At 67.6% G+C, this 55,253-nt stretch carries 56 protein-coding genes; 24 read left to right on the top strand and 32 right to left on the bottom strand.

The features are described 5' to 3' along the window. Nucleotides 1-3 precede the first annotated feature (3 nt). The 6 genes from WU80_RS08905 to WU80_RS08880 all read left to right on the top strand — a co-directional run bounded on the left by WU80_RS08905 (nt 4) and on the right by WU80_RS08880 (nt 5,484). Nucleotides 4-1,455, top strand: coding sequence for an OB-fold domain-containing protein (locus tag WU80_RS08905; RefSeq protein WP_082462571.1), 1,452 nt, complete (start codon nt 4-6; stop codon nt 1,453-1,455). Further along, the gene (locus WU80_RS08900; RefSeq protein WP_055402023.1) at nt 1,452-2,333 is read left to right on the top strand and encodes an alpha/beta hydrolase; all 882 of its coding nucleotides are present in this window, start codon (nt 1,452-1,454) and stop codon (nt 2,331-2,333) included. The genes WU80_RS08905 and WU80_RS08900 overlap by 4 nt, the downstream gene beginning before the upstream one ends. Beyond that, on the top strand, nt 2,330-3,145 hold the full coding sequence (locus tag WU80_RS08895) for an NAD(P)-dependent oxidoreductase (RefSeq protein WP_055402021.1): 816 nt from the start codon (nt 2,330-2,332) through the stop codon (nt 3,143-3,145). The genes WU80_RS08900 and WU80_RS08895 overlap by 4 nt, the downstream gene beginning before the upstream one ends. After that, nucleotides 3,142-3,954 carry an NAD(P)-dependent oxidoreductase gene (locus WU80_RS08890; RefSeq protein ID WP_231633778.1) on the top strand — a complete coding sequence of 271 codons (813 nt, stop codon included), beginning with the start codon at nt 3,142-3,144 and terminating at the stop codon, nt 3,952-3,954. The genes WU80_RS08895 and WU80_RS08890 overlap by 4 nt, the downstream gene beginning before the upstream one ends. Nucleotides 3,955-4,067: 113 nt before the next feature. Next, a complete protein-coding gene (locus tag WU80_RS08885) occupies nt 4,068-5,273 on the top strand; it encodes a cytochrome P450 (protein WP_055402019.1) in 1,206 nt (401 codons plus the stop codon). Between the two features lie 10 nt (nt 5,274-5,283). Beyond that, complete coding sequence (locus tag WU80_RS08880) at nt 5,284-5,484, top strand: ferredoxin (RefSeq protein ID WP_007168596.1); 201 nt, start codon at nt 5,284-5,286, stop codon at nt 5,482-5,484. Nucleotides 5,485-5,489: 5 nt separating this feature from the next. Here WU80_RS08880 and WU80_RS08875 read toward each other — a convergent pair whose 3' ends face one another. The 9 genes from WU80_RS08875 to WU80_RS08835 form a co-directional block, all read right to left on the bottom strand. Beyond that, nucleotides 5,490-5,723: a DUF1330 domain-containing protein gene (locus WU80_RS08875; protein ID WP_231633779.1), complete on the bottom strand. Its 234-nt coding sequence runs from the start codon at nt 5,721-5,723 to the stop codon at nt 5,490-5,492. A 69-nt stretch (nt 5,724-5,792) separates the two neighbouring features. After that, complete coding sequence (locus tag WU80_RS08870) at nt 5,793-5,981, bottom strand: ferredoxin (protein ID WP_055402015.1); 189 nt, start codon at nt 5,979-5,981, stop codon at nt 5,793-5,795. After that, a complete protein-coding gene (locus WU80_RS08865) occupies nt 5,978-7,249 on the bottom strand; it encodes a cytochrome P450 (RefSeq protein WP_055402013.1) in 1,272 nt (423 codons plus the stop codon). The genes WU80_RS08870 and WU80_RS08865 overlap by 4 nt, the downstream gene beginning before the upstream one ends. Nucleotides 7,250-7,360: 111 nt before the next feature. Then, the gene (locus tag WU80_RS08860; RefSeq protein ID WP_055402011.1) at nt 7,361-7,867 is read right to left on the bottom strand and encodes a hypothetical protein; all 507 of its coding nucleotides are present in this window, start codon (nt 7,865-7,867) and stop codon (nt 7,361-7,363) included. Further along, a complete protein-coding gene (locus tag WU80_RS08855) occupies nt 7,864-8,478 on the bottom strand; it encodes a TetR/AcrR family transcriptional regulator (RefSeq protein ID WP_055402009.1) in 615 nt (204 codons plus the stop codon). Before WU80_RS08855 ends, WU80_RS08860 begins: the two co-directional genes overlap by 4 nt. Before the next feature lie 118 nt (nt 8,479-8,596). Further along, complete coding sequence (locus tag WU80_RS08850) at nt 8,597-9,745, bottom strand: thiolase family protein (protein ID WP_055402008.1); 1,149 nt, start codon at nt 9,743-9,745, stop codon at nt 8,597-8,599. Nucleotides 9,746-9,749: 4 nt separating this feature from the next. After that, nucleotides 9,750-10,559 (bottom strand): enoyl-CoA hydratase/isomerase family protein, encoded by an 810-nt coding sequence (locus tag WU80_RS08845; RefSeq protein ID WP_055402005.1) that lies wholly within the window; start codon nt 10,557-10,559, stop codon nt 9,750-9,752. Then, nucleotides 10,556-11,722: an acyl-CoA dehydrogenase family protein gene (locus tag WU80_RS08840; RefSeq protein WP_055402038.1), complete on the bottom strand. Its 1,167-nt coding sequence runs from the start codon at nt 11,720-11,722 to the stop codon at nt 10,556-10,558. The genes WU80_RS08845 and WU80_RS08840 overlap by 4 nt, the downstream gene beginning before the upstream one ends. Nucleotides 11,723-11,830: 108 nt before the next feature. After that, the gene (locus WU80_RS08835; protein ID WP_055402003.1) at nt 11,831-13,129 is read right to left on the bottom strand and encodes an amidohydrolase family protein; all 1,299 of its coding nucleotides are present in this window, start codon (nt 13,127-13,129) and stop codon (nt 11,831-11,833) included. A 433-nt stretch (nt 13,130-13,562) separates the two neighbouring features. Here WU80_RS08835 and WU80_RS08830 point away from each other — a divergent pair, with 433 nt between their 5' ends. Genes WU80_RS08830 through WU80_RS08795 form a run of 8 tightly spaced genes read left to right on the top strand, consistent with a single transcriptional unit; the run spans nt 13,563 to nt 19,553 of the window. Further along, nucleotides 13,563-14,084, top strand: coding sequence for a carboxymuconolactone decarboxylase family protein (locus WU80_RS08830; protein ID WP_055402001.1), 522 nt, complete (start codon nt 13,563-13,565; stop codon nt 14,082-14,084). A gap of 14 nt (nt 14,085-14,098) precedes the next feature. After that, complete coding sequence (locus WU80_RS08825) at nt 14,099-15,376, top strand: aromatic ring-hydroxylating dioxygenase subunit alpha (RefSeq protein ID WP_055402000.1); 1,278 nt, start codon at nt 14,099-14,101, stop codon at nt 15,374-15,376. Further along, nucleotides 15,360-15,683, top strand: a complete 324-nt coding sequence (locus WU80_RS08820; RefSeq protein ID WP_055401998.1) for a hypothetical protein — start codon at nt 15,360-15,362, stop codon at nt 15,681-15,683. The genes WU80_RS08825 and WU80_RS08820 overlap by 17 nt, the downstream gene beginning before the upstream one ends. 3 nt (nt 15,684-15,686) lie before the next feature. After that, on the top strand, nt 15,687-16,919 hold the full coding sequence (locus WU80_RS08815) for an amidohydrolase family protein (RefSeq protein WP_055401996.1): 1,233 nt from the start codon (nt 15,687-15,689) through the stop codon (nt 16,917-16,919). Beyond that, nucleotides 16,891-17,325 carry a nuclear transport factor 2 family protein gene (locus tag WU80_RS08810; protein WP_055401994.1) on the top strand — a complete coding sequence of 145 codons (435 nt, stop codon included), beginning with the start codon at nt 16,891-16,893 and terminating at the stop codon, nt 17,323-17,325. The genes WU80_RS08815 and WU80_RS08810 overlap by 29 nt, the downstream gene beginning before the upstream one ends. Continuing rightward, entirely contained in the window at nt 17,322-18,410 is a 1,089-nt protein-coding gene (locus tag WU80_RS08805) for an acyl-CoA dehydrogenase family protein (protein ID WP_055401992.1), read from the top strand. The genes WU80_RS08810 and WU80_RS08805 overlap by 4 nt, the downstream gene beginning before the upstream one ends. A gap of 60 nt (nt 18,411-18,470) precedes the next feature. Beyond that, entirely contained in the window at nt 18,471-19,229 is a 759-nt protein-coding gene (locus tag WU80_RS08800) for an acyl-CoA dehydrogenase family protein (RefSeq protein ID WP_082459805.1), read from the top strand. A gap of 60 nt (nt 19,230-19,289) precedes the next feature. After that, nucleotides 19,290-19,553 carry a DUF4190 domain-containing protein gene (locus WU80_RS08795; protein WP_055401988.1) on the top strand — a complete coding sequence of 88 codons (264 nt, stop codon included), beginning with the start codon at nt 19,290-19,292 and terminating at the stop codon, nt 19,551-19,553. Here the strand turns inward: WU80_RS08795 and WU80_RS08790 are convergent. Beyond that, a complete protein-coding gene (locus WU80_RS08790) occupies nt 19,550-20,725 on the bottom strand; it encodes an acyl-CoA dehydrogenase family protein (protein ID WP_055401986.1) in 1,176 nt (391 codons plus the stop codon). The two genes, WU80_RS08795 and WU80_RS08790, sit on opposite strands and share 4 nt — an antisense overlap. Before the next feature lie 242 nt (nt 20,726-20,967). On the opposite strand from WU80_RS08790, the gene WU80_RS08785 reads away from it, so the two are divergent. The 3 genes from WU80_RS08785 (at nt 20,968) to WU80_RS08775 (ending at nt 23,529) form a co-directional block, all read left to right on the top strand. Continuing rightward, a complete protein-coding gene (locus WU80_RS08785; RefSeq protein WP_055401984.1) occupies nt 20,968-21,618 on the top strand; it encodes a TetR/AcrR family transcriptional regulator in 651 nt (216 codons plus the stop codon). A 220-nt stretch (nt 21,619-21,838) separates the two neighbouring features. Further along, entirely contained in the window at nt 21,839-22,687 is an 849-nt protein-coding gene (locus WU80_RS08780) for a mycofactocin-coupled SDR family oxidoreductase (protein WP_055401982.1), read from the top strand. Between the two features lie 11 nt (nt 22,688-22,698). Beyond that, nucleotides 22,699-23,529, top strand: a complete 831-nt coding sequence (locus WU80_RS08775) for an SDR family NAD(P)-dependent oxidoreductase (RefSeq protein WP_055401980.1) — start codon at nt 22,699-22,701, stop codon at nt 23,527-23,529. Here the strand turns inward: WU80_RS08775 and WU80_RS08770 are convergent. The 9 genes from WU80_RS08770 to WU80_RS08730 form a co-directional block, all read right to left on the bottom strand. After that, entirely contained in the window at nt 23,526-24,335 is an 810-nt protein-coding gene (locus tag WU80_RS08770) for an SDR family NAD(P)-dependent oxidoreductase (RefSeq protein WP_055401978.1), read from the bottom strand. The two genes, WU80_RS08775 and WU80_RS08770, sit on opposite strands and share 4 nt — an antisense overlap. 7 nt (nt 24,336-24,342) lie before the next feature. After that, nucleotides 24,343-26,760, bottom strand: a complete 2,418-nt coding sequence (locus tag WU80_RS08765; RefSeq protein ID WP_231633777.1) for a CaiB/BaiF CoA-transferase family protein — start codon at nt 26,758-26,760, stop codon at nt 24,343-24,345. After that, nucleotides 26,760-27,752: an enoyl-CoA hydratase/isomerase family protein gene (locus tag WU80_RS08760; RefSeq protein WP_055401975.1), complete on the bottom strand. Its 993-nt coding sequence runs from the start codon at nt 27,750-27,752 to the stop codon at nt 26,760-26,762. Before WU80_RS08760 ends, WU80_RS08765 begins: the two co-directional genes overlap by 1 nt. Before the next feature lie 2 nt (nt 27,753-27,754). After that, a complete protein-coding gene (locus tag WU80_RS08755; protein WP_055401973.1) occupies nt 27,755-28,873 on the bottom strand; it encodes a Xaa-Pro peptidase family protein in 1,119 nt (372 codons plus the stop codon). Next, on the bottom strand, nt 28,863-30,104 hold the full coding sequence (locus WU80_RS08750; RefSeq protein WP_055401971.1) for a Xaa-Pro peptidase family protein: 1,242 nt from the start codon (nt 30,102-30,104) through the stop codon (nt 28,863-28,865). The genes WU80_RS08755 and WU80_RS08750 overlap by 11 nt, the downstream gene beginning before the upstream one ends. A 9-nt stretch (nt 30,105-30,113) precedes the next feature. After that, nucleotides 30,114-31,175, bottom strand: coding sequence for an amidohydrolase family protein (locus tag WU80_RS08745; protein WP_197281183.1), 1,062 nt, complete (start codon nt 31,173-31,175; stop codon nt 30,114-30,116). 159 nt (nt 31,176-31,334) lie between these two features. Then, nucleotides 31,335-32,579 carry a cytochrome P450 gene (locus WU80_RS08740; RefSeq protein WP_055401970.1) on the bottom strand — a complete coding sequence of 415 codons (1,245 nt, stop codon included), beginning with the start codon at nt 32,577-32,579 and terminating at the stop codon, nt 31,335-31,337. Nucleotide 32,580: 1 nt separating this feature from the next. Beyond that, nucleotides 32,581-32,775 (bottom strand): ferredoxin, encoded by a 195-nt coding sequence (locus WU80_RS08735; RefSeq protein WP_055401967.1) that lies wholly within the window; start codon nt 32,773-32,775, stop codon nt 32,581-32,583. Between the two features lie 11 nt (nt 32,776-32,786). Then, nucleotides 32,787-33,452, bottom strand: a complete 666-nt coding sequence (locus WU80_RS08730; RefSeq protein WP_055401965.1) for a TetR/AcrR family transcriptional regulator — start codon at nt 33,450-33,452, stop codon at nt 32,787-32,789. A 201-nt stretch (nt 33,453-33,653) separates the two neighbouring features. Between WU80_RS08730 and WU80_RS08725 the strand changes: the two genes are divergently transcribed. After that, the gene (locus tag WU80_RS08725; RefSeq protein WP_055401963.1) at nt 33,654-34,298 is read left to right on the top strand and encodes a PAS domain-containing protein; all 645 of its coding nucleotides are present in this window, start codon (nt 33,654-33,656) and stop codon (nt 34,296-34,298) included. A gap of 8 nt (nt 34,299-34,306) precedes the next feature. Here WU80_RS08725 and WU80_RS08720 read toward each other — a convergent pair whose 3' ends face one another. Next, nucleotides 34,307-35,107 carry an SDR family NAD(P)-dependent oxidoreductase gene (locus WU80_RS08720; protein ID WP_055401961.1) on the bottom strand — a complete coding sequence of 267 codons (801 nt, stop codon included), beginning with the start codon at nt 35,105-35,107 and terminating at the stop codon, nt 34,307-34,309. 150 nt (nt 35,108-35,257) lie between these two features. Between WU80_RS08720 and WU80_RS08715 the strand changes: the two genes are divergently transcribed. Together WU80_RS08715 and WU80_RS08710 are read left to right on the top strand one after the other, a co-directional pair. Further along, nucleotides 35,258-36,010: an SDR family oxidoreductase gene (locus WU80_RS08715; protein WP_055401959.1), complete on the top strand. Its 753-nt coding sequence runs from the start codon at nt 35,258-35,260 to the stop codon at nt 36,008-36,010. A gap of 113 nt (nt 36,011-36,123) precedes the next feature. Further along, complete coding sequence (locus WU80_RS08710) at nt 36,124-37,755, top strand: multicopper oxidase family protein (protein ID WP_055401957.1); 1,632 nt, start codon at nt 36,124-36,126, stop codon at nt 37,753-37,755. A 4-nt stretch (nt 37,756-37,759) separates the two neighbouring features. On the opposite strand, the gene WU80_RS08705 is transcribed toward WU80_RS08710, so the two are convergent. From WU80_RS08705 to WU80_RS08670, 8 genes are read right to left on the bottom strand one after another with little or no spacing between them, the layout of a single operon-like run. Beyond that, entirely contained in the window at nt 37,760-38,581 is an 822-nt protein-coding gene (locus WU80_RS08705; protein WP_055402032.1) for an alpha/beta fold hydrolase, read from the bottom strand. Then, on the bottom strand, nt 38,581-39,573 hold the full coding sequence (locus WU80_RS08700; protein ID WP_055401955.1) for a cyclase family protein: 993 nt from the start codon (nt 39,571-39,573) through the stop codon (nt 38,581-38,583). The genes WU80_RS08705 and WU80_RS08700 overlap by 1 nt, the downstream gene beginning before the upstream one ends. Then, nucleotides 39,570-40,391, bottom strand: coding sequence for a coniferyl-alcohol dehydrogenase (locus WU80_RS08695; RefSeq protein ID WP_055401953.1), 822 nt, complete (start codon nt 40,389-40,391; stop codon nt 39,570-39,572). The genes WU80_RS08700 and WU80_RS08695 overlap by 4 nt, the downstream gene beginning before the upstream one ends. A 31-nt stretch (nt 40,392-40,422) precedes the next feature. After that, nucleotides 40,423-41,730 carry an LLM class flavin-dependent oxidoreductase gene (locus WU80_RS08690; RefSeq protein WP_055401952.1) on the bottom strand — a complete coding sequence of 436 codons (1,308 nt, stop codon included), beginning with the start codon at nt 41,728-41,730 and terminating at the stop codon, nt 40,423-40,425. Nucleotides 41,731-41,732: 2 nt separating this feature from the next. Next, nucleotides 41,733-43,472: an FAD-binding protein gene (locus WU80_RS08685; RefSeq protein WP_055401950.1), complete on the bottom strand. Its 1,740-nt coding sequence runs from the start codon at nt 43,470-43,472 to the stop codon at nt 41,733-41,735. Further along, nucleotides 43,469-44,386: a 3-carboxyethylcatechol 2,3-dioxygenase gene (locus WU80_RS08680; protein ID WP_055401948.1), complete on the bottom strand. Its 918-nt coding sequence runs from the start codon at nt 44,384-44,386 to the stop codon at nt 43,469-43,471. The genes WU80_RS08685 and WU80_RS08680 overlap by 4 nt, the downstream gene beginning before the upstream one ends. Continuing rightward, nucleotides 44,334-46,052 (bottom strand): bifunctional 3-(3-hydroxy-phenyl)propionate/3-hydroxycinnamic acid hydroxylase, encoded by a 1,719-nt coding sequence (locus tag WU80_RS08675; protein WP_055401946.1) that lies wholly within the window; start codon nt 46,050-46,052, stop codon nt 44,334-44,336. The genes WU80_RS08680 and WU80_RS08675 overlap by 53 nt, the downstream gene beginning before the upstream one ends. Then, nucleotides 46,052-46,915, bottom strand: coding sequence for an alpha/beta fold hydrolase (locus WU80_RS08670; protein ID WP_055401944.1), 864 nt, complete (start codon nt 46,913-46,915; stop codon nt 46,052-46,054). The genes WU80_RS08675 and WU80_RS08670 overlap by 1 nt, the downstream gene beginning before the upstream one ends. 126 nt (nt 46,916-47,041) lie before the next feature. Here WU80_RS08670 and WU80_RS08665 point away from each other — a divergent pair, with 126 nt between their 5' ends. After that, entirely contained in the window at nt 47,042-47,719 is a 678-nt protein-coding gene (locus WU80_RS08665; protein WP_055401942.1) for an IclR family transcriptional regulator, read from the top strand. Nucleotides 47,720-47,733: 14 nt separating this feature from the next. Next, nucleotides 47,734-49,350 carry an FAD-dependent oxidoreductase gene (locus WU80_RS08660; protein ID WP_055401940.1) on the top strand — a complete coding sequence of 539 codons (1,617 nt, stop codon included), beginning with the start codon at nt 47,734-47,736 and terminating at the stop codon, nt 49,348-49,350. Between the two features lie 19 nt (nt 49,351-49,369). Here the strand turns inward: WU80_RS08660 and WU80_RS08655 are convergent, their stop codons facing one another. After that, nucleotides 49,370-50,590, bottom strand: coding sequence for a sensor histidine kinase (locus tag WU80_RS08655; protein WP_055401938.1), 1,221 nt, complete (start codon nt 50,588-50,590; stop codon nt 49,370-49,372). A 105-nt stretch (nt 50,591-50,695) separates the two neighbouring features. Here WU80_RS08655 and WU80_RS08650 point away from each other — a divergent pair, with 105 nt between their 5' ends. Further along, nucleotides 50,696-51,349, top strand: coding sequence for a response regulator transcription factor (locus WU80_RS08650; RefSeq protein WP_055401937.1), 654 nt, complete (start codon nt 50,696-50,698; stop codon nt 51,347-51,349). On the opposite strand, the gene WU80_RS08645 is transcribed toward WU80_RS08650, so the two are convergent. Next, nucleotides 51,342-52,235: a thiamine pyrophosphate-dependent enzyme gene (locus WU80_RS08645; RefSeq protein WP_055402030.1), complete on the bottom strand. Its 894-nt coding sequence runs from the start codon at nt 52,233-52,235 to the stop codon at nt 51,342-51,344. The two genes, WU80_RS08650 and WU80_RS08645, sit on opposite strands and share 8 nt — an antisense overlap. 159 nt (nt 52,236-52,394) lie before the next feature. Then, nucleotides 52,395-53,273, bottom strand: a complete 879-nt coding sequence (meaB, locus tag WU80_RS08640) for a methylmalonyl Co-A mutase-associated GTPase MeaB (protein WP_055401935.1) — start codon at nt 53,271-53,273, stop codon at nt 52,395-52,397. Nucleotides 53,274-53,518: 245 nt separating this feature from the next. On the opposite strand from meaB, the gene WU80_RS08635 reads away from it, so the two are divergent. After that, nucleotides 53,519-54,376 (top strand): proline iminopeptidase-family hydrolase, encoded by an 858-nt coding sequence (locus tag WU80_RS08635; protein ID WP_369808505.1) that lies wholly within the window; start codon nt 53,519-53,521, stop codon nt 54,374-54,376. Nucleotides 54,377-54,385: 9 nt separating this feature from the next. Here WU80_RS08635 and WU80_RS08630 read toward each other — a convergent pair whose 3' ends face one another. Further along, a complete protein-coding gene (locus WU80_RS08630; protein ID WP_055401933.1) occupies nt 54,386-55,153 on the bottom strand; it encodes an enoyl-CoA hydratase/isomerase family protein in 768 nt (255 codons plus the stop codon). Nucleotides 55,154-55,253: the final 100 nt, after the last annotated feature.

Raw genomic sequence — 55,253 nt, 5'->3', positions numbered from 1 at the left:
GAGATGTGTATAAGAGACAGGTTCAGTTTGCCCGGGTTGCCGGCGCCCTACGTGATCGCGCAGGTGGCCATCGCGGAAGATCCGCGGGTACGGCTGACCACCAACATCGTGGAGTGCGAGCTCGAGCGGCTCGAGCTGGGTCAACAAGTGGAGGTCGTCTTCGAACAGGTCGAGGACGTCTGGTTCCCCCTGTTTCGGCCCTCGCAAGGCGCCGAACCCGCTCCTCTGCCGGCCGACGAGATCGCGCCCGAACGGTTCGGCGAAAACGTCCGGCCGATGCTGACCGCCGAGAAGTTCGAGGACAAGGTCGCGCTGACCGGGATCGGGATGTCGCCCATCGGGCGCCGGCTGATGCAACCCCCGCTGGCGCTGACGGTGCAAGCGTGCGAGGCGGCGATCGCCGATGCCGGGCTGACCTACGCCGACATCGACGGCCTGTCCACCTACCCCGGCGCGATGACGGTCGCGGGCATGGGCGAAGGTGGCGTCACCGCCCTGGAGGCCGCGCTGGGAATCCGGCCCACCTGGCACAACGGCGCCATGGAGACGTTCGGCCCGGGCGGCTCGGTGATCGCGGCCATGATGGCTGTCGCGTGCGGATTGGCGCGGCACGTGCTGTGCTTCCGGACGCTGTGGGAGGCCACCCACGCCGAGCTGATGAAGCAGGGCAAGATCACCCCGTCGATGGGCCGAATGTCGGGCTGGCAGATGCCCTTTGGCGCCACCTCGGCGGCCCACACCCTGGCGATGAACGCGCAGCGGCACTTTCACCGCTACGGCACCACCAAGGAGACGCTGGGCTGGATCGCCTTGAACCAGCGCGCCAACGCCGAACTCAACCCGACCGCCATCTACCGCTCCCCGATGACCATGGACGACTACCTGAACGCCCGGCCCATCACCACACCGTTCGGTCTCTACGACTGCGACGTGCCGTGCGACGGCGCGATCGCCGTCATCGTTTCCGCCGTCGACGCCGCTCGTGACCTCGCCAAGCGGCCCGTGCTGGTCGAGGCGGTGGGCACCCAGATCGTTGAGCGAATCGACTGGGATCAAAGCACTTTGACCCACGAACCGCAGGTGCTGGGCCAGTCGGCGCACGTCTGGACCCGCACCTCCCTGCGGCCGGCCGACGTCGATGTCGCCGAACTCTACGACGGCTTCACCATGAACTGCCTGTCGTGGATCGAGGCGCTGGGCTTCTGCGGGATCGGTGAGGCCAAGGAATTCCTGGACGGCGGCAAGAACATTGCGCGCGACGGCCTGTTACCGCTCAACACCCACGGCGGCCAACTCTCGCACGGTCGCACGCACGGCATGGGTCTCCTGCACGAGGCCATCAGCCAACTCCGCGGCGAGGCGGGCGATCGCCAGGTCGTCGACGCCCGCGTCGGCGTGGTCAGCAGCGGGGGCCTGACTCCCAGCGGCGTGCTCCTGCTGCGGGCGGACGCATGACGCCGCCGCGCCCCCGGCTGGTGATCGTCGACGGCGTGCCGATGTCGGCGCTCGTCTGCGAAGCGGAGCAACCCAAGGCCGTGATCGCGGCCATCCACGGCGGCGGCACCACCGCCGTCTATTTCGACTGCCCGGGCCACCCGGCCTACTCCCTGCTGCGGTCCGGTGCGGCGGCCGGATTCACGGTGGTGGCGCTCGACCGTCCCGGCTACGGCAGCTCGGCGCCGTATCCCGAGGCGATGGCCGAGGGCGAGCAACGCGTCAACCTGGCGTATGGGGCGATCGACCGCATCCTCGGCGAACGCCCAAGCGGCGCCGGCCTATTCGTGTGGGGCCATTCGGGTGGGTGCGAGCTGACGATGCGGATGGCGGCCGACGCGCGCGGCGCCGACCTGCTGGGCATCGAGCTCGCGGGCACGGGCCGGCACTATCACCCGGCCGCTCGGGAAATACTGAGAACGGCAACCCGCGATAGCCGCCCGCCGGGCATGCGCGGGCTGCTGTGGAGCCCGGAGGAGCTGTACCCGCCCGAGGTCCTCGGCGGCGCAACGGTTTCCCCGTCGGCGCCGGCCTACGAGGACCAGATGGTGTCGAACTGGGCCCGCCAGACCTTCCCGGAGCTCGCACCCGCCGTTCGCGTCCCGGTGCATTTCAGCATCGCCGAGCACGAAAAGGTCTGGCAGGCCGACGATTCGGCGGTGACGGAGATCAGCGCCCTGTTTTCCGCGGCGCCGCGATTCGTCGTGCACAGACAGCCGGGGGCCGGGCACAACATCAGCCTGGGGCACGCCGCCCCCGAATACCACGCGAATGTCCTTGCCTTCGTGGAGGAATGCGTGGGTGCGCGGCCGGCCGAGCCCGATCGGGAGGCCGGATGAGAGTCGGATTCATCGGGCTGGGCAGCCAGGGCGGACCGATGGCGCGGCGGATCGTCGAGGGCGGTTACGAGACGACGCTATGGGCGCGCAGGCCCGAGACCCTCGAGGCATTCGCCGACACGCGGGCGAAGGTTGCGAAGTCCCCGGCCGAGCTCGGCGCGGCCAGCGATCTGGTCTGCCTGTGCGTCGTGGGCGATGCCGACGTCGAACAGCTCGCCGGGGGCGAACAAGGCCTGTTGTCGGCGATGAGGCCCGGCGGGGTGATCGCGGTGCACAGCACCGTGCACCCCAACACCTGCCGGGACCTGGCGAACCGGGCCGCGAGCCAAGGCGTTTCGGTCATCGACGCGCCGGTGAGCGGCGGTGGTCAGGCGGCCGCCGAAGGGCGCCTGCTGGTGATGGTCGGCGGGGACGCCGACGTGGTCGAGCGGTGCCGCCCGGTCTTCGCCACCTACGCCGACCCGATCGTCCACCTCGGTGAGCTGGGTTCGGGGCAGACCACCAAGCTGCTGAACAACCTTTTGTTCACCGCCCACCTCGCCACGGCGGCCTCCGCGCTGTCGCTGGCCGGCGCGCTGGGCGTCGATCCGGGCCGTCTCACCGAAGTCGTGTCACGCAGCAGCGGGAACAGCTTCGCGCTCAACGCCCTTGGCGGCATCGGCGGGTTGGAGCGGCTAGCCGCCGTGGCCGCGACGCTGCTGCAAAAGGACGTCCGCCTGGTGGTGGACCTGGCCGACCGAGCCGGGGCCAGCGGTGGCGCCGTGCTGGACACGGCCGACGCGGCGCTTGCCCTCATGGGACATCCGAGATGAGGGTCGGGTTCGTCGGTGCGGGGCGAATGGGCGGGCCGATGGTGGCCCGGCTGGCAGCGGCCGGATGCGACGTCGTCGCCCTGGGCCGGACCGCGGGCAAGCGCCGCGATCTCGAACGGCTCGGCGCGCTGGCCGTTGGCGAGCCGGCCGAGGCGGGTGCGCACGCCGACGTCGTGGTGCTCTGCGTGTTCACCGATCAACAGGTGCGAGAGGTCTGCCTGGACGGCGGGCTGCTGCGCGCCATGTCGCCCGGCTCGGCGCTGATCATCCACACCACCGTGAGCCCGACGACCATCGACGCCGTCGCCGCGCGCGCCAACGACGTCGACGTCGTCGACGCCGCGGTCAGCGGGGGCCCGCAGCATGTTGCCGCCGGCCTGCTCACGTTGTTCGTGGGCGGTTCCGACGACGCGGTGACGCGGGTGCGCCCCGTGCTGGACTGCTACGGCGATCCCGTACTGCACGTCGGTCCGCGCGGCTGCGGCCAGAAGGTGAAGCTGGTCAACAACGCCTTGTTCGCCGGTCACATCGGGCTGCTCGCGGAATCCGTCAGGCTGGGCGAGCTGCTCGGCGTGCCGGAGCCGACCCTGCTGGGCGCGCTGTCGCACGGCAGCGCGAGCAGCCGCGTCCTGAGCATGGTGGCGGCGGGCGGTTCCGTCGCGTCGTTCATCGAGGTTGCCGGCGAATTCGTGAACAAGGACGTGAGCGTGGTGCGCGGGGTCGCCGAGGAACTCGGTGGCGATCTGGGTGCCTTGAACCACGTCATCAAGGCCTTCGGATCCAGGACGACCGCGCCGAAGGGGGTTTGAAATGCTCGCGTTTCGGTCTTTCCGGTTCGTCACGAAGGTATTACCGTTACCTTTACAGTCAACCACTCCGCTGTAACGGTTTCAGCCCGCCCTCGCCGCTGAGGAGAGAATCAGTGACAAAACCGAAGGTCGTCTTCGATCCGTACTCCGAGGACTACTACAACAATCCGTTCGACATCTACCGGCGGATGCGGGAGGACGCGCCGCTGTATTACGACGAAAAGGAGGACTTCTACGCGCTGACCCGTCACGTGGACGTCGCGGCGGCGTTCAAGGACTTCGAGACGTACTCCTCGGCGCGCGGCTGCGACCTGGCGATGGTGCGCAAGGGCATCGCTCCCGAGCAGAAGTCGATCATCTTCATGGATCCCCCGGAGCACCGCCACATGCGCAGCCTGCTCAACAAGGCGTTCACCCCGCGGGCGATCCAATCGCAGCGCGACACCGTCATCGAAGTGATCGACAAATACCTGGGTGCCGCCGACCCGGAAAACTTCGATGTCGTGCAGGATTTCTCGGGACCGTTCCCGGTTGAGGTCATCACCCGGATGGCGGGGGTGCCCGAGGAGTACCGCCAGCAGGTGCGCCACTGGATCGACACCAGCCTGTCCCACGAGCCGGGCCAGATCGAGATCAGCGAAGCCGGCATGCAGGCCAACATCGACACGGCGATGTACTACTTCGGCCTGGTGCAGGAGCGCCGCCAGGAACCGCAGGACGACATGATCAGCCGCCTGATCGCTGCCGAGGTCCCGGGCGAAGACGGGCAGCTGCGCAAGCTCGACGACATCGAGATCTGCGGGTTCGCAACCCTTCTCGGCGGTGCGGGCGCCGAGACCGTCACCAAACTGCTCGGCAACGCGGCGGTGATCTTCGCCCGTCACCCCAACCAGTGGCAGAAGCTACAGGAGGACCGCGACAAGATCCCCGGGGCGGTGGAAGAGCTGCTGCGCTACGAGGGACCGGTGCAGTACAACGTCCGCTACACGCTCAAGGAGGCACACGTCAGCGGTGGCGTGATCCCTGCGGGCAAGCCGGTGTTTCTCTGCGGCGCCGCGGCGAACCGCGATCCGGAAGCCTTCACCGACGCCGACACCTTCGACATCGAGCGTGACCAGACCGAGGCCCAGCACCTCGGGCTCGGTTACGGGATCCACAGCTGCCTCGGGGCGGCGCTGGCCCGCATGGAAAGCAGGATCGCGCTGGAGCGGCTCCTCGACTTCATGCCGCGCTACGAGGTGGACTGGGCGGGCTGCCAACGGGTAACCATGCAAAACGTCGCGGGCTGGAAGAACGTGCCCGTCAAGGTACTTCGGTAAGGGGGTTGCCGTGACAAAGAAAATCGAAGTCGATTGGGGACTCTGCGAGAGCAACGGCGTCTGCATGGGCATCAATCCGGAGATCTTCCTGCTCGGCGACGACGACATGCTGACGGTGTTGCAGGAAGAGGTCACCCCGGAAAACGAGCATGACGTGCGCGAGGCCGTGCGTCAGTGCCCTCGGCAGGCCATCTCGATCGTCGGCGAGTAGGACGATCAGAAGCCGGAGAGGATGACGGCGTTGCAGTCGGCCGCCGCCTGCCGCAGTTTCGCCGCCTTTTGATACCCCTCGGACTCGTACCAGGCGCGCGCGGCGTCCACCGATTCGAATTCCAGCACGACGGTCTGGTCGCCGTGCCAGGTGCCCTCGATCACTTTGGGCGCGGTGTCCACCGCCAGAATGGTGGCACCGGCCATCGCCGAACCGGCGGCCTTGCCATAGGCCTTCATGCCCTCCGGGTCCTTGATGGCCTCCGTGAGGATGACGTAACCTTTCGCCACTGAATCTCCTTGACTGGATTAGATTTTGCTGATGGCCTGCTCAGGACAGCACTCGATGGCCTCCTGGGTTGCCGCTTCGAATTCGCTTGGCACGTCGGCGGATATCGCCTCGGCGTAACCATCGTCGGTGAGGCTGAAGACCTCGGGGCACAGCGTCGTGCAGACGCCATGGCCGCGGCAGCGCTGGTCGTCGACCGTGACTTTCATGCCGGGGTGAACTCCAGGTGCAGCTCGGTCAGCCCGCGCAGGATGTAGGTCGGAACGTATTGGTACCGGCGGTCATTCGCCGGCCCGTGGACCTTCTCGTTGATCCTGATGTCGGACGTCCGGTCGAGCAGGCGCTCGATCGCCACCCGGGTTTCGGCGCGGGCCAATGGCGCGCCCGGGCAGCTGTGGATACCTCGCCCGAACGAGATGTGCTGACGGGCGTTCTTGCGGGCCGGGTCGAAGGTGGTCGGGTCTTCGAAGCGGCGGGGATCACGGTTGGCGGCCGCCTGCACCACCATCACGGTGGTCCCCGCCGGCAGGTCGACGCCGCCGACATTGACGGGCACCCGGTTCAACCGGAAGTCGCCCTTGACCGGGCTCTCGTGCCGCAACGACTCCTCGATGAAGTTGGGGATCAGGCTGCGGTCCTTGCGCAACTGCGCCTGGATGTCGGGCCGCTCCCCGAGCGTCTGCAAGGCCGCGCCCAGCAGCCGCACGGTGGTCTCCTGGCCGGCCGAGAACACGTTGCTGGCGACCCGGGCCACGTCTTCGACCTCCGGGGTCGAGCCATCCGGGTAGGTGGCGGTGGCCAGACCGGTCAGCACATCGTCGCGCGGCTCGCGCCGGCGGTCGCGGACGTAGTCGGAAAAGAGGCCGTAGAGGAATTCCAGTGGGCTGTGTGCCAGCGAGCCCTTGGTGCCCCCGACGCCGCCACCCGAGTTGTCGCGGATGCCCTTGACGAACTTGTCGCGATCCTCCTCGGGCACGCCGAGCAGGTCCGCGATGACCAGCAGCGTGAAGGGCCCGGCGAAGCCCTTGATCCAGTCGCCGTGCCCGGGCGCCAGGAAGGTGTCGAGCACCTGGTCGGCCAACACCCACATGGCGTCCTCGTTCTCCTTGAGGCGCTTGGGGGTGATCAAACGCATCAGCAGCGAGCGGTGGTTGGTGTGGGTGGGCGGATCGAGGGTGGGCAGCTGGTCGCTGAACGGCAATTCGTCGCGGTGTTGCTCGATCAGCTCAGTGATGTCGTCGCCCTCCAGCGGCACCGGAAAGCCGGGGAACGGGCCGGTCACCGAGATGCAGGAGGACCACGTCTCGGCGTCGTTGAGCACGGCGCAGGCCTCGTCCCAGCCGGTGATCATGGTGACGTCGTGATGGCTCTCCCGGGTGACGGGGCACTGCGCGCGCAGCGCCTCGTAGTAGGGGTACGGGTCTTCGATGAGCTCGGTGCCGCGGAAGAAGTCCAACTCGGAGAATTCGCTCGCCATCTCCCGCTCCTTGAATCTCGGCTAGTGAGAACGCGCCTCTCGCAGATGAGTATTACATTTCCATACGGCAACCTGGCCGTCAACGAGGGGTCGGCGCGTGGGATGCCGGTGTCAGCTCGCGGGAACCAGATCCGCCGCGACCGACGGCCAGGCCAGCAGCCCGCTGCGGAACGTCTCGACATGGCCGATGGAAACCTGCGGAAGCGCGGCGGCGGCCAGGGCCTGGGCCTTGAACGTGTGGGCGGCCATGCTCAGCCGGTGCTGCACCAGGCCGACGCTGTCGTCGAGCTCGGCCGGCCAGTTCTCCCCCCACAGCGTGACCTCGGTGACGCCGTGATCGAGGGCCTGCAACACCCCTTGGCGCACGCGGGAGTCGCACCCGAACAGGTCCGCCGCGGCCGCCAGTGCCTGCGGACGGGGGCGGGATTGCGCCGCCGCCAGGGCGTCTTCCAGGTCGACCACCCGGGCGCCCAGGATCTGCAGCGGCCGGTCGTCCGGATGGTCAGCGACGAGGACCGTGACGTCCCACCCGGCCATCGACCGGTCGAAGAGCCAGCCGCCGGCGAAGCGGACGGCGTCGACGACGGTCGCCGCGACCACGTCGAGCCGGTACCTCATGTCGCCGCGCGGCTCGTCTGCGGGGCGAAGTCCCGCGCCAGTGTCTCGGCGTACTGCTTGAACACCTCGGTTAGCGGTATCGATGGATCGAGCAACCATGTGGTTTCCATTCCGTGGACGAAGGCGAGAATCTCCACCGCCTTGACGGCGGGGTCTATGTCCGTGCGATACCGGCCATCCGCCTGCCCGCGGCGGATGAGGTCGGCGACGATGTCGGTCGCCGCGCGATGCCGGGCCAACATCCGGTCGTGCAGCGGGGCGTCGGGAAGGATGTTTTCAACGAGCAGCACCGTGAACGTTCCGACCAGTTCGGGTGCCCGGTTGAACCGGTCCGCGACCTGGGCGATCTGGGCGAACAGATCGCCGGTCCGGTCGGCGTGCAGGTCGTCGTCGAGGTCGCGGGCATCGAGGACGGCGTGCAGCAGCTGCTCTTTGGATTCGAAGTGATGCAGCAGGCCCGCGGGGGTAACGCCGGCCTCGCCGGCGATCTGGGCGAGGGTGGTGCTGCGCCAGCCGTTGCGGGTGAGCAGCCGTTGCGCGACGTCGAGGATCCGCTGCTTACGGTCCTCGCCTTTGGCGAGCAACGTGTCGTATGGCCGTGCGTCTGGCACCGGACTCCTTTGACCGACTGGCGGGACGAACCAACCTAGTGAACACACAGTAGGTTAGTTGGGCCGCTGTGACAAGGGTCACCCAGGGACCGTTTTCTCGCGGTGGGCCTCGCCGGAGCTAGCCCACGAGTTCGACCAGGGTGGCGTTGGCCGTGCCGCCGCCCTCGCACATGGTCTGCAACCCGTAGCGAATCCCGTTGGCACGCATGTGGTGCGCCATCCGGGTCATCAACACCGCCCCGGACGCGCCCAGCGGGTGCCCCAGCGCGATGGCGCCGCCGAGCGGGTTGACGAGGGTGGGGTCCGCCGCGGTCTCGGCGATCCACGCCAGCGGCACCGGCGCGAAGGCCTCGTTCACCTCGAACACGCCCACCTCGGCCAGCGGCACGCCGGCCTTCTTCAGCACCTTCTCGGTCGCGGGGATGGGCCCGGTGAGCATCAGCACCGGATCCGCCCCGGTCACCGCGCCGGCCAGGTAGCGCACCAGCGGGGTGAGCCCCAGCTCGACCGCCATCTCCGCCGTCGTCACCAGCAGGGCGGCCGCGCCGTCGGAGATCTGCGAGGAGTTGCCCGCGTGGATCACGCCGTCCTCGGTGAACGCCGGCTTGAGTCCGGCGAGCTTCTCGACCGTGGTGCCCCGCCGCACGCCCTCGTCGGCGGCGACGACGGTTTCGTCATCGGTGAACACCGGAACGATCTGATCGGTGAACGCGCCCGCGTCCTGGGCCGCGGCGGCCCGTTCGTGGGACTGGGCGGAGTATTCGTCGAGCCGGGTGCGGGAGAATCCCCACTTCTTGGCGATCATCTCCGCCGACAGCCCCTGGTTGAACGAGAAGTCGTCGTAGCGGGCGAGGACCCTCGGGCCGTACGGCATGCCGGTCGCCCTGGCCGAACCGAGGGGAACCCGGCTCATCACCTCGACGCCCCCGGCGACGACGACGTCCTGCTGGCCGGACATCACCGCCTGCACGGCGAAGTCGAGCGCCTGCTGACTGGACCCGCACGCGCGGTTGACGGTGGTCCCCGGGATGGTCTCGGGCCAGCCCGCGGCCAGGACCGCGTAGCGGCCGATGTTGCTGGACTGGTCGCCGACCTGAGACACACACCCCCAGACCACGTCGTCGACGACCTCCGGGCCGACACCGGCGCGCTCCAGCAGTTCGTTGAGGACGACGGCGGACAGGTCGGCGGGATGCACCCCGGACAGGCCGCCGTTGCGCTTGCCCACCGCGGTGCGCACGGCTTCGACGATGACTGTTTCCCGCATGTCCCTACTCCGCATCCTTGGATTTCGATAGCGTCCACCGGCCAGTAAACGACGGCTCCCGCCGCTGCGCGAAGGCGGCATACGCCGCGGCCGCGTCCGCCGTCGCGAAGTTGCCGACCTGCGCTCGGGCCTCGTTGGCCAGCGCGTCGCGCATGGAGCCGTGCGCGCCCTCGTTCAGCAGGGCCTTGGTGTGGGCCAGCGCGATCGGGGGTCCGGCCGCCAGACGGCCCGCGAGGTCGTCGACGAAGCCATCGATCTGCTCGCCCGGCACCACCCACGTCACCAGGTTCAGGGCGTGCGCCTCTTGGGCGTCGATCGTCTCGGCGAGCAGCGCGAGCCGCTTGGCCTGTTGCAGGCCAACGAGTTTGGGCAGCAGCCAGGAACCGCCGAGGTCGATCGACAGGCCCCGCTTGGAAAAGATCTGGCAGAAGGTCGATTCCGGTGTGGCGACCACGAAGTCGCAGCCGAGCGCGAGGTTCCATCCCGCGCCGACGGCCACTCCGGTCACCTTGGCGACCGTGGGGATCGCCAGCTCGTGCAGGGCCAGCGCCACGTCGGTCAGGCGCTGCAGCTTGTAATTCGGATGGGTGTCGTCGGGAACCGAGATGTCGGCGCCCGAGCAGAAACTGCCGCCGGCTCCGGCGATCACCAGCGCGCGGACGGTGCGGTCGTGGCCGGCGGCGTGCAGGGCGTCGCGCAACGCGACCCACAGCCCGGGGTTGATCGCGTTCTTACGACGCGGCCGGTTGAGGGTGAGCGTGCGTACCCCGTCGCGGTCCTCCGACAGCAGCACGGCCCCCTCGGTCGCGCTCAATAGCTCCTCGGCAATTTCAGGACGTTGGATCCCAGGAAATTGAGGATCATCTCCTGACTGACCGGCGCTATCTTCATCAGCCTGGCCTCGCGGAAGTAGCGGGTGATGTGGTACTCCTCCGCGTAACCCATGCCGCCGTGAGTTTGCAACGCCCGGTCCGCGGCGGCGAAGCCCGCGTCGGCGCACAGATATTTCGCCGTATTCGCCTCGCGCCCACAGGGTTTGCCGTTGTCGTACAGCCAGGTGGCCTTGCGCAGCATCAGCTCGGCGGCGTCCAGGCGTGCCAGCGAGTCGGCGAGCGGGAACTGCAGGCCCTGGTTCATGCCGATGGGCCGGCCGAAGACCTCGCGCTCGTTGCCGTATTTCACCGCCTTGTCCAGCGCCACCCGGCCGATGCCGAGCGCCTCGGCGGCGATCAGCATGCGCTCCGGATTCAGGCCGTCCAGGATGTACTGAAAACCCTTGCCCTCCTCGCCGATCCGGTCCTCGACGGGTACTTCGAGGTTGTCGATGAACAACTCGTTGGAGCTGACGGCGTTGCGGCCCATCTTGCGGATGGGCCGGACGTCGACGCGGCTGCGGTCGAGATCGGTGATGAACAAAGTCATCCCGTCCGTCTTCTTGGTGACCTCGTCGTAGCTCTGGGTGCGGGTGAGCAACAGGATCTTGTCCGACTCCATCGCTTTGGAGATCCAGACCTTGCGGCCGTTGACGATGTAGCGATCGCCGTCGCGTTTGGCGAAGGTGGTGATCCGCGACGTGTCGAGCCCCGCGCCGGGTTCGGTGACGCCGAAGCAGACGTGCACCTCACCGGTGGCGACCTTGGGCAGTGTGCGGGCCTTGAGCTCGTCGGAGCCGTGCACCACCACCGGTTGCATGCCGAAGATGGACAGGTGAATCGAGCTGGCGGCGTTCATGGCGCCGCCGGATTTGGCGACCTCCTCGAGCAGGATGGTGGCCTCGGTGATCCCGAGGCCGTGACCGCCGTATTCGGTGGGAATCGTCATGCCCAGCCAGCCGCCGTCGGCGATGGCCTGGTAGAACTCGGTGGGAAACTCGTGCGCTTGGTCTTTTTCCATCCAGTACTGGTCGTCGAACTTGCTCGCCAGCTCGGCGACCGACCGGCGGATCAGCTCCTGGTCATCGGTCAGCTCGAAGTTCATGCCATCGCCGGGCATTGGCACACCTCCATTGAGCGCGAGCAGACGCGAAATCGCACGATTGCGGCCCACACAGTGCGATTCTGCGTCTGCTAGCGGGGAACGGGACCGCTAGTCCGTGTTGCCGGTGAGGGCCTTCGCGTTGGCCGCGAACTCCGCGAAGGACGAGCCGCCCCGGGAGTCCTTTTCGTGGCCCGCCGCCTTGATGGACACGTCGTGCCCCTCGGCGGCCTTGCGCAGCGCGCCGACGGTCGCCTGTTCGCGTGAGATGTGCGTGAACGGGTCGAACGAATACCACCGCATCGCGTTCTCGTACGTCATCTTGTTGATCTCGTCGTCGGGAACGTTGTTGATACTCAACACGTCCCACAACTCTTCGGGCGCGCCCGGCCACATCGAGTCGCTGTGCGGGTAGTCGGCTTCCCAGCAGATGTTGTCGATGCCGATCATGTTGCGCAGGGCCACGCCGACCTTGTCGCTGATGAAGCAGGTTAGGAAGTGGTCGCGGAACACCTCGCTGGGCAGCTTGCCCTTGAAGTCCTGGTGCGTCCAGGTGGAGTGCATCTCGTAGGTGCGGTCGGCCCGCTCCAGGAAATACGGGATCCACCCGGTGCCGCCCTCGGACAGGGCGATCTTGAGATCGGGGTACTTCTTGATCGGTGCCGACCACAGCAGGTCCGCCGCCGCTTGCACGATGTTCATCGGCTGCAGTGTGATCATCACGTCCATCGGCGCATCCGGCGCGGTGATCGCCAGGCGGCCCGAGGACCCGATGTGGACGTTCATCACGGTGTCGGTGTCGCACAACGCTTCCCACAACGGGTTCCAGTATTCGTTGTGAAAGCTGGGGTAGCCCATCGCGGCCGGGTTCTCGGTGAAGGTCAGCGCGTGCACGCCCTTCTTCGACACCCGGCGTACCTCGGCGGCGCATGCTTCGGCGTCCCAGATCACCGGGATCGCCATCGGGATGAAACGCGCCGGGTAGGCGCCGCACCACTCGTCGATGTGCCAGTCGTTGTAGGCCTGCACCAGCGCGATCGAGAACTCCGGGTCGTCGGTGGCGAACAGCCGCCCGGCAAAGCCCGGGAAGGACGGGAAACAGATCGAGGCCAGGATGCCGCCGGCGTTCATGTCCTTGACGCGCTCGTCGACGTTGTAGCAACCCGGCCGGATCTCGTCGAGCCCCGTCGGCTCGATGCCATACTCCTCCTTGGGCCGACCGGCGACCGCGTTCAGCGCGACGTTCGGGATCACCGTGTCGCGGAACTTCCACATGTCCGAGCCGTCGGCGTTGTGCACCAGCCGCGGCGCGTCGTCGATGTACTTCTTCGACAGGTGGTTCTTGAACATGTCCGGCGGCTCGACGGTGTGGTCGTCCACGCTGATCAGCATCATGTCTTCTTTGTTCATGGCCGTTGCCCTTCCATCGGGTCCGCCTGTTCGATTCCGCTCCCACGCGGCCTCGGCGAATCGCTGTCCCGTGCCAAGATCACTAAAATGAAAACTATCTTCTCGCCAGGCGAGAATCAACATCCAGCAGACACCGCGACCGGCGTTCGTCGTCTGAGCAGCGGTGGAAGCCGTCGCCAAATTGCCCGGCCCGGAGCGGCGCCGCGCTGGGGCGGCCGCCGCGTGTCGGGGTAACGCGGTCCGTTCGCCGCCGTTTGCGCTGTAAAAAGCCCGCCGCGACCGCCGCCGGCGCGCCCGGCATCCGCCCCCGGACCGGCCCCCGACCGGCGGCATTGACCGGCCGCGCGATTCATGCAACTCTATTGGTTGGAAATGAGAATACGATTCTCCTTGACCGAGAGGTGGCCGGGAGGATGGCGAGAGGGGAGCACGGATGCGGTTGCCGCCGCTGCCGGCTGATCAGTGGGACGAGGCCACCCACAACGCGCTCTCGGCGATGCGCGGCGCGGAGTCCAACAACGCGCTGTCCACCCTGGCCCACCACCCTGCGCTGGCCAAGGCGTTTCTGCGGTTCAACGTTCACCTGTTGACCTCGTCCACGCTGCCCCCGCGGATCCGCGAACTGGCCATCCTGCGGGTCGCGCATCGCCGCGACTGCGCCTACGAGTGGTCGCACCACGTCCGCATGGCCAAGGACGAGGGAATCACCGACGACGAGATCGCCGCGGTGAGACGGGGCGAGGCCGCCGACGAGTTCGATCGCGCGGTGATCGCCGGCGTCGACGAGCTCGAGGAGAAATCGCAGCTGTCCGACGAGACATGGGCCGCGCTGGGCCAACGCCTGGACGACCAGCAGCGGATGGATTTCGTATTCACCGTCGGCTGCTATGCCGCGCTGGCCATGGCCTTCAACACTTTTGGCGTGCAGCTCGAACACGCCGATCAGCAACGATAAGAGAGGTAAGAACGTTGCCCCACTTCCCGAAGCCGGCCGCTGGCAGCTGGACAGAGAATTATCCCGAACTCGGGACCGCACCGGTCGATTACACCGACTCGATCGATCCGGCGTTCTTCGAGGCCGAGCGCGAGGCGGTCTTCAGGAAGACCTGGCTCAACGTCGGCCGGGTCAATCGCCTGCCGCGCACCGGCAGCTACTTCACCAGAGAACTGCCGTCTGCCGGCAAGGGCACATCGGTGATCATCGTCAAGACCAAGGACGGGGCCGTCAAGGCTTATCACAACGTCTGCCGCCACCGCGGAAACAAGCTGGTGTGGAACGACTTCCCCAACGAGGAGACCTCCGGCACCTGCCGCCAGTTCACCTGCAAGTACCACGCCTGGCGGTACAGCCTCGACGGCGACCTGACCTTCGTCCAGCAGGAAGAGGAGTTCTTCAACCTCGACAAGGGCAACTTCGGCCTCGCGCCCGTCCGCTGCGAGGTGTGGGAAGGCTTCATCTTCATCAACTTCGACGACAACGCGGCGCCGCTCACCGACTACCTCGGTCCGCTGGCCAAGAGCATCGAGGGTTACCCCTTCGGCGAGATGACCGAGACCTACTCCTACCGGGCCGAGGTCGGCAGCAACTGGAAGCTGTTCATCGACGCGTTCGTCGAGTTCTACCACGCGCCGATCCTGCACCAGGGGCAGTACACCAAGGAAGAAGCCGCCAAGATCCAGAAGTACGGCTACGAGGCGCTGCACTACGAGTTGGCCGGCCCGCACAACCTGCAGTCGACGTGGGGTGGTCAGGCGCCGCCGTCGGACATGTCCATGGTCAAGCCGATGGACCAGGTGTTGCGCAGCGGCTTGTTCGGCCCCTGGGACAAGCCGGAGATCATCGAAAACCTCGAGCTGCCACCGGGTGTCAACGTGAAACGGGTGCCGCAGTGGGGCATCGACTCGTGGCTCTTCTACCCGAACTTCATGCTGCTGATCTGGGAGCCGGGCTGGTTCCTCACCTACCACTACTGGCCGACCGCGGTGGACAAGCACATCTTCGAATGCACGCTGTACTTCGTGCCGCCACGCAACGCGCGGGAACGCCTGGCCCAGGAGTTGGCAGCCGTGACGTTCAAGGAGTACGCGCTGCAGGACGCCAACACGCTGGAAGCCACCCAGACCATGATCGGCACCCGGGCCGTCAAAGAGTTCCTGCTGTGCGACCAGGAGGTCTTGATTCGCCATCTGCACAAGACGACCGGTGACTATGTGAAGGAGTACCAGCGCAATGGCGCTACCGTCTGAATTCGCCGATCTCGAACCCTATTTGGACTGGGATCTGGCCACCGAACCCGAGCGCTACGCCAAGCGGCTGGCCTCGACGATGGCCGAAATGCAGGCGTTCTACGACGCGGCATTCCCGCGCCTCAACGACGTGATCGCCTACTGTGACAACTACCCACTCGACGATCTGCCCGAGGACGCACAGACGCTCATGCACATGATGCAGTCGCTTGTCATGGTGTCGTTTCCGATCGAGGCGTGGAAACAAGCGCGGGTGCCCGACAGCGGCGCGGCCTGGGTGGAGTGCATCAAGGAACCGGTGATCTGAAAGGTGCTGACACTCAAGGCCGCGGGACTGCTGGACGTCGACTCCGGCGAGATCCTGCGGCCCGGCGTGGTGCAGGTCGAGGGCGACCGGATCGTCGCCGTCGGGGGCGATCCCGACGGCGAGATCCTGGACCTCGGCGACCAGATCCTCCTGCCCGGGCTGATGGACATGGAGGTCAACCTGCTGATGGGGGGTCGCGGCGAAAAGCCCGGGCTCTCACAGGTTCAGGATGACCCGCCGACGCGGGTGTTGCGCGCGGTCGGCAACGCGCGGCGCACGCTGCGAGCCGGATTCACCACCGTGCGCAACCTGGGCCTGTTCGTCAAGACCGGCGGGTACCTGTTGGATGTCGCGCTGGGCAAGGCCATTGACGCGGGCTGGATCGACGGCCCGCGCGTGGTGCCGGCCGGGCATGCGATCACCCCCACCGGCGGACACCTGGACCCGACGATGTTCGCGGCGTTCGCGCCCCACGCGCTGGAGCTGACCGTCGAGGAAGGCATCGCCAACGGGATCGACGAGATCCGCAAGGCCGTGCGCTACCAGATCAAACACGGCGCCGAGCTGATCAAGGTCTGCTGCTCGGGCGGCGTGATGTCGCTGACCGGACCGCCCGGCGCGCAACACTATTCGGATGAGGAGCTGCGCGCGATCGTCGACGAGGCGCACCGGCGTGGCCTGCGGGTGGCCGCGCACACGCACGGCGCGGAGGCGGTCATGCACGCCGTCGACGCCGGCATCGACTGCATCGAGCACGGCTTCTTGATCGACGACGACGCGATCGCGTCGTTGGTCGAGCACGGCACCTTCCTGGTGAGTACCCGGCGCCTGGCCGACGGAGACGCGATGGACGTCTCGCACGCGCCGCCGGAGTTGCGGGCCAAGGCCGCCGAGATGTTCCCCAAGGCGCGGACGTCCATACTGGCCGCCTATGAAGCCGGCGTGAAGATCGCGGTCGGGACCGATGCGCCCGCGATCCCGCACGGACGCAACGCCGACGAGCTGGTCACCCTGGTCAATTGGGGGCTGCCGCCGTTGGCGGTGTTGCGGGCGGCGACGGTGACCGCGGCCGAGCTGATCAACTCGACCGACCGCGGACGGCTCGCGGCGGGCCAGCTCGCCGACATCATCGCGGTGCCCGGAAACCCGTTGGAAGACATCACCGTTACCCAGAACGTGAGCTTTGTCATGAAAGGCGGCAAGGTCTATGTCGATAAATCAGCCAACTCGAACTGACGACCTGGTCGAGATTCAGCAGCTGCTGGCCCGCTACGCGGTCACCATCACCCAGGAAGACATCGACGGGCTCATCGGCGTCTTCACCCCGGACGGAACCTACAGCGCATTCGGCTCCACGTATAAGTTGGACAGGTTTCCCGAGCTGGTGGCGGCCGCCCCAAAGGGGTTGTTCCTCACCGGAACCGCATTGGTGGAAAACATCGACGGCGATTCCGCGAGCGGGACCCAGCCGTTGTGCTTCATCGACCACGCCACGCATGACATGCGGATCGGCTACTACCGCGACACCTACGCCCGCACCACCGACGGCTGGCGGCTGAAAACCCGTGCGATGACGTTCATCCGGCGCAGCGGCGTGCACGACTCGGGGCGCCCGCACGCCGTCGGCCGTCCCACACCGTGAATGTCGAGGAGTTCCGCGCGGGTTTGCGCGCGTGGCTCGGCGACAACGACCTGACGCCCGGGGCGGATCACTCGCTGCAGGGCCACATGCGGCAGTTCGCCAGGGTCAGTCGCGCGCTGTACGACGCCGACTGGATGCGCTACGGCTGGCCCACGGAAGTCGGCGGGTTGGGCGGTCCCGCGGTGCTGCGCGCGATCGTCGGCGAAGAGGTGGTCGGTCGCCGACTCGCCGAACCCGGACCCTATTCGATGCTCGAGGTGCTCGCACCCACGATGATCGACTACGCCCCGGCCGAGCTCGCCGCCGAGATGGTGCCGCGGCTGCTGCGCGGCGAAGAGCATTGGTGCCAGGGCTTTTCCGAGCCGGGATCGGGCAGCGACCTCGCCTCGCTGACCACCCGCGCAACGCAGCAAGGCGACAACTGGATCGTCAGCGGGCAGAAGGTGTGGACCAGCTTCGCGCAATTCTCGACGCGCTGCGTCCTGCTCACCCGCACCGCGCCCGGCCATGACGGGATCACCGCGTTCTTCGTCGACCTCGACACCCCGGGCATCACGGTCCGGCCGCTGCGGACGATGCACGGCGTGGACGAGTTCTGCGAGGTGTACTACGACGACGTGGTGATCCCGTCCAGCCGGATGCTCGGCCGGCCCGGCGACGGCTGGAAACTCGCGATGGACCTGCTCCCGTATGAGCGCTCCACCTGCTTCTGGCAGCGCATCGCCTACCTGTACTCCCGGTTCGACGAACTCATCGCGCAGGCATCCGATACCGACGAATCCAGCCTTGGCGCAGCATATTTGGCGCTGCACACATTGCGCTGCCGATCCCGCGACACCCAGCATCGGCTGCGCGACGGTGCGCGGCTGGGGCCGGACACGTCCATCGACAAGGTGCTGCTGGCCGGCGCCGAGCAGCGCCTCTACGACACCGTCCGCGACCTGCTGCCCGGCGCGCTCGAGCTGGACGACACGCCGTGGCGGTCGGAGTACCTGTACTCGCGCGCCGCGACCATCTACGGCGGCACCGCGGAGATCCAGCGCAACATCATCGCCCGCCGGTTGCTCGACCTCGGGAAGGAGTGAACCGTGGAGTCGACGGATCCCGAGTCGCTGCGCCTCCTGGAAGGTTCGCTGCGCACGACGATGACCGCCGCATCCGGGGCCAAGCTCGATGCGGCACTGAAAGATCTGGGCTGGCACGACATGCTGGACGAAATGCCCAATGCCGCAATCCCTTTGGTTTTCCGGCTGCTCGGCGAGACGGGCGCGCACGCCCCGGTGCTCAACGACGTCGTGCTGCGGGCGACGGGCGGCGCGCCGGGGGGCGCCCCGCCGCTGCCGTTCGCCGGCGACTCCTGGGTCATCTGGGACCGCGACGATGTCGCCGGCTCGGCGGTCGACGAGACGTTGCCGCTGCGGCGCGCCCCGCGGGGCGATTCGTTGCCGCCGGCCGCGCTGGATGCGGGGCGGCGCGCGCTGGGCTGGTGGTTGCTGGGCACGAGCCGGGCCATGCTGTCGCTGGCACGCCGCCACGCCATCGATCGCGTCCAGTTCGGGCGGCACGTCAGCTCGTTCCAGGCGATCCGGCACCGGCTGGCCGAGACGCTCGTCGCGATCGAGGGCGCCGAAGCGACCCTGCACGTCGCGGCGCAGTCCCAAGACCACGATGGCCTGGGCTCGCTGCTGGCCAAGGCCGCCGCCGGCCAGGCCGCGCTGACCGCCGCCCGGCACTGCCAGCAGGTGCTCGGCGGGATCGGCTTCACCGCCGAGCATCCGCTGCACCACCACGTCAAACGGTCGCTGATCCTGGACGGGTTGCTGGGTAGCGCGCGCGAACTGACCCGCGAGGCGGGAAAGGCGTTGCTGGATAACGGGTCCGCCCCGCGGCTGGCCCAGCTCTAGCCGGACGGGACCGCAAAGCTGCGCGTAGACTGCGTCTGGCCGCCGAGAAGATGGGACGCGATGAGCCAGCCCGACGCACCCCGAAACGAGATGGGCGTCGCTTCGCTGCTCGTCGGCGTGGTCGCGCTGCTGACCTGCTGGATGCTGCTCGGTGTGCCGTTCGGCATAGCGGCGGTGATCACCGGAGATGTCGCGCGCAGGCGCGTCCAGCGGGGCGAGGCCACGAATGCGCGAACCGCGTTGGCGGGCATCGTGTTAGGGGCGGTGTCGATCGCGGCCGGGATCGTCGCGATCGGGTACTACGCCTGGGTGGACGCCCGTTAGTTCCGCGGCAACCCGAGCACCCGCTCGGCGATGATGTTCCGCTGAATCTCCGACGTGCCGCCGGCGATCGTCGCGGCAAAGCTGCGCGCGTAGCGGTCGAACCAGCTGCGGTAGTGACTGTCCAGGTCCAGCGGCGCGAAGGGGGCCGTCACCGCGCGGTGGACGAGCCCGTCGGCGCCCGCGGAGTCCAGCGCATCCTGCGACGCCCGTTGCAGCGCCTCGGAACCCAGCAGCTTGAGCACCGACTGGGCCGGTACGTCCTCTTCCCCGCGCGCGGCCCGGGACAGTTCCGCCGACCCCAGCAACCGCAGCGCGTAGGCGTCCATCACCAGGGTGGCGTAGCGGTCCCGCTCCAGCGAACCGCACGGCCGATAATCGATGCTCAACTCGTGCAACAGGTCGACGTACCCCATCCACAACATCACGCGTTCGTGGCCGAGGGAGCCGGTGGCCACGCGCCAGCCCCCGTTGAGCTCGCCCACCAGATTCTCGACCGGCACCCGCGCGTCGGTGAAAAACACCTCGTTGAAATCGATCTCGTTGCTGTCGCACATCGAGGCGAACGGTCGGCGCACCACTCCGGGCGTGTCCGTCGGGATCAGCAGCACGCTGATTCCCTTGTGCTTCGGCGCCTTTGGGTCGGTCCGCACGAACGTCAGCAGCACGTCGGCATCGTGGGCGCCCGACGTCCAGACCTTCTGCCCGTTGACGACGAAGTGATCGCCGTCGAGCACCGCCCGCGTCTTGAGCGAGGCGAGGTCCGAACCCGCTCCGGGTTCGCTCATTCCCAGCGACGCGGTGATGTCGGCCCGCAGAATCGGCACCGCCCACTCCCGCTGTTGCTCGGGCGTCCCGAAGGACAGCAACGAGGCCGCGATGATGCCTACGCCTTGCGGATTGAAGCTTTGATAGATGCGCCGGCGCCCCAGCTCCTCGAAGTACACGTACTGCTGCAACAGCGTGGCGTTGCGCCCGCCGAACTCGGGCGGGTTGCCCGGCAGCAGCCACCCGCTGTCGAACAGCAGTCGTTGCCAGCGCCGCGCCCATTCCGGGACGTGCGAGCTGGAGCGGGGCCGTTCGAACGCCTCGGCCTCGGAGGGCAGATGCGCGTTCAGGAAGTCGACGAATTCGGAGCGGAACGCCTCCACGTCGGCGTCAAAGGCGAGCTGCACGGACCTCCCCGCAACGGTCGTGAGCAGTCCCCTGCGTCGGTAGATCATGATTTCCGCCGACGGCGCGGTTCGCTCTTATGATTACGCTTCCAAACACACGTCTAAGAGAATAGTATTCTCGTGACGAGAAAGTTACAATCTCAGACACATGATCCGTGAGGGGGTCGAGCGCAGCGATGTCACGGCGTTCTCCGGTAGAGTCCAATCATGTTCTCCCCTCGCGGCAATCAGGTGAGTCGGCCGTGACCAGTCCGAGCGAAGAGCCCGCCTGGAAGCAGCGCGCCGTCGAGAGGTCCATCAAAACGGCGAAACTGCGCGCCGCGCAGCGTGTTCAGCGCTTCCTCGACGCCGCGCAGGCCATCATCATCGAAAAGGGCTCCACGGACTTTACCGTCCAGGAAGTCGTCGACCGGTCGCGCCAGTCGCTGCGCAGCTTCTACCTGCAGTTCGACGGCAAGCACGAGCTGTTGCTGGCGCTGTTCGAAGACGCGCTGAGCCGGTCCGCCGACCAGATTCGTGCCGCCACGGAGAGCCAGGCCGATCCCCTGGAGCGGCTGAAGGTCGCCGTCCAGCTCCTCTATGAGGCCTCCCGCCCCGATCCGACGGCCAAGCGGCCGCTGTTCACCGACTTCGCGCCGCGGTTGCTGGTCACGCACCCCGCCGAGGTCAAGGTGGCGCATGCCCCGCTGTTGGCTTTGCTCACCGAACTGATGGAAGCCGCCTACGACGCCGGCAAGCTGCGCAAGGGCGTCAACGCGAAACGCGTGGCCGCGATGACCATGCAGACCGTCATGTTCATCGCCCAGTCCAGCGGCGGCTCCGACGACGCGACCATCCATCCCATCACCAGCGACGAGGTGTGGGATTTCTGCTCGCGCGGCTTCGTCGGCTAGCGCGTCCACGCTCCACTGATCACATAGCGCACGCCATTTGCTGCCGAGAATCATATTCTCTAATATTTAGAATCACAGATAGCCAAAACGGATTCGCCGTTGACACCCCTGACGGGGTGGTGACAGAGTGCGAAGGCGGCGAGAGCCGCGGTCCCGAGGAACGCGGTGCCGGCTGTTCTGCGCCAAGACGTGCGATAACTAGTCAGGAGTTGAGGTAGCCATGACCGGACGTGTTGAGGGCAAAGTCGCTTTCGTCACCGGAGCCGCGCGCGGACAGGGCCGCAGCCACGCGGTGCGGTTGGCGCAAGAGGGCGCCGACATCATCGCGATCGACATCTGCAAGCCCATCCGCGACGGTGTCACCGACACCGCGATTCCGGCGTCCACGCCCGAAGACCTCGCCGAGACCGCCGACCTGGTCAAGGGGCACAACCGCCGGATCTTCACCGCCGAGGTCGACGTGCGCGACTACACCGCGCTGAAAGCCGCGGTGGACAGCGGTGTCGAACAACTCGGACGGCTCGACATCATCGTGGCGAACGCCGGAATCGGCAATGGCGGCGACACCCTGGACGAGACCAGCGAAGAAGACTGGACCGAGATGATCGACATCAATCTGGCGGGTGTCTGGAAGACCGTGAAAGCCGGTGTGCCGCACCTGAAGTCGGGCGGCCGCGGCGGTTCCATCATCCTGACCAGTTCGGTCGGTGGACTGAAGGCCTACCCCCACACCGGACACTACGTCGCCGCCAAGCACGGTGTCGTCGGGTTGATGCGGGCCTTCGGAGTCGAGTTGGGCCAGTACATGATTCGGGTCAACTCGGTGCATCCGACCCATGTCAAGACGCCGATGCTGCACAACGAGGGCACCTTCAAGATGTTCCGCCGGGATCTTCAGAACCCGGGACCCGACGACATGGCGCCAATCTGTCAGCTTTTCCACACCATGCCGATCCCGTGGGTGGAGCCGATCGACGTCAGCAATGCGGTGCTGTTCTTCGCCTCCGACGAATCCCGCTACATCACCGGAGTGACCCTGCCCATCGATGCCGGTAGCTGCCTGAAATAGAGTGCCGTCCCATGGACGGATTCGAAGGTCGCGGAACGGTCGTCACCGGCGGTGCGAGTGGTATTGGTCTGGCCACGGCCACCGAGTTCGTCAGCCGGGGGGCCCGCGTGGTGCTCGCCGATGTCGATCAACCCGGCCTGGAGCAGGCGGTAAACCACCTGCGCGCCCAGGGATTCGACGCGCACGGCGTGGTGTGCGACGTCCGGCAGTTCGACGAGGTGGTCCACCTGGCGGACGAAGCCTTCCGCCTGCTGGGCAGCGTCGACGTCGTCTTCAGCAACGCCGGCATCGTGGTCGCGGGTCCGATCGCGCAGATGACCCACGACGACTGGCGCTGGGTGATCGACATCGACCTGTGGGGCTCCATCCATGCCGTCGAGGCGTTCGTGCCGCGGCTGCTCGAACAGGGCACCGGCGGACACATCGCCTTCACCGCGTCGTTCGCCGGCCTGGTGCCCAACGCCGGCCTCGGGGCCTATGGCGTCGCCAAATACGGTGTGGTCGGGCTGGCGGAGACGCTCGCCCGTGAGGTCAAGGACGCCGGAATCGGCGTATCGGTGCTGTGCCCGATGGTCGTGGAGACCAAGCTGGTCTCCAACTCGGAGCGGATCATGGGGGCGGACTACGGGCTGAGTTCCTCGCCGGAAGCGGCCGGCGGGACCCTGCCGACGCAGGACGAGGGCGTCGGCGTGGGCGACGTCGCCCGGTTGACGGCCGATGCGATTCTGGCCAATCGCCTCTACGTGCTGCCGCACGAAGCCGCCCGCGCCTCGATCCGCCGCAGGTTCGAACGCATCGACCGCACTTTCGAAGAGCAGGCCGCCGAGGGGTGGGCCCACTAGCCCGACGGGCCGAGCCGGTAGTCGCCCGTCGCCGGATCGTGATACCAACCGCTCGCCGCGTGCGTGCCGCCGTCGACGTGCAGGGTCTGTCCGGTCAGGTAGGCCGACATTCGGGACGCCAGAAACACCGCGACACAGGCGATTTCGTCGACATGACCGGGGCGCCCCAGCGGCACGACGTGGCCGACCCCGGCCAGCGCCGCTTCGCCGCCGAGCTGCGCCAGCCCCTCGGTGAGCGTGATATCGGGCGCGATCGCGTTGACCCGGATGCCGTGGGGCGCCAGCTCCAGCGCCGCGGTCTGGGTGTAGTTGATGACCCCGGCCTTGGCCGCCGCATATGCCGCGTAGCCGGGGGCGGCGCGCACGCCCTCGATCGACGTCACCGAGATGACGCTGCCGCCCTGTCCCGCCGACACCATCGCCCGCGCGACGCGCTGCGTGCACAGCAGCACGTGGCGCAGATTGGCCCGATAGAGCGCATCCCAACCGTTCTCGGTGGTTTCCAACAGCGGGGACGAGAACACCCCTCCGGCGTTGTTGACCAGGATCGTCGGCGTGCCAAGTTCGGCGTTCGTGCGCCGCAACGCGTCGTCGACCTGGGCGCTGTCGCGCACATCGGTCGGGATCCCCAGGGCACCAACGGATTCCGCGGCTTGCGCGCAGGTGTGTGGGTCACGCTCCCAAATGGCGACCGAGGCGCCGAAGGCCGCCAATCCTGCCGCGACGCCGCGGCCGATGCCCGCGCCGCCGCCGGTCACCACCGCCACGCGGCCGGTGAGCAGGATGTCCGAGGGATCGATCGCCATCGTCTCATCACATCGCCGGTGCGCGGCCGATGACGCCTTCGGTTTCCAGGTCGGCGATGTCCGCGTCGCTGCATCCCAGCTCGGCCAGCAGCTCATGGTTGTGTTGCCCGAGCAGCGGCGCGTGCTGGGTGTGGAATTGTGTCGGCCCGGCGGACGACCTCATCGGCACGGTGCTGAGCCTAGCCGGACCGTTCACCGGGTGGTCGACTTCCTCGAAGAAGCCCCGGAACGCGAGCTGAGCGAGTTCCGCCTGGCGGTGCGGTTGCATGACCTTGGCGACTGGAACGCCGGCGTCCCACAGGGTCGCGATGATGTCGTCTGCGCCGCGGCGCTCACACCACGCGGCCATCCGCCCGTCGATGAGGTCGTGATGCTCCCTGCGCCCGCTTGCGGTGGCCAGCTTGGGATCCGTTGCCCACGAGGGGGATCCGATCGCCGCGCACAAGCCAGCCCACTGCTCGTCGGTGCACACCGCCACGGCGACCCAGCTGTCGAGCCGCCCGAATTCGTCGACGTCGGCGCTGCGGTACAGGTTTTGCGGCGCCGCCGTGGGACCTCGGTTGCCCGCGCGTTCCAGCAGCGCCCCGTACGCGGAGTGCTCGATGATCTGTTCGGCGGCGATGCTGAGCGCGGCGTCGACCATCGCCGCTTCGACGAACACGCCCTGCCCGGTGCGGTGGCGGTGTTCGAGCGCCAGCAGCAGCGCGTTCACGGCGTGCACGCCGGCGTTGGGGTCGCCGATCGAGTAGGGGTCATACGGTGCGCGGTCGGGATATCCGGTGAGCCAGGTCAGCCCGGCCGCGGCTTCGATGACGTAGGCGAATGCCGGATTGTCGCGCCACGGGCCCTGCAGGCCGAAGCCGGGCATCCGCGCCATCACGATGTCGGGCTTGATCCCTTGGACCGCCGCGAAATCTAGGCCGAGCTGGTCGAGCACGCGGGGCGTGAAGTTCTCCACGACCACGTCGCAGGTCGCGATGAGCCGGCGCAATAGCTCCACACCGCGCGGGCTTTGCAGGTCCAGCGTGAGGCCCTTCTTGTTGGTGTTGAGCGCCGCGAAGATCGGCGACTTTTCCCACCACCGGTTTTCGGTGACGGGCACGCCGGCGATCAGCCGCGTCCCGTCGGGACGGCGGGTGGACTCCAGATGGATGACTTCCGCGCCCAGCATCGCCAACAGGTGGGTGCAGCAGGGGCCGGCCCAGAAGGTCGTCATGTCGAGCACGCGAATCCCTCTCAGGGGCAGCCGGTTTGCGGGTCCGACCGGTAGGGGCCGGGGGGCCAGGTCGGCGGCGCGGTAGTGCGCCGTGTGTTCGCCCAGGCGTGGGGCCGGTTGCGGCGGGCGCAACCGCGCGGGGCTCAGCCGGTAGGGATGGCCCGGTTGCTGAAAACGGCCGCACGGGTTCGGCACGAACGAGCCGCGTTCGCGGAAGTGGTCGAGCGAGGCGATGTTGGCGCCGTTGGCGACCGGCGCGTTCGGAATCCGGAAGGCCGTTGCGAGTTCCCGGATCTCGTCGACCGTGTTGCTTTCGAACCATGCGTAGATCTCGTCGGCGTTCAGCGTGGCGCGCTCGGTGATGGTCAGTTCCGAATCCTCGTCGATCCACTCGGGGTGGCCGACCATCGCGCACAGGTCGAACCACTGCTGCGCGGTCCCGCAGCCGACGTCCACCAGCCCGTCCTTGGCGCGCGCCACGCCCGGAACGGTGACGCGCCGCGCGTCTCGCCAGGGCCGCCCGAGCATCTCGAAATAGGTGACGGGGTAATAGGTCAGGCACAGGATGTGGGTTTCCAGCATCGACAGGTCGAGCAGTTCGCCGGGGGCGCCGCCGGCCCGGCCGTGGCGCGATGCGAGCATGGCCGCGCTCGCATACGCCCCGGCCAGGTACTCCCCGACCTGGCCGCCCACGAACACCGGGGCGCGGTCCGATTCGCCGCGCCCGAGGCCGACGATGCCGCCCGACCATGCCTGCAGGGTGAATTCGGTGGCCGCGCGGCCGCGCCACGGCCCCTCCAGCCCGAAGGGGGTGATGGACAGGACGGTGAGGTGGGTATGACGGCGGCGCAGCGCTGCGGGCGTGAAGTCCGGGTGCTCGGCGACTTTCGAGCCGCCGGACCACACCACCGCGTCCGCGGCGGCCAGCAGCCTGTCGACCAGCTTTGTGTCATCGACGACCGCCGGATCCGCAACGACGCTGCGCTTCGACCCGGCCAGAAAGCTGAACAACGCCCCGTCGCCGCCGGGCGGTATCACCGCGCCCGATGCGGACCAGCGGCGCAGCGGATCACCCTCTGGCGGCTCGACTTTGACGACATCCGCTCCGCCGTCGGCAAGTAACTTGGTGCAATAGGCGCCCGCTATTCCGGTGGAGAGTTCGACCACGGTGTAGCCGGCCAGCGGTAATTCGACGGTGGATTCCCCCACTACCGCTTCCGCTTTCGGCCGGGCTTCTTCTTGGCTTCCCCGTCCTTGCGTCCCTTCTTGCTCAAGCGCCATTCCGGTGGGAACTTGTCGTCGTTGTCTTTCACCGCTGCGCCCAGACCCCGGTCGACGGCGGCGGAGAGCATGAAGTCGTCACCGTCCGGGCGGACGACGCCGCCCATCGACTCGAAGAACCCGCTGAGCATGCTGCCCATGTACTCGCCCTGGAACTGCTTCATGATCTCGAAGAAGACCTTCTGCATGAACACCGTGTCGGTGGGGCGGTTGCGCGCGCAGGCCAGCGCATAGCGGTGCACCTCCGCCTCGAGCTCCTCTCGCGGCACCACGCTGTTGAGGAAGTTGCAGTCGTACATCTCCGCGGCGGTGAAAGCCCTTCCGGTGAAGACCATCTCCTGAAACTTCCGGATCCCCATGGTCTGCGCCCACCACCACATTCGTGGCCCCCAGCCGTAATACCGGAACGAGGGATGCCCGAACAGCGCGTCCTCGCTGGAGATCACGAGATCCGCGTCCGCCGCCTGGTAGAAGTGCCAGCCGTAGCAGTAACCCTTGGCCTCGAGGATGCTGATCTTCTTGAAGTCCTGCAGGCCGCGGATGCCCGAGTTCGGGTTGGCGTACCACTGGCCCAGGGTCGCGCCGCGCCGAAACGAGCCCTCGGGAGGAAAGCTGACCGCGTCGCCGCCGACCCGGTATTCTGCGAGTCGGTCACTCGGATCCTCCGAGTTCTGCGCCGCCATTTCCTCGGTGAGGTCCGCACCCGAGCCGAGGTCATCGCCGGCCCCGCGGACCACCAGGACCTTGACCTCGTCGTCGATGGACGCGCGGTGCAACAGGTCGGCGTAGCGCAGCCGGGCGGCGATGGTGGGCGCGTTGAGCTGGCCCGGCCGATCGAATGTGATTGTGGCGCTGCGGGTTTCGACATCCTTGTGATATCTGACGATCTCCTCGGGCGCGGGTGGGGACTTGCCGGCCATGGCTATTCGCGCCAGAACGGGCTGGCGGTCAACACCTCGGGGCCGTCGGCGGTGATCAATACGGCTTCGCGCCCGAAGACCGCGCCGATCCCCTGTTCCCAGACGTAGCCCGTCACGGCCAGCACCATGCCCGGTTCCAGCCGTTCCCCGGCGGCGGTCGCGGGCAGGTGCTCGGAGATGACGGGAGGGTCGAAGCCCATGCCCAGGCCGCGGGCCACCGGCATCGGCGGCGCCGGCTCCCCCGCGGCCCGATACGCGTCCAGCAATTCGCTTGCCCCCGCGCCAGGTTGGCAGGCGGCCAACAGCCCGTCCCACAAGCCTTCCCAGCGCCGATACACCGCCCCGGCGCCGCGCGCGGCACCGGCCGGCCAAGTGCGTCCGACCTCGCCGATGTAGCCACCCGCCAGCACGCCGGCCGAGAAAGCCACCAGGTCACCGTCTTTGACCCGGCCGTCCGCGGCCGGGCGCCGCCACGGATGATCGGGTGACGTCACCCACGCGACGTCCTGGTTCGACGGGGTGCTGACGCCGCCGCCCGCGATGGCCTCCAGCAGGGCGCCGGCCAGCGCCTGTTCGGTTGTCCCGGGGCGCAGTTCGGACACGGCGGCGGCCAAGCCCGACTCGGCGACCGAGACGGCCTGCCGCAGCGCCGCCACCTCTTCGGCCGTCTTGACGCGCCGGGCGGCCCGCATCGCCAGTTCGCCGTCCACGAGTTCCGCATTGGGGAACGCCGTCGGCAGCAGTTGAGCGAAAACCGGTGAAATCGCATCGGTTCCGACCCGCAGGGCGGTGTCCGCCCCGTCGATGCGCCGCAGCGCCGACATGGTGTTCATCGGGTTCCACGAGATGCCGTACAGGTTCTCGTGCGGGATATCCTCGGGAACGCCCTCGTCCCAGGTGCTGAGCAGATGTATCGCCCCGGTCGCGCGCACCAGCACACACGTCGGGCCGAACGGCCGGGTGCCGGCGACCCACAACTGCGGCGCCCCCGTGACGTAGCGGACGTTGGCTTGGCGACCCAGGACCAGGACGTCGAGGTCGTGCGCGGCCATCTGATCCAGCGCTCGCTGGCGCCGACCGCAGCGCAGCGCGCGGGCGTCGGGCAGGACCTCAGTTGCCATAGGGGTCATACGGGTAGTCGGTCAATCGGATCCAGCCCTCCTCGGTGATTACCAAGACCTCCTCGCTGCGGTAACCGCCGGTGCCGTCCTCCCACACCACCGGTTCCAGGACCAGCACCATGCCCGCTCGCAGGACGAACTTCTCGTCGAAGTCCGCGCCGAGATCGGTTCCGATCATGGGCATTTCGGCGGCGTTCACGCCGATGCCGTGACCCAGGTAGAAGTGCGGCAGCCACGGCTTGGCACCGCCGTTGGCGTTGATGGCCGCCCGCCCCAGGTCCGCCGCGGTGGCGCCGGCCTTCACGACACCGAGGACGGCGGACATGATCTCGAACCACTTGTCGAATTGCGCCCGCTGGCGTGGCGTCGGGTCCTTGCCGACGATCCAGGTGCGCCCGAAGTCCGAGCAGTAGCCGTGGTAGGTGATGCTGACGTCGGTCCACAGCACGTCGCCCTCGGCCAGTTCGCGTTCGGTGCTCAGCAGTGGCAGCGCAAGGTCGCCGTGCGTGGTCCACACGCCCTCGGCCTTGCTGGGCGGCATCACCTGCCAGATCGGTTCGAGCATGCTGGCCGTGGCGCCCAGCTCGAAGGCCCGCCGCAGAAAGCTCGCGGACAGGTCGACCTGTCGGATTCCCGGGGCCAACCGCTTGTGGACCTCGACCATCGCCTCGTCGGTGATCCGGATGGCGGTGCGCATGCAGGACAACTCGTCCGGCGTCTTGACCGCCTTGGCGGCGCTGACAATTGCCGACGCGTCGACGGGCGGACCGCCGGGGAACAACGTCTTCGCGGCGCGCGACATGGCGCCGGTGCACTCGTCGACCGCGACGACCGCTTGGGCGGGAACCAAGTCGGCCAGCCAGCGCGCGAATTCTTCGACCCCCTCGTCGAATTCGAGATACACCGGGCCGTGGACGTGATCGGCCGGCAAGTCGGACTCCAGCGAGGCGCCCTCGCGGAACGGCAGGAACAAGTGCGGCCACTCATCGGTGGCGAGCACCACCGCGACCGGCCGCTCGACATAGGACAAACCGGCATCGCCCAGCGGCCAACTGGTGCCGGTGGCGTAGACGACGGCGCTGTTGCCGAGCAGAATCAGCGCGTCGACGCCGCGTTCGGCCATCGCCGTGCGCAGCCGGGCCCCGGTCTCACGCCGCATGCGACCCATATCGGGCGTCTCGGGTATCACCAGGCTGCCGGTGCCCGCGCCCGCTTGCGCGAACGTTGTCATCTCCGCGCCCTACAGACCCAGGAACTTCGTGACGTTGCCGCTCACGATTTTCGCGGCGTCGGCGGGGCCGACGGCGTCCACGACCGCGGCCAGCGACTTTTCGGAATAGCCGTAGGTGCTTTCGTTGTGCGGGTAATCGCTGGACCACATGACCTTGTCCACACCGATCTTGTCGATCAACTGCAGCCCGAGCGGATCGACCATGAACGACGCGCTCATGTGGTTGTCCCAGTAGTACCGCACATCGTGCTGCAGCGGGCGGTTGAACATGTGCCGGTAGGACGCCACCAGGTGTTCGGCGTCCTGCAGCGCCCACGGCACCCAGGCGATGCCGCCCTCGAACCAACCGATCCGCAGACCCGGATGGTCGTCCAGGATGCCGCCGAAGATGTACTTGGAGAACGTCTCCCGGAACCCGTCGATGTTGATCATCATGCCGACGACGACACTGTTGAACTCGGTCGGGCTCTTCGGCGGCGTTTCCCCGATGTGGTGCGTGACCGGAAGGCCGGCGGCCTCGATCTCGTCCCACACCGCCCGCATCGCGGTGCTGGAGTAGTCGATCGGATTGCCGTCGTCGTCCTTGCCGGGGTTCAGCGGCATCAGAAAGGTCTTCAGCCCCAAGGACTTCAGCTCTTCCAGGGTCTTTCGCGTGCCCTGCGGGTCCCACCAATTGATCAGCCCGGCGCCGTAGAAGTGGCCGCCCGAGCGCTCCTGCAGTTCGGCGATGTACTCGTTGTAGATGCGGAAGGCGAGTTCGCGCAGCTTCTTGTCGGGGTAGTGGAAGAGCGCCAAAATCGCGTTGGGGAAGGCCAATTCCTTGTCGACCCCGTCGTCGCGCAGTTCCTGGATGCGCGCCTCGATGTTGGTACTCGCGGCCCCGGGCAGGTCGTCGTACTGCATCAGCACCGCGCTGAAGTCGCCGGGCAGGAACGACTGGCCCTTGCGACCGACCTGATAGGCGCCGTCCTCGTACCAGATCCGCGGCGCCTTGTCTTTGAGGTCGTCCGGAAAGCGTTGGTAGAAAATGTCATCCGCCAACGAGATGTGGTTGTCCGCGGAGAACACCACGGTCCCGGCCGGCAGGCCGACATCCGCGCCCGAGGCGTGACCACGGCGATTCTTGGGGGCCCCGAAGCCTTCGGGTGGGTAAAGCGAAACGGCACTTGCTTGAGTCGTCATCATTGACCCTCCATTCGGATCTGCAGTGTTGAGAGTAGCGACCTGGGGCTACCAGGTCACCGGAAGTTCGTAGACGCCGTAGGCGAGCCGGTCGTCCTTGAAGGGCACGTCCTCGACTCCGATCGCCAGTTCCAGCGTGGGGACGCGGCGGAACAGGGTGCGGTAAACGATCTGCAGCTCGGCGCGGGCGAGCTGTTGGCCCACGCATTGATGACGGCCGTACCCGAAGGCGACGTTGCGGTCGGCCCCCGAGCGGTGCAGGTACAGCCGGTCCGGTTCGGGGAAGGCGTCCGGATCCCAGTTGGCCGGGGCCAAGTCGATGATGATGCCTTCGCCGGCGCGGATCGTCTCCCCGGCGATGTGGATGTCTTCGAGGGCGACGCGGCGCTGCCCGTTCTGAATGATGCTGAGATAGCGCAACAATTCCTCGACCGCGCTGGCGATGACATTGTCGTCGTCGGCGTCGCGCAGGACGGCCAACTGGTCCGGGTTGACCAGTAGGGCCAGCACCCCGAGACCGATCATGTTCGAGGTGGTCTCGTGCCCGGCGATCAGCAGCCCGGTGCCCAGCTGGGCCGCCTCTCTGACGCTCAGTTCGCCGGCCTTGACGCGCTCGGCCAGATCGGAAACCGCGTCCTGCGCCGGATCCTCCATTTTGGCCTCGACCAGTTGCGCGAGGTACTTGTTCAGACTCATCGCGCCTTTGACGGTGTCTTCGCCCGTCGCGTAGCGCGCGAGCCCGACGTTGGCGTGGTGCTGGAACATGTCGGCGTCCTCATAGGGGACACCTAGCAGCTCGCTGATCACCAGCGAGGGAACCGGCAAGGCCAACGCGGTGACGATATCGGCGGGCTGCGGGCCGGCCAGCATCGCGTCGATGTGGTCATCGGTGATCTGCTGGATGGTCGGGCGTAAGCCCTCAACTCGCTTGAACGTGAAGGGTTTTGACAACATGCGCCGAAATCGGGTGTGCTCTTCGCCGTCGGCGGTGAAGACGGACCTCGGCCGCTTGTGCACCGTGGACAGCATGCCCGCGTTCCAGTGCGGAAACCCCGGCCGCCGATCGTCGACGCTGACCCGCGAATCCGAGAACAGTTCCCGCACTTGCTCATAGCCGGTGATGAGCCACGGGGTGCTCCCGTCCCAGATGCGCACCCGGGACAAGGGTCGCTCTTGGGCAAGCGCCATGACATCCGGCGGCGGGGCGAAGGGGCAGCCCGCCCGCCGCGGCATCGGGTAATCCGGGATCTCGGTCGCCTCGACGCCGGAAGTGTTAGTCAGCGTTTCTGACATCTCATTCCTCGATCTGAATAGCCAGCGCGGGGCACGCCGCGGCCGCTCGCCGGGCGCCGGGCGCCTCATCGGCGGATGGATTGGGGTTGAGCAGAACAACGACGCCGTCCTCGTCGCGCTGGTCGAACACGTCGGGCGCGTTCAGCACGCAATTGCCCGACGAAGCGCAGACATCTTGGTCGACAGTCACTTTCATCTGCAGACCTCTCATTCGTACGGGGTGACGGGCGCCAGCCACAGGCCCACGATCGCGTCGATGAGACCCGAGGCGGCGCCCCGCCAGGAACGCTGGGGCGGCGAGGCGCCCGCGGCAAGCGATCGTTCCCGGTCGGCACAGGTGTGCATCAACAGGTTGCGGGCCATGATGTTTCGCTCGAAGTGCACTTCGGCCGGCAGGTCGGGCAGGCACCGGTTGATGCCCTCGACCACCTGCACCAGGGATGGCGAGCTGAGGGCGCCCTTGACGATGATGTGGTAGTACGCGGGATCGGTCATCGCCTGCGCCGCGAAACGTGCGTACCAGGTGGGATTGCCGAGCTCCTCCAGATGATCGGTGAGCGGCCGCACCAGGCAGGCCACCCAGTCCCTCAGCTCGGTCGAACCACCCGCTTCGAGCAGTTCGGCCACCATCCGCTCGCGTAGCTGCTCGACCGGCCCCCGGTGCTTGTGTTCGATCGCGCGGACCAGGTCGGCCTTCGTGCCGAAGTGGTAGCCCACCGCGGCGTTGTTGCCCTGGCCGGCAGCCTCGCTCACCTGCCGGTTGGACACCGCGAACATGCCGTGCTCGGCGTACAACCGCTCGGCCGCAACGAGGATCGCCTCCTGCGTCGAACTGGCCCGTTCGGTGCGAACTGCCCGGCCGATGGTGGTCACCCGGCTAGTCAACCGTGGCCCAGCGATTAAGTCAAGCGATTGATTTAATTTGTTGGCGCCCGCTCGCGCCGGCTTCGGTGCCACTTAGCCGGTAATGGGTGACAAAGGTCCCTCGCCCGACGCTTCCCCGCTCGGTCACGATGGCCTCTTGCGTGCGGGAACGCGGCGGTGTCGGGACGGTGAATCATTGGTGGGTGCGGGATGTTGTCAGCCAGCCGGGTATCGGCGATCGAGGATTCCGCGTGGTTCCAGTCGAAGTGGTCGCCGTACCTGGTGGCCGACGCCGACTTGCGCATCCGCGCGGTGAACTCCGCCTGCGAACGCGTGTCGGGGCGTCCGCGCGAAGAGTTGCTGGGCCACCAGCTGTTCGACGTCTTCCCGGACAACCCGGCCGATCCCGAAGCGGACGGCGTGGCCAACGTCTCCGCGTCGCTGGATCTGGTTTTCCGCCGTGGGGTCCGGCACTGGATGGGGGTCCAGCGCTACGACCTTCCCGACCGGCAGAACCCGGGCGCGTTCGTCTACCGGGTCTGGACACCGATGAACGACCCGATCAAAGACGGCAAGAAGACCGTCGCCGTGCTGCAGCACGCCCAGGACGTCACCCGCGTCGTACCGCCGACGCCGGAAGAGCGCGCGTATCCGAAACTCTTCGAGTTGAGGAGGGCGGCGGAAGTGCTCGGGCGTAAGTTTCCCGACCTGCCCAGCGAAGCGGTGCTCGGTGTGCTGGCACATTCCCACAGCGTGGTCATGGAAAGCGTTGGCGCGCAAGACCTCGAACGCGCCGAGGCGCTGGCCAAGCTTCGCCTGGAAGCTCACGCCGGGCATCCGGCGGAAGAGTCCTGACGCCGCGGCTACTTGCGGGAACGGATCGCCTTGCCGGCGGACGTCCCACCGTCTACCGGCAGCACGGTTCCGGTTACATAACGGGAACGATCGGTGGCGAAGTACAACGCCGCCTCGGCGACGTCGTCGGGTGTGCCCTCGCGCTTCAGGGGCCGGTCCTCGCGCATCGTCTCGCGCACCCGGGCTTCGAAGCGCTCCAGCTCGGCCGGATCCATGTCGGCCGCCGACGACGCCAGGATCGGCGTCGGGATGTTTCCCGGCGCGATGGCGTTGACCCGAATCTCGTAGCGCGCCAGTTCGATTGCGGCGGACTTGGTGAACTGGATGACCGCGGCCTTCGACGCGCGGTAGATCATCACCCCGCCGCCCGCCTGGATCCCACCGATCGACGTCAGGTTGATGATCGATCCGCCACCGCTTTCGGCCATGTGCCGAGCGGCATCTCGCGTGCCGGCCATCACCCCGAGAACGTTGACCCCCATCACCCGGTGGAAGTCGGCCAGGTCGTCGTCCAGCAGCCGGCGCAGCGGGCTCGAGATTCCGGCGTTGTTCACCATGATGTGCAGGCCGCCGAACGTCTCGACCGTCGCGGCGACCAGCGCCGCGACCTGGGCGGGATCGGAGACGTCGGTTCGCCGAAACAGAGCGGCGGCGCCCGATGCGGCGGCCAGCTGCTCTCCCCTCTCGGCCTCGACATCGGCGATGACGACCCGCGCCCCCTCGGCCACAAACCGTTCCACGATTCCGCGACCGATGCCGGAGGCGCCGCCGGTCACGACGGCGACCTTGCCTTCCAATTCGTTGACCACCCGACGAGTTAATCCGCGCCGACCGCGTTAAGTCAAGCAGTTGATTTAAGCGGGCCCCGGGGCGATCGGAAGGCCCCAAAGGGTTTCGCTCGCCCCACACACCCGCCATGCTGGGAGCGCCAGTTCATCGGGAAACTCGGGAGGAAGCTCATGAAGGTTCTGGTCGTCGGGGGCAGCGGACTCATCGGATCACAGGTTGTCGCCCAGCTCAACGAGCTGGGACACGAGGCCATCCCCGCCTCGCCGAGCTCGGGGGTCAACACCATCACCGGGGAAGGTCTCGCCGGTGCCCTCGCCGGCGTCGACACCGTTGTGGACGTCTCCAACTCGCCGTCCTGGGCCGACGACGATGTCCTGAACTTCTTCACCACCTCCACCCGCAACCTCCTCGACGCGGAGCGGACCGCCAACGCGCGGCACCACGTCGCGCTCTCGATCGTGGGGGCCGACCGGGCGGCCGAAAGCGGCTACATGCGGGCGAAAGTGGCCCAGGAAAAAGAGATAGTGGAATCGGGATTCCCGTATTCGATCGTGCGGGCGACTCAGTTCTTCGAATTCGTTGGCGGCATTGCTGATTCGATGGCCGACGGCGACACGGTCCGCGCCCCGCATGGCGCTTTCCAGCCCATTGCCGCCGCGGACGTCGCCACGGCCGTCACCCGCGCCGCGGCCGGGAACCCGGTCAACGGCGTAATCAATATCGCCGGGCCGGAAAAGCAGGGTATGGATGACTTCATCCGGGCCCGGTTCGCGGCCACCGGCGACGATCGCCAGGTGATCACCGACGACGGTGTCCGCTATTACGGCGCGTTGCTCGACGATCGCAGCATCGTTCCGGTCGACGGCGAAGACGTGACGATCTACCCGACCACGTTCAGCGATTGGTTGGCCGGGGTGTCGTAGCGGCGCCAAGTAGCCGACCGCCGTTGCGACATCAACCCCGGCGGTGGTTGCGCTGAGCCCTCCGGCCGAGCACGGTATAAGACGCCGAAGATCGATGACGACGAGGAGCGGTGATGCCTGTGCCCCCCACGAGCGATGTCACCGCCCCAAGCGCTCAGCTGACCAGGCGCGGATTCATGGCGGCCGGCATCGCCGGCGGGTTGGCGCTGGCGGCGTGCAGTCAGTCCAAGCCCGCGCCGTCGGCCAATGCCCAGTTGGCCGCCGCCATCGACGCGGCGGAGGCCGCCCGGCCGCACAGCGGCCGCACCGTCACCGCCAGCCTGACCGCCCAGCAGGTCCAGGTGGATCTGGGTGGGCCCATTGTCCGTACGTTCGCCTACGGCAACACCATCCCGGGCTCACCGATCCGGGCGCGAATCGGCGACGAACTGGTGGTCACGGTGTCGAACCGGCTCGACCATCCGACATCGGTGCACTGGCACGGCGTCGCGCTGCGCAACGACATGGACGGCGCCGCGCCGGCCACGCCGAACATCCCCGCCGGCCAGGACTTCACCTACCGCTTCTCCGTCCCGAATTCGGGCACCTACTGGGCCCATCCGCACACCGGCCTGGACGGGGACATGGGCCTGTACCTCCCGGTTATCGTCGACGACCCGACCGAGGGCAACTATGACGCCGAATGGATTGTGGTCCTTGACGATTGGACCGACGGAATCGGAAAGTCTCCGCAGCAGCTCTACACCGAGCTGACCAGCCCGAACAAGCCCAGCACGCCAAGCGCTCCCCCGACCACGACCACAACACCACCCACCACGTCGACGACCTCGACCACCAGCGAGACCCCGACGACAACGTCGAGCGGTGAGACTTCGACGACACCGACCGGCTCGCCGAGTCCCGCCCCGATGCCGGAGGGGAACGTCGGTAAGAGCGATCTGCTCGGTGGCGACGCGGGAGATATCGCCTACCCCTACTATCTGGTCAACGGGCGAATTCCCGCCGCTCCCATGACCTTCAACGCAAAGCCGGGCCAGCGCATCAGGATCCGATTCATCAACACCGGCTCCGACACCACGTTTCGCGTCGCGTTGGCCGGTCACTCGATGACGGTCACCCACACCGACGGATACCCCGTGGTGCCGGTCCAGGTCGACGCCCTGCTCATCGGCATGGCCGAACGCTACGACGTCGTGGTGACCGCCGCGGACGGCGTCTTCCCGCTGGTCGCCTTGGCGGAGGGCAAGAACGCACTGGCGCGCGCGCTGCTGTCCACCGGGTCCGGCAGCGCGCCGGACCCGGGATTCCAGCCGCCCGAGCTGAACCGGCGAGTGGGCACGATTGAGATGTTCACCGCGACAACACCGGTCAACCTGGGCCGGCCGCAACCCGGCCTCAACCTTCCGGTCGTGCTGGGCGGCAACATGGTCCAATACAACTGGACTATCAATGGAAAGCCTTACAGCAACACCGAACCCCTGCACGTCCGGGAGGGCGAACGGCCCACCATCACGTTCGACAACCCCACCATGATGTATCACCCGATCCACCTGCACGGGCACACCTTCCAACTGATCAAGGCCGACGGTAGCCCCGGTGCGCGCAAGGACACCCTGATGGTGCTGCCTAAGCAGAAGCTGCTCGCCGTTCTGGTGGCCGACAACCCGGGCCTGTGGGTGTTGCACTGCCACAACACCTATCACCAGGAGGCCGGCATGCAGACCCGGCTGGACTACGTGTTCTAGCGGATCAGGCGTCGGCCAGAAAATTCAGCAACAACTCGTTGACCACCGACGACTGCTCGATCTGCGGGCAGTGGCCCGCCCGGTCGACCACCACCGAGCGGGCGCCGTCGATCTGCCCGGCGATCTGCGCGGCCCAGCCGGAGGGAAGGAGCTTGTCGTCGCCTCCCTCGACGACCAGCGTCGGCACCGCGATGCGCTCGTACGCCCGGGCACTCGAGGGCGTGCGGGACGGCGTGGCACCCGGGCGACGAAATCGCGCCGCGGCCACCGCCTCCCATGCCCCGGGCGCGGTGCTGGACTCGTACCGGCGCCGCACGTACTCGTCATCCGCTGGGTATCCCGGGTCGTGAAACAGGGCCTCGACGATGCGGCGCATGCCGGACGGCGTGGCGTCATATTGTTGCAGCGCCTCGAAGTGCTCATTCTGTTGAATTTCGCCGCCCCCGCAGATGATTGCCAGGCTGCGGGCCGGCAGCAGCGGCGTGTCCGAGGTGGCATCGGTGAGCAGGTTGATGGCGCCCATCGAGTTGCCAACGAAGTGCGCGGAGTCGATGCCGAGCAGCTGGCAGAACCGCGCCACATGGCGGATTCGCATCGCGCGCCCGTCCACGAAGTCGATCACCTTGGCCGACTGCCCGAAGCCCAACTGGTCCGGCGCCAGCACTCGGTGCCGGGCGGCGAGCGCCGCGATGTTGCGTTCCCAGCCGAGTTCGGCGCAGGCACCGAACTCGCCGCCGTGCAGTAGCACCACCGGCTCGCCGTCGCCCGCTTCCAGATAACTGGTGAGCAGGCCGTCGACCAACATGGTCTTGCGACGAGTCTGGATCACTTGATCGCTATCGGGTTCACCGGTGAGCCCACGGCGCCGACGACCCGCAGGGGCGGCGCGACGAGCTGGAACTCGTACACGCCGTCGGCGGCGCAGTCCTCGGCCAGCGCGGTGAGATCCCAGTATTCGCCGAAGATCATCCCCATATCGCGCAGGCAGAGCAGGTGCAGGGGAAAGGTGACTCCGTCGACGCCCGACACCAGGTCCTCTACCTGAAGGTTGTCGGCGGCCACCGCGGCGATCTCGTGATCGTGCAGCCACTGCGCGCACCGCCAGTCCAGCCCGGAGTAGCCCTCGGTCTTGTTCCCCGTCATGGCAAACCTTGTCCACCAACCGGTCCGGATCAGCACGATGTCGCCTCGCCCGATCGTCACGCCCTGCGCGCGAACCACGTCGTCGAGTTCTTCCGGGGAGATCGGGTTGCCGGCTTCGAGGAAGACCTCGGCGCCCCGGTGGCGAACCAAATCCAGCAACACCCCGCGGGACGTGATGCCCTTGACGTCGACCTTGTCGATGCCACAGTGGTAGGCGCCCATGCTGGTCACCGAATCCGCGGCGAAGCCGTTGTAGAGGTGATCGTCGTAGTAGACGTGGGACAGCGCATCCCACTGGCTCGCCGCCTGCAACGGCATGATGATGATGTCGTCGTTGAAACGAAACGGGTTGTCGGCCGTCATGTAGCCACTCAGCTGCTGCGCCAACGGGTTACGCGGCCAACTCGGCCCATACTTGGCCAGCGTGTTCACGTCGCCCCCGTCCACCGTCATGACGTGGACGGGATTGTGCCGGAACTCGAAGGCGCCCTGCGGACCCGACGCGCCGAAGTCGACGCCGAGCGGAAACACCTTGCCGTGCCTCACCAGACCCGCGGCCTGGGCGATCTTGTCCGCGGTGATGAAGTTCAGCGTGCCCAGCTCGTCGTCGTCGCCCCACCGTCCCCAATTGGAGACGTCACGCGCTACCCGTCGGAAATCGGTCAAGTCGGTCACGGGGCTCCTTCCTGCCCTAAGAGGTCACGCGCGATCGCGGCGCCCACGTTGCCGCCGTCGACCCAGAGGATCTGCCCCGTGATATAGCTGGCGGCACCACTATTCAAGAAGAGCAACACCGCCGCCTGCTCGGCGGGGTCGGAAACCCTGCCCAGAGGCTTGGGGATGTCGTCGAGGAAGCCCTGCCCGTAGGCCGTGCGCAGCTGATCGAGGATCGGCGTCTCGGTGACCCCGGGCCCCGAGCAGTTGATGCGAATGCCCTTGGCGCCCAGCGGCGTAGCGCTTCGCGCGGTATAGAAGATGATCGCTTCTTTGGATAGCTGGTAGCCGTTGCCCAAGATCTCGGGATTGGCGTGGCACCAATCGATGCCCTCCTGCATCGTCGCGGTGTTGAGCAGGGGTGCCACCGCCGAGGCATGTTCGCGATAGGAAGCCGCGGCGAGCGATGAGACACTGACGATCGACGATCCCGCGACCATCATCGGTACCAGCGACTCGGTCAGATGGCGCAGGCCCAGAAAATTCACCGTGGCCACCAGCGGCGGGTTACCGATCCCGGACGAGACACCGGCGACATTGAACAGCGCGTCGACCCGCCCCCCGATCGACCCCACGGCGTCGTCGATCGAATGCCGGTCAGCCAGGTCGATCTCACGGAAGTCGTTCAACCCGAAGTCGGGGCGGCACTTGTCCAGCCCGATGACGTCGGCACCCAGTTCCGTGAGCTGGCGGACCACGTGCCCACCGATGCCCGAGGCGCATCCGGTCACCACCGCCCGGCGGCCGTCGTAGCGCCAGAGCGCGTCGATGGTTCCCAAGGCCGTCTCCTAGTTCAGCGACCTTCCGGAGTCACTTCTGCTGCTGCTGTTCTTTCAACCGCTGGGCCGCCTGTACGCGGCCCTCGTTGATTTCCGCCATGGCTTCGGGGATCTCGCTTGCGGTGAACTTACCGCCCCGACCGGTCGGCAGGCCACCAAACGAGTACTGTTCGTCGAACTGCGGCGCCGTGGATGCCGGCCGCCGCGCCTCCACCTTTTCGATGACCGGCTCGAGCCGCTTGGCCTTCTCGGCCACCGCCTTCGCGTCCCGCTCGATGAACTCGGGCAGCACCTCCTTGCCCATCAGCTCGATGGACTCCATGGTGCCCTCGTGGCTGCGGGGGTTGAGCAGCAGGATGATCTCGTCGACGCCGCTTTCCTCGTAGCCGCGCAGGAATTCTCGGACGGTCGTGGGCGATCCGATCGCCCCGCGCCCCGGGCCGTACGCCAGCGTCGGATCCTTTTCGACCTCTTCGAGATATCGCTTCCACACGCCGGTCCGTCCGGGGGTGTGCACCCCCGTCATGTAGTAGTGCATGATCCCGAACGAGAAGAATCCGCCGCCCTGCCCGAGCCGTTGCAGCGCCTGCTCGTCGGTCTTGGCGACCATCATCGACAGGTCGCCGCCGATGGCCAGGATGTTCGGATTGATGCGCGGCGTGACGGGCACGCCGTTTTCTTCGAATTCCTTGTAGTAGCCGTTCACCCGCTCGGTCAGCGGGCCTGGACCGGTGTAGGCGAAACTCAAGGCGCCGATCGCCTTTTGGGCGGCCATCTGCACGCTGGCCGGCCGCGTGCACGCGACCCAGACCGGCGGATGCGGCTTCTGCAGCGGCTTGGGAACGACGTTGCGCGCCGGCATCTGGACGTGCTCGCCGTTGAAGCCGGTGAACGGCTCCTCGATCATGCAGCGAATCGAGACCTCGAGGGCCTCCTCCCACTGTGCCCGTTTGTCGGCGGGATCGATGTTGAACCCGCCCAGCTCACCGACCGAGGACGATTCCCCGGTGCCGAACTCGACGCGGCCGTTGGAGAGCAAATCGAGGGTGGCGATGCGCTCGGCGACGCGGGCCGGGTGATTGACCACCGGCGGCAGGTGCATGATGCCGAATCCCAGCCGGATGTTCTTGGTCCGCTGGCTGGCCGCGGCCAGGAAGATCTCGGGCGCCGTCGAGTGGCAGTACTCCTCGAGGAAGTGGTGCTCGGTCAGCCAGACGGTGGAGAAGCCGGCTTTGTCCGCGGCCTCCACCTCGTCGAGGCACTCTTGCATCATGACGTGCTCGTCGTCGGGCGCCCACGGCCGCGGCAGGGCGAACTCGTAGAACAGCGATACTTTCATTGCTACCTCCTATGAGAATTAAGGGTCCGGTCGGCTGCATGTGCGGCAATGTGATTCGCCGCAACAAACCCGAAGGTCATCGCGGGGCCGATGGTGGCGCCCGCCCCGGCGTAGCTGCGTCCCATCACCGGCGCGGAGGTATTTCCCACCGCGTACAGTCCGGGCAGCACGCTGTCGTCGTCGGTCAGCACCCGCGCGTATTCGTCGGTGCGCAGGCCGCCCGAGGTGCCGAGGTCGCCGAGGACGATCCGGAACGCGTAGTAGGGCGGGTCGCCCAGCGGGCGCAGGTTCGGGTTGGGCAGGGTCGGATCGCCGTAGTAGTTGTCGTAGACGCTGTCCCCCCGGCGGAAATCGTCGTCGTGACCCCTGCGGGCGAGTTCGTTGAAGCGGCGGGCGGTTTCGGCCAGATTCGCGGCCGGCACGCCGATCGCGGCGGCCATCTCCGCCCACGTCCTCGCCGCCTTGACGACGCCGGATTCGAGCCAAGCCCGGGGGACCTTACGGCCGGTGGGCACCGGCGCACCCGGGATCTTGGGGATGGGAAGGTGCCCGCCGATGACGTAGCGATTCCACGACCTGTGGTCGGTGATCAGCCAGCAGGGGATGTGGGTGACCCCGCTCTTGTGGCCATCGATCATGGCGTGGCCGAAGTCCATGTAGGGCGCCGCCTCGTTGATGAAGCGCTTGCCGTCGCCGTTGACGATGAACTGTGCCGGCATCATGCGTTCGTTGAGCATGAATTGCATGCGGCCATCCGGCCATTGGATGGCGGGAAACCACCAGGCCTCGTCGAGCAGGTCGGTTGCGGCGCCCAGCTTTTGGGCCGCGCGGATGCCGTCTCCCATGGCGGCGGGGTTACCGAAACTCCAGTCCTGGTCAACCACGGGCAGCAGCTCCTTGCGCCAGGCCAGGTCATGGTCGAAGCCGCCGGAAGCCAGGATGACGCCGCAGCGCGCGCCGATCCGCTGCTGGATTCCGTTTCGTTCCACCGCCGCACCCGTCACCGCGCCGTCGGCGTCGGTGAGCAACTCGGTCATCGGCGAGTCCAGCCACAGCGGGATGCCACGTTCGGTCATGGTCAGTCTGAGGCGGGCCGCCAGGGACTGCCCGATGGCGGCCATCCGCTCGCCGAACACCCGCGCCCTGACCATCCGCGCGATCAGCTTGAGCAATACGCCCTTGCCGGCCCAGGATTGCCGGATCCGGTAGAAGGTCCGAAGTTCCTTGGGTCCCAGCCAGATTCCCTTGGGTGCCAATGCGAGGGGTCGCAGGAGGCGCTGCTCGTCGGGGCCCAGCTCGCGCAGGTCGATGGGCGGCACGTTGATCGTGCTGCCGAGTTCGGACCCGCCAGGAAGTTCCGGATAGTAGTCCGCGTAACCGGGCTTCCAGACGAATTCACACCAGCCGGAGAGCCGTTCGAGTAAGGCGAGCATCTTGGGCGCGGATTCGACGTACTGCCGTATCCGCGCCTCGCTGACGAGTCCGTCGGTGATCCGCCGCAAGTACTCGACCACGCCTTCGGGTGACGGCGCGTAGCCCTCCCTGCGCTGCGCGGGCGCCCCCGGCACCCAGATGCCGCCCCCGGACAGCGCGGTGGAACCACCGAAGAACGAGGACTTCTCCACGACCAGCGCGTCCAGGCCGGCGGCGTTGGCCGTCAGGGCGGCCGTCATCCCTCCGCCGCCCGAGCCGACGACGAGCACGTCGACGACGTGGTCGAAACCGCGCTCCACGCCGGTCATTTCGGCACGGCCGTTCTGATGGCGAAGCCGGCGATCAGATCGGCGGCCGGTTTGTAGTAGCGCTCGACGGTGTCGTAGGGCCCGGCGCTGGCCAGCGCCGCGAACGCCGCGACCCACGTTCGGATTTCCTGGGCCGAGCTGCCGCCCTCGTGGGCGACGAACGAGTTCGACCACTGGTCGAGTTCGTCCAGCCACCCGCCGTCGATGATCTCGAGAAAGCGCTGATCCCACACCGGGTTCAACGCCTGCAGTTCGCTGTCGCCTGCCGCGAAGCGCTTGGCCGCATCGATCACGGCGGCCTGCCGGGCCTGCCGCTGCTCGGCCGTCATCGGCCGGCCGTGCACGATGCGCTCGAGCACCGGCGGCGGCGCGGTGGCCAGGGTGGGCACCGGCGGGCTGTGTGAAAGGCCGCCGGATCCCAGCAGCAACACCCGCTTGTCCAGCGTGGCCAGATACGAGCCGACCGCGGTCCCGAGCGCACGGCAACGACGTAATGGCCCCAGCGGCAGACCGATCGCGTTGATGAAGATCGGTATCACCGGGCGGGAAGTGGCCTCGCCGAACAGCTTCTCGAGCGGCTGGACGGTGCCGTGATCCACCTCCATGCAGGCCGAAACCGCAATGTCGACCCCGGCGTCGAGCACGGCTTCCGCGCAGTCGGTGGCGAGCTGCTCGGGAACGTCCAGCGGGCCGGCATGGGTGCCGTAATCCCCAACCCCGTTGGCGCTCGTGCCGATACAGAAGGGCGGCATCATCTTGTGGAAGAACCCGTTGTAGTGGTCCGGGGAGAAGATGGCGACGAGTTCGGGGTCGTAGTCGGCGACGAACTGTCGCGCGTGGGCGATCGCGGCTTCGATGTCGTCAACCAGGTCCTGCGGCGGCCCCGGAAGATTCAGGAGCGGGCTGTGCGACATACAGCACAGAGCCAGTGCCACTTTGCGTGTCACCCCCTCTCGGGATGAGGGTGAGCGCGGCAAGGAGCGCGGCGCTCAGGTCGGGGGCGAGCTGGGCGATGCAGGCGCCGGCGATGCACCGATCGGGACGCAGGAACAACACCGACTCCTGATGGGTGTCGAACCAAGATTTGACGGCGCCGCCACGGTCGCCGACGATCACGACGTCGGGATCGTCGTGTCCGGTCCAATGCAGCTGGGTCAGGGGTCGCAGCGCGATGAACCTCGCGCCCAACGCTTTCCAGTTCGCGAAGGCGACGTCGCCGAGTATCCTGCGCGGGTTGTTGTTCCAGCACAGCACGGCGAACCAGTCGCCGATTACGTCGTCCAGCAACACGTCCCGCTGCTCGCGGGTGTCGACCCGTGGCTGGATGAACAGGGTACCCACCGGTGAATCCGCCCGGCCGGGCGCGCTGTGCACGACGGCGCCCTGCTCGTAACGGGGCATCGGTTTGAACCGCATCTCCAGCACATAGCGCTTGAGCGACGGCACGATCGACGCGGACCGCACCAGCAGGTCGCGCGCGCCGGCCACCCGGCGGTTGGTCGGCGAGATCACTCGCCCCACCATGGTGGAGAGGTCGATCATCGCCCGCGCGTGCTTGCGCCGCTCGATGTCGTAGGTGTCCAGCAGCTTCTCGTCGGCCCGGCCGCTCACGACCGCGGCGAGCTTCCAACCGAGATTGGCCGCGTCGCGGATTCCGCTGTTGTAGCCCTGGCCCTGCCAGACCGGCATCAGGTGCGCGGCGTCCCCGGCCAGCAGCAGCCGGCCCTTGCGGAACGCGCCGGCGATCCGCGAGTGGTGGGTGTACACGCGCCGCCGGATCACGTCGACACGCTCCGGGTGCGGCACCATCCGGGCCAGCATCTGGCTCAGGAACGCCGGGTCTTCGGCCTGCTCGTCGGTTTCGTCGGCGTGAATCATGAACTCGAACCGCCGGATTCCGTGCGCGATCGAGATCGAGGCGTACGGACGTTCGGGGTCGGCGCCGACCTCGCTGTTGGGGTGGCCGAGCGGGTCGTTGGCGATGTCGACCACCAGCCAGCGCGTCGAGGATGTCGTCCCGTCGAAGGACACGCCCATCATGCGGCGGGTCATGCTGCGACCGCCGTCGCAGCCGACCACGTAACGCGTTCGTAGGCTGGACGATTCGTGGTCGCGTCCGCCGCCGAGTTCGACGATCACGCCGTCGGAGTCTTCCCGGCATGCCGTCATCGGACGGCCCCACCACACGTCGACGTGCTCGAACCGGTCCAGGCCCGCCAGCAGTTCGGCGTCGACAAGCGGTTGGACGAACCCGTTACGCTTCGGCCAACCGAAACGCGCATCGGGCGGGGCCATTTCGGCGAGCACGCGGCGCTTGGCGTCGACGAAACGCAGGATCTGGTTGGGCACCGTGTGCGGGACGACCCGGTCGGCCAGCCCCACCGACTGGAACGTCCGCAGCGCCTCGTCGTCGAGCCCCACGCCGCGTGGATAGTCGATCAGCGTGTCGCGTTCTTCGACCACGACCGTGCGGATGCCGCGCAGGCCAAGGATATTGGCCAACGTCAGGCCGACCGGTCCCGCCCCGACCACGACAACGTCGGTCTCGATCCCCGCCGGCTCACGCCCCGCGTCGACCATCACCGCCCCAGCAGGAAGTCGAGGTGCAACCGATTGAAGGTCTTGGGATCCTCGTACTGCGGCCAGTGCCCGCAGCCGGGCATCACCTCGAAACGCGCTCCCGGGATCATCGACGCGATGCGGCGACCCTCGGCGACGTCGGCGGTGGGGTCGTCGCTGGTCCACAGCACCAGCGTCGGCGCGATGATCGCGCCGTATTCGTCCGGGCCGATGATGTTGCGCGCCCGAATCTCGGGGTCCTGCAACGCCATGATGTCGCGCATGGCATCGACGAATCCCGGTTGGCGATAGACGCGCTGGCGGCTGGCGACCAAGTCGTCGTAGTCCTTGGACTTGTCCGCCATCAACCACTTGATCCGCGCTTGCACCGTCTCCCACGTCGGGTCCTCGGCGGCCGCCATCGACAAGGTGATGATCCGCTTCATCACCACGGGATCGGCTTGGGAGCCGCCGGCGGTGTTGAGGACGAGCCGGTCCACCACGTCGGGATGGTCGATCGCGGCGCGGGCCGCCACCCAGCCGCCCAGCGATTCGCCGCTGATGCCGGCGCGATCGACGCCGATGGTGCGCAGGACGGCCATCAGGTGCTCGACGTAGTGGCGGACCTCCAGCGGGTGGCCCGGCTTGTCGGTGTAGCCGTGGCCCAGCATGTCGATGGACCAAGTCCAGAAGTGCTCGGCGTGCGCCGCGAGGTTGCGGACGTACGCCTCGGCGTGGCCGCCGGACCCGTGCAGCAGCATCAGCACCGGCTTGCCCGGGTCGCCGGCCCGCAGGTAGCGGGTCCGCACCCCGCCGGCGTGGAGGTAGCCCTGCTCAAACGCGACGCCCTGAAGATCGCTCCAGATGCTCTCGAACTCCGCCACGATGCCTCTCTGGCCCAAAGTCGGGGAAATCTCGTTCTCGTTTTCGACGTATCTTGTGTGCTAATATCGCACACTGATGTGCGTTATATATAGAGCTTCGCTCTCGGGCCTGGGTCTGTCAAGGCTGTGACCGGTTCGGGAACGGGTTCGCAGACGCTGGCCCGGGGGCTGACCGCGCTGCAAATGGTCGCGGAGTCCCCCGCCGGGCTGACCGTGCAGCAGCTCGCCGACCAAGTCGGGGTTCATCGCACGATCGCCTACCGGCTGCTGACGACGCTGGCGGAGTTCCGGCTGGTGGCCAAGGGAGAGGACGGCCGCTATCGGCCCGCCGCCGGACTCGCCGTCCTGGGCGCATCATTCGACCGCAACGTGCGCCAGCTCAGCCTGCCGACGCTGCGCGCGCTGGCCGACGAGCTCGGCACCACGGTTTCGTTGCTCATCGCCGAGGGCGACCAGCAGGTGGCCATCGCGGTCATCGTGCCCAGCCACGTGGCCTACCAACTGTCGTTTCACGAAGGCAGCCGATACCCCCTGAACCGCGGCGCCGCCGGAATCGCCTTGCTCGCGAGCATGCCCCCGCGTCCGGGAGAACGGGACCTGGTCACCCGGGCACGCGAATGCGGGTGGGTGACCACGTACGGCGAAATCGAGCCGAACACCTACGGCCTCGCCGTCGCGGTGCGCCGCCCGGCCCCGTCCCCGCCAACCTGCATCAACCTCATTTCGCACCGGGAAGACGTGGTGATGCGCGGAAAAGATGCGGTCGTCAAAGCCGCGAGGCAGTTGTCCGAACTGCTGAGCTGAAGGGATACCGATCCATGTCGTGGGACATGCAAGCCGACGTAGTCGTACTCGGCAGTGGCGGCGCCGGGCTTACCGCCGCCCTCACCGCGGTGGCGTCCGGGGCCTCGGTGGAGGTCTTCGAGAAGGCGCCAACCGTTGGCGGCACCACCGCGGTGTCGGGCGGCGTGGTGTGGATTCCCGCCCATAATCGTTCGCCCGAAGGGGAATTGACGACCGCCGATGCGCTGCGATACCTGCGCGCGCAGTCCCTCGGCTCGATGGACGACGAGCTGGTCGAGACGTTCGTGCACACCGGTCCGGCCATGCTCGACTTCGTCGAGGCACACAGCGGCCTGCGCTTCGAGATCGCCACCGGCTTCCCCGACTATCAGCCCGAATTGCCGGGCGGGCAACCGACCGGAGGCCGATCGCTCACTGCCGCTCCCTTCGACCTCGCGCAGTTGGGCGAATGGGCCACGCGGATCACGTCGTTTCCCGCCGACTGGTCCAACGTCGGTTTCGACGCCGAGACCAGGGCGCGTCTGCACGCGGCGATCGACGAACGAACCGGCCACCTCTGCGTCGCCGGCACCGCGCTGATCGCGGGGCTCCTCAAAGGCCTGCTGGATGCCGGCGTCACCCCGCACACCGGCGCGCGCGCCGAACAGCTGATCGGCGAGGGCGGGGAAATCACCGGGGTGCGGATCGGCCTTGCGGGACGCACCGTCAACGTTCGCGCCCGGCACGGCGTCATCCTGGGCACCGGCGGCTTCGAATGGGATCCCGCTCTGGCGCAGGCCTTTCTGCGTGGCCCGATGCACGGCGCGGTCTCTCCGCCCAACAACACCGGGGACGGCCTGCGCATGGCGATGGCACACGGCGCCGATCTGGCGAACATGGGCGAGGCCTGGTGGGTGCCGATCGTGCAGATCCCCGGTGACACCATCGACGGCAGGCCACGCAGCCGCAGCGTGCGGTTGGAACGAACGCGGCCACGCAGCATAATCGTCAACTCGGCGGGGCGCCGCTTCGTCAACGAGGCATGCGATTACAACTCTATGGCCGGCGCCTTCCACTACCTCGATCCCCGCGGTGGCTACGTCAACGACCGCGGCTGGATGGTGTTCGATGCAATTCACTTGCAGCGCTACGGATTCCTGGGTGTCGAACCGGGACAGCCCGTTCCGGACTGGTTCTGCGAGTCGGCCGACCTCACCGAGTTGGCCGCCAAGGCGGGCATCGACGCCGACGGCTTGATCCGCACCGTCGAGGACTGGAACCGCCACGTGGCGGCCGGGGCCGACCCCGACTTCGGGCGCGGCTCCAGTGCTTACGACGGTTATTGGGGCGACGGCAGCGCGACCACCCTCGCCGGCAAGACCCTCGGCCCGATCGACACCGCCCCCTACTATGCGGTGCCGGTGTGCATCGGCGCGATGGGCACCAAGGGCGGCCCCCGCACCGATCGCGACGGGCGCGTGCTGCACGTCGACGGCGACCCGATACCCGGGCTGTTCGCCGCGGGCAATGCGATGGGTGGCGTCACCGGACGGGCCTATGGCGGTGCGGGCGGGACATTAGGTCCGGCAATGGTTTTCGGCTACCGCGCCGGCCACGCGGCCGCCACCGGGAAGTCCGTCGACCTGAAGTAACGGGACGCGCGACGTCGGCCTATCTCGCGATCGGCAGCTCGATGCAGACGTGGGTGCCCACCGGGCCGTCGAGGAAGACGAACCTTCCCCCGGCGGCCTCGATGCGGGCCCGGTGGGAAGCGACTCCGATGTGGCCTTCGCCCAGGCGGCGCGCCATCGTCTCGTCGTCGAACCCCACGCCGTTGTCGATCACATGCAAGACGCAGGTCTCGTCGGTGATGCCGAGCATGATCGAGGCGCTGTCGGCCCGCGAATGTTGCACCACGTTGGACAGCAGCTCACGCACCGCGCCGAAGACCACCGGGTCGATCTCGCTGCGAATCGGGTAATCGATGTCGGTCTGAATCTCGATACCGGATCGTTGGGCGGTCACGGTGGCCAGTTGCTGGACCGCGGCCGCCAAGCCGACCTGCTCGAGGACGGCCGGATGCAGCTCAAAAGTCGCCTGCCGCAGTCGCTCCGAGGCCAACTGCAGACCGGCCATCGCGCGCGCGACGCGGTCATCACCGGGTAGCGCCGCGTCCAACTCGACGAGTTCCTGGCGCACCGCCAGGATGTCCTGCAGCGGACCGTCGTGAATGGATTCCGATATCCGCCGTTGCTCGACGTCGGACGCGGTCATCGTCTGAGCGAGCAGCTCCTCGCGCAGCGTGCTGAGCCCGGCCACCGAACGGGTGTGCCGCTCCTCGACCCGAACGGCCACAAACGCTGTGACACACAGGAATCCGTACAGCAGGAACCGAAACGTGGCCTCGGTGACGCCGATCGAGCCGACCATCTCCGGGTCCTCGAGGACCGCGATCGCGAAACCCACCATCGAAAAGATCAGCACCACCGTCGCCCGCCGGGACGAGACATCGAGGCCGATCAGGATCGGGAGCGCCGTCATGATGAGCAAGGGATGGAGTCCGTTGGTGGACAAAATCTGAAAGACCGTCAGCACGACAACGTCGATGACGGTGAACGCGAACGGCTCCAGGCGGCCGACCTGGGCCAGCCGGCCGCGGCCGAGCGATCGCCGGCTGCGCGGGAAGGCCAGCGCCAGCGCGCACGTCGCGACAACCGCGTACGCCACGATCAGCTGAGTTTGCTGAGCCCACTCCGATCGGCGGGTGCCGCTGAGCATGGCAGCCACCATGAGACCCACCACGCCCACCCGCAGGACCGACGCGAGTCGGTAGGAGCGCAGCTGGTGAAGCTTGCGCACCCGGCCCAGTTCCGCGTCGCTGGCGACCGCCACGCGAACACAGTACTCACCCACGCGCTCACCTCACGGCAAAGCGCCCGGACACGTAACGGACATTTCTCCAATTCGATCGACGCTTTGCGGGCTAAACTCATCGCCATGGCCGGCCCAGCGACGCCCGACATGGTGCGGGTGGTTGTGGGCGACGATCACCCGCTCTTTCGTGAGGGCGTGGTGCGTGCGCTAGCAGCGAGCGGTTCGGTGGATGTGGTCGCCGAGGCGGAGGACGGCTCGGCGGCATTGGAATTGATCAAGCAGCACCGGCCCGATGTCGCGCTGCTCGATTTCCGGATGCCCCGCATGGACGGCGGGCAGGTGGCGGCGGCGGTGCGCAAGCAGGAATTGCCGACCCGGGTGCTGCTGATTTCGGCACACGACGAGCCCGCCATCGTGTACCAGGCATTGCAGCAGGGCGCCGCCGGGTTCGTGCTGAAGGACTCGACCCGCAGCGAGATCGTCAAGGCCGTCCTCGACTGTGCGCAGGGCCGCGACGTGGTGGCGCCCGCCCTGGTCGGCGGCCTCACCGCGGAGATCCGCCACCGGGCCGAGCCGACCGGACCCGTCCTCAGCGCGCGAGAACGCGAGGTGCTGAACCGGATCGCGCGTGGTCAAAGCATCCCCGCGATCGCCGGCGAACTGTACGTCGCCCCGTCGACGGTCAAGACGCACGTGCAACGCCTCTACGAAAAGCTCGGCGTCAGCGATCGCGCGGCCGCCGTCGCCGAGGCGATGCGGCAAGGACTGCTCAGCTAGCGGCCGACCAGTGGTCCGGCTCGCTGACGGCCGCCGCCCCCTCTACCCGCAGCGCGTTCGCGAAGGCCGCGGCCTCGGCCACCAGGTGGCGAGCGCGGCGCTCCACCTCGTAGAGGTGGCCGGCGCTCACACCGGCGCGGGTCAGCTCGCGCCGGGCGAAAACCAGGGGGTCGACGCCGGAGGGGTGGTTGGTGCGGTAGGTGACCGCCTCGACCATGCTGGGTCCACCGCCGGCGCTCGCGCGATCCGCCGCTTGGGAGACCGAGTCATACACGGCCCCAACGTTTTTGCCGTCCACCGACAGCACCGGTAGTCCGTGGCGCTCGCGTGGGCCCCGGCGCACGCCGGATGCCTCGCGGATGTTCTCGACAACGAACACCACCGGGAGCCGCCACGACAACGCTATGGCGGCGGCCGATTTGAACTCGGCGGAGTTCACCGCGTCATCCCCGATGACGCACAGCGTGACCTTGCCCTCGCCGGCCACCTGCTGGGCATAGGCGTCGCCGAGCGCGAACAGGATCGACTGCCGCAACGGGTCGGCGCCGGCGAAGATCTGCTTCCATTCGGTCGCGAACGGGCTTTCCTTCCGACCGACGGCCACGGCCGGGCGGGGGGTGATCATCTCGGCGATGGCCGGCCCCAGGGGAAGGAGATGGCCGACCCGCTGGGCGTGCTCGAAATGGCGGATCGAGGTGCTCATGATGTCGCCCGGCCGCAGGGCGGCGATGGTTCCGACGGCCACGGCCTCCTGGCCGAACGCGGCCACCATGGGTCCGTTGAGCAACCCGTCGATGCGCGACTCTTCGAGCGCCATGTCGAGCAGTCGCAGGACCCACATGCGGCGGTACAGCTCCAGCTGCTCGCCGACGTTTGCGGCCGACATTTCGGGGTTGCGAGCCATGTGCCGGGTCTCCTCACTCATCGCGGATCGTGCCGTTGGGCACAAGATCAAGGTAGGGAGATTTGCCCGGGCGCAACTCCGCCGATCGGTCCGCGAACGGGGTGAATCCGGGTTCCCCCGATCGGGGGACAGGACGAGCCCTTAGTCCTGGTCCCGGGCGGTCGGTGAGAGCAGCTGGTCGGCCGCCGAGTACGGGTCCTGGTCACCGTCGACGACGGTCTGGGCGAGCCGGTCGAGCTCCGGCCTGCCCCGCAGCCGGGTTTGGGCCAGCGACAGGATCTGCGCCCGGGCGCGGGCCAGCCGGCGGGCGCGGCTGTCGGCACGGTGGTGGTCTTCGATCGCGGCCACCAGCTCCGCAATCCCCTCGCCGCGGGCCGCGACGAGGGTCACGATCGGCGCATCGGTCTCGGCGCGCAGATCCCGCACGGTCTGTTCGGCGCCGTCGCGGTCCGCCTTGTTGACGACGACGATGTCGGCGACCTCCAGCACGCCCGCCTTGGCGACCTGGATCGCGTCGCCGGCACCGGGATTGAGGATGACGACGGTCGGGTCGGCGACGGCGGCGATCTCGATCTCGGACTGCCCCACCCCCACCGTCTCGAGCAGGACCACGTGGTAACCGATCGCCCCGAGCAGCCGGATGGCCGCGGGGACCGCGGCGGCCAGGCCCCCGAGGTGACCGCGGGTGGCCACCGACCGGATCAACACGTCGGAGTCGTTGATGTGCGCGGCCATTCGGATGCGGTCGCCCAGCAGGGCCCCCCCGCTGAACGGTGACGACGGGTCCACGGCCAATACCGCCACCCGGTCCCCCCGCTCCCGGTAGGCCCCGACGAGCGCGGCGATCGTCGTGGACTTGCCCGCGCCCGGCGGCCCGGTGATGCCGATGACGTTCACCGGTGACGGCTCGATACCGGCGAGCACCTCGTCGCGGCGATCGCCCTCGACCAGGGAAAGGAGCCGACCCGCCGCGCGCGGAGATCCCTTGCGCGCGCCCTCGATCAACTCGGGGATGTCCATTTAGGGGGCTGGCACCTCGAGGACGGTGGCGGACACGATGACGGCGTCAGGCACGGGTCTTCTCCAGTTCGGCGAGCGCGTTGCGGGGGTTCGACGACCCCCGCGATTTATGAGAACACTATTCTCTCATTCTGAGAGTCAGCGTTGCAAGGAGAGGTCGGCTCGCGAGCAGTCGCAAAATCGCATATACCAGCATCGCGTGGTGCGATTCTGCGTCTGCTCGCCAACCAGGAGGCTCGTCGGCAATGGACGGAATGATCGCGGTTCCGGGCGGCAACGTGTGGTTCGAGCGCGTCGGCGGCGGACCGGGCCTTCCGCTGCTCGTCGTGCACGGCGGGCCCGGGTTGCCGCACACCTACCTGCGTTCGCTGGAGCGGTTGGCCGACGAGCGCGTAGTCATCTTCTGGGACCAGCTCGGATGCGGCAACTCCGAGCGCCCCGCGAACCGCGACTTGTGGACCATGCAACGGTCGGTTGCCGAAATGGACGCCGTCGTAAAGGGCCTTGGCCTCAACGGCTTTCACCTCTTCGGCAACTCGTGGGGCGGGATGATGGCGCAGCAGTACGCGCTCGACGTACCGTCGCGCGCCGTCAGCCTCACCATTTCGAACAGCATCGCGTCCATCCCGCAGTTCTCGCAGATGGTGGCCCGTCTGAAAGCCGAGCTCGATCCCGAAACGCAATCGGCCATCGATCGGCACGAGGCCGCCGGTACCACGCATGCGGCGGAATACCAGGACGCCATCCGCACCTGGAACGAGACCTACCTGTGCCGCGTACGCCCCTGGCCCGCAGAGCTTTTGCAAGCTTTCGCCAACATGGGCACCGACATCTTCGAGACCATGTTCGGGCCGAGCGACTTTCGCATCGTCGGGACGGTCCGCGACTGGGACGTCTTCGACCGGTTAGCCGAAATCACCCTGCCGACCCTGATCCTGGCCGGCAGGTTCGACGAATGCGTGCCCGAACATATGTGGGAGATGCACCAACGCATCGCCGGCTCGCGCTATGAGCTGTTCGAGTCGACCGCTCACATGCCCTTCATCGAGGAGCCGGACAAGTTCGACCGAGTGATGCGCGACTTTCTGCGGCTGCACGACTGAGCGGTGCCCTCAGTTCTTGCCGGCCGCCAGCTTGGTGACGATCGACCGGAAGTCTTCGGTCGTGAACGACTGGTGCTCGGCCGACAGGGCGTAGTCCAGGCTGGCCAGCACCGCCCGCTCGAGGTGAATGTTGAGCACCCGCTTGGTGCTTTCGACCGCCTGCTGGGGCAGCTCCAAAATCTTTTTGGCACACGCGATCGCCTCCGCGAGCGGGTCGGCGGCGACGTGGTTGGCCAGCCCGAGTTCGACGGCGCGCTGCGCGCTGATCCGGGTGCCCGTCAACGCGAACTCCTTGGCCAGCAGCAGGCTGATGTGCAGCGGCCAGGTCAGCGGGCCGCCGTCGGCGGCAACCAATCCCACCTGCACGTGCGGATCGGCGAGGTAGGCCTCTTCGGCGATGTAGACGATGTCGCTCAGCGCCACCAGGCTGCAGCCGAGCCCGACGGCCGGGCCGTTGACCGCGGCCACCACCGGAATACGGCACCGCGCCATACCCAGCACGATCTCGCGGCCGTCCCGAATGGTCTTGGCCCGCAGGTCCGCATCGGCCGACAGCTCCTTGAGATACGAGAAATCCCCGCCGGCCGAAAACGCCCTGCCCGCCCCGGTGATGACCGCCGCGCGGGCACTGGGGTCATCGGTCAATCGCTGCCACAGGCGCGCGAGCCCGACGTGCAGGTCGTCGTTGACCGAATTGAGCGAGTCCGGCCGGTTCAAGGTGATGATCCGCAGCGGACCGTCGGCTTGGACGTCGATTTCGGCAGGCATGTCGTACACGTCAGACTCCTTCTATATTCGTGACCCGCTTCACCCGGGCTCCGCCCGCGTTCGCGATCACTCCGTCTATATTCGTGACCCGCTTCACCCGGGCTCCGCC

The organism is Mycobacterium sp. UM_11 (assembly GCF_001414075.1).
Lineage (GTDB): Bacteria > Actinomycetota > Actinomycetes > Mycobacteriales > Mycobacteriaceae > Mycobacterium.
This window is presented reverse-complemented; position numbering and strand designations above follow the sequence as displayed.

Bases quoted from the DNA above. Each gene is read 5' to 3' on its own strand.
- WU80_RS08905 (WP_082462571.1), top strand. From the start codon at position 4: ATGTGTATAAGAGACAGGTTCAGTTTGCCCGGGTTGCCGGCGCCCTAC.
- WU80_RS08900 (WP_055402023.1), top strand. From the start codon at position 1,452: ATGACGCCGCCGCGCCCCCGGCTGGTGATCGTCGACGGCGTGCCGATG.
- WU80_RS08895 (WP_055402021.1), top strand. From the start codon at position 2,330: ATGAGAGTCGGATTCATCGGGCTGGGCAGCCAGGGCGGACCGATGGCG.
- WU80_RS08890 (WP_231633778.1), top strand. From the start codon at position 3,142: ATGAGGGTCGGGTTCGTCGGTGCGGGGCGAATGGGCGGGCCGATGGTG.
- WU80_RS08875 (WP_231633779.1), bottom strand. From the start codon at position 5,723: ATGAAGGCCTATGGCAAGGCCGCCGGTTCGGCGATGGCCGGTGCCACC.
- WU80_RS08870 (WP_055402015.1), bottom strand. From the start codon at position 5,981: ATGAAAGTCACGGTCGACGACCAGCGCTGCCGCGGCCATGGCGTCTGC.
- WU80_RS08865 (WP_055402013.1), bottom strand. From the start codon at position 7,249: ATGGCGAGCGAATTCTCCGAGTTGGACTTCTTCCGCGGCACCGAGCTC.
- WU80_RS08860 (WP_055402011.1), bottom strand. From the start codon at position 7,867: ATGAGGTACCGGCTCGACGTGGTCGCGGCGACCGTCGTCGACGCCGTC.
- WU80_RS08850 (WP_055402008.1), bottom strand. From the start codon at position 9,745: ATGCGGGAAACAGTCATCGTCGAAGCCGTGCGCACCGCGGTGGGCAAG.
- WU80_RS08840 (WP_055402038.1), bottom strand. From the start codon at position 11,722: ATGAACTTCGAGCTGACCGATGACCAGGAGCTGATCCGCCGGTCGGTC.
- WU80_RS08835 (WP_055402003.1), bottom strand. From the start codon at position 13,129: ATGAACAAAGAAGACATGATGCTGATCAGCGTGGACGACCACACCGTC.
- WU80_RS08830 (WP_055402001.1), top strand. From the start codon at position 13,563: ATGCGGTTGCCGCCGCTGCCGGCTGATCAGTGGGACGAGGCCACCCAC.
- WU80_RS08820 (WP_055401998.1), top strand. From the start codon at position 15,360: ATGGCGCTACCGTCTGAATTCGCCGATCTCGAACCCTATTTGGACTGG.
- WU80_RS08810 (WP_055401994.1), top strand. From the start codon at position 16,891: ATGTCGATAAATCAGCCAACTCGAACTGACGACCTGGTCGAGATTCAG.
- WU80_RS08800 (WP_082459805.1), top strand. From the start codon at position 18,471: ATGACCGCCGCATCCGGGGCCAAGCTCGATGCGGCACTGAAAGATCTG.
- WU80_RS08795 (WP_055401988.1), top strand. From the start codon at position 19,290: ATGAGCCAGCCCGACGCACCCCGAAACGAGATGGGCGTCGCTTCGCTG.
- WU80_RS08780 (WP_055401982.1), top strand. From the start codon at position 21,839: ATGACCGGACGTGTTGAGGGCAAAGTCGCTTTCGTCACCGGAGCCGCG.
- WU80_RS08775 (WP_055401980.1), top strand. From the start codon at position 22,699: ATGGACGGATTCGAAGGTCGCGGAACGGTCGTCACCGGCGGTGCGAGT.
- WU80_RS08770 (WP_055401978.1), bottom strand. From the start codon at position 24,335: ATGGCGATCGATCCCTCGGACATCCTGCTCACCGGCCGCGTGGCGGTG.
- WU80_RS08760 (WP_055401975.1), bottom strand. From the start codon at position 27,752: ATGGCCGGCAAGTCCCCACCCGCGCCCGAGGAGATCGTCAGATATCAC.
- WU80_RS08755 (WP_055401973.1), bottom strand. From the start codon at position 28,873: ATGGCAACTGAGGTCCTGCCCGACGCCCGCGCGCTGCGCTGCGGTCGG.
- WU80_RS08750 (WP_055401971.1), bottom strand. From the start codon at position 30,104: ATGACAACGTTCGCGCAAGCGGGCGCGGGCACCGGCAGCCTGGTGATA.
- WU80_RS08740 (WP_055401970.1), bottom strand. From the start codon at position 32,579: ATGTCAGAAACGCTGACTAACACTTCCGGCGTCGAGGCGACCGAGATC.
- WU80_RS08735 (WP_055401967.1), bottom strand. From the start codon at position 32,775: ATGAAAGTGACTGTCGACCAAGATGTCTGCGCTTCGTCGGGCAATTGC.
- WU80_RS08725 (WP_055401963.1), top strand. From the start codon at position 33,654: ATGTTGTCAGCCAGCCGGGTATCGGCGATCGAGGATTCCGCGTGGTTC.
- WU80_RS08715 (WP_055401959.1), top strand. From the start codon at position 35,258: ATGAAGGTTCTGGTCGTCGGGGGCAGCGGACTCATCGGATCACAGGTT.
- WU80_RS08710 (WP_055401957.1), top strand. From the start codon at position 36,124: ATGCCTGTGCCCCCCACGAGCGATGTCACCGCCCCAAGCGCTCAGCTG.
- WU80_RS08690 (WP_055401952.1), bottom strand. From the start codon at position 41,730: ATGAAAGTATCGCTGTTCTACGAGTTCGCCCTGCCGCGGCCGTGGGCG.
- WU80_RS08685 (WP_055401950.1), bottom strand. From the start codon at position 43,472: ATGACCGGCGTGGAGCGCGGTTTCGACCACGTCGTCGACGTGCTCGTC.
- WU80_RS08680 (WP_055401948.1), bottom strand. From the start codon at position 44,386: ATGTCGCACAGCCCGCTCCTGAATCTTCCGGGGCCGCCGCAGGACCTG.
- WU80_RS08675 (WP_055401946.1), bottom strand. From the start codon at position 46,052: ATGGTCGACGCGGGGCGTGAGCCGGCGGGGATCGAGACCGACGTTGTC.
- WU80_RS08660 (WP_055401940.1), top strand. From the start codon at position 47,734: ATGTCGTGGGACATGCAAGCCGACGTAGTCGTACTCGGCAGTGGCGGC.
- WU80_RS08650 (WP_055401937.1), top strand. From the start codon at position 50,696: ATGGCCGGCCCAGCGACGCCCGACATGGTGCGGGTGGTTGTGGGCGAC.
- WU80_RS08645 (WP_055402030.1), bottom strand. From the start codon at position 52,235: ATGTCGGCCGCAAACGTCGGCGAGCAGCTGGAGCTGTACCGCCGCATG.
- meaB (WP_055401935.1), bottom strand. From the start codon at position 53,273: ATGGACATCCCCGAGTTGATCGAGGGCGCGCGCAAGGGATCTCCGCGC.
- WU80_RS08635 (WP_369808505.1), top strand. From the start codon at position 53,519: ATGGACGGAATGATCGCGGTTCCGGGCGGCAACGTGTGGTTCGAGCGC.